The 56,697-nt window shown below is 64.6% G+C and carries 53 protein-coding genes (2 of these 53 cut by a window edge); 38 read left to right on the forward strand and 15 right to left on the reverse strand.

The window, feature by feature from the left end; genetic code table 11:
* From pgmG to GGR44_RS11780, 14 genes are all read left to right on the forward strand, one after another.
* Positions 1 to 723, forward strand: the 3' portion of a protein-coding gene (pgmG, locus tag GGR44_RS11715) for a phosphoglucomutase/phosphomannomutase PgmG (RefSeq protein ID WP_183955766.1). It extends 660 nt beyond the left edge of the window; the window shows 723 of its 1,383 coding nt (coding positions 661–1,383); its start codon lies beyond the left edge, outside the window; it ends in the stop codon at positions 721 to 723.
* Between the two features lie 316 nt (positions 724 to 1,039).
* Positions 1,040 to 2,221 carry an NHL repeat-containing protein gene (locus tag GGR44_RS11720; protein ID WP_183955767.1) on the forward strand — a complete coding sequence of 394 codons (1,182 nt, stop codon included), beginning with the start codon at positions 1,040 to 1,042 and terminating at the stop codon, positions 2,219 to 2,221.
* A 23-nt stretch (positions 2,222 to 2,244) separates the two neighbouring features.
* Complete coding sequence (locus tag GGR44_RS11725) at positions 2,245 to 2,751, forward strand: DUF1993 domain-containing protein (RefSeq protein WP_183955768.1); 507 nt, start codon at positions 2,245 to 2,247, stop codon at positions 2,749 to 2,751.
* A gap of 361 nt (positions 2,752 to 3,112) precedes the next feature.
* Positions 3,113 to 3,376: a hypothetical protein gene (locus GGR44_RS11730; protein ID WP_183955769.1), complete on the forward strand. Its 264-nt coding sequence runs from the start codon at positions 3,113 to 3,115 to the stop codon at positions 3,374 to 3,376.
* Positions 3,377 to 3,431: 55 nt separating this feature from the next.
* Positions 3,432 to 4,352 carry a TIGR03619 family F420-dependent LLM class oxidoreductase gene (locus GGR44_RS11735; RefSeq protein WP_183955770.1) on the forward strand — a complete coding sequence of 307 codons (921 nt, stop codon included), beginning with the start codon at positions 3,432 to 3,434 and terminating at the stop codon, positions 4,350 to 4,352.
* An 87-nt stretch (positions 4,353 to 4,439) separates the two neighbouring features.
* Entirely contained in the window at positions 4,440 to 5,243 is an 804-nt protein-coding gene (locus GGR44_RS11740) for an SDR family NAD(P)-dependent oxidoreductase (RefSeq protein ID WP_183955771.1), read from the forward strand.
* Positions 5,240 to 6,343 carry a phosphotransferase family protein gene (locus GGR44_RS11745; RefSeq protein ID WP_183955772.1) on the forward strand — a complete coding sequence of 368 codons (1,104 nt, stop codon included), beginning with the start codon at positions 5,240 to 5,242 and terminating at the stop codon, positions 6,341 to 6,343. Before GGR44_RS11740 ends, GGR44_RS11745 begins: the two co-directional genes overlap by 4 nt.
* Before the next feature lie 15 nt (positions 6,344 to 6,358).
* A complete protein-coding gene (locus tag GGR44_RS11750; RefSeq protein WP_183955773.1) occupies positions 6,359 to 7,384 on the forward strand; it encodes an LLM class flavin-dependent oxidoreductase in 1,026 nt (341 codons plus the stop codon).
* A 10-nt stretch (positions 7,385 to 7,394) separates the two neighbouring features.
* Positions 7,395 to 7,790 (forward strand): nuclear transport factor 2 family protein, encoded by a 396-nt coding sequence (locus GGR44_RS11755; protein ID WP_183955774.1) that lies wholly within the window; start codon positions 7,395 to 7,397, stop codon positions 7,788 to 7,790.
* On the forward strand, positions 7,790 to 9,169 hold the full coding sequence (locus tag GGR44_RS11760) for a phosphotransferase (protein WP_183955775.1): 1,380 nt from the start codon (positions 7,790 to 7,792) through the stop codon (positions 9,167 to 9,169). Before GGR44_RS11755 ends, GGR44_RS11760 begins: the two co-directional genes overlap by 1 nt.
* Position 9,170: 1 nt before the next feature.
* Entirely contained in the window at positions 9,171 to 10,463 is a 1,293-nt protein-coding gene (locus tag GGR44_RS11765) for a cytochrome P450 (protein ID WP_221214358.1), read from the forward strand.
* A 4-nt stretch (positions 10,464 to 10,467) separates the two neighbouring features.
* Entirely contained in the window at positions 10,468 to 11,244 is a 777-nt protein-coding gene (locus tag GGR44_RS11770; protein WP_183955776.1) for an SDR family NAD(P)-dependent oxidoreductase, read from the forward strand.
* 14 nt (positions 11,245 to 11,258) lie between these two features.
* Entirely contained in the window at positions 11,259 to 12,332 is a 1,074-nt protein-coding gene (locus GGR44_RS11775) for an NAD(P)H-dependent amine dehydrogenase family protein (protein WP_183955777.1), read from the forward strand.
* On the forward strand, positions 12,298 to 12,834 hold the full coding sequence (locus tag GGR44_RS11780; protein ID WP_183955778.1) for a nuclear transport factor 2 family protein: 537 nt from the start codon (positions 12,298 to 12,300) through the stop codon (positions 12,832 to 12,834). Before GGR44_RS11775 ends, GGR44_RS11780 begins: the two co-directional genes overlap by 35 nt.
* On the opposite strand, the gene GGR44_RS11785 is transcribed toward GGR44_RS11780, so the two are convergent.
* Genes GGR44_RS11785 through GGR44_RS11800 form a run of 4 tightly spaced genes read right to left on the reverse strand, consistent with a single transcriptional unit; the run spans position 12,822 to position 17,206 of the window.
* On the reverse strand, positions 12,822 to 13,448 hold the full coding sequence (locus tag GGR44_RS11785) for a glutathione S-transferase family protein (protein ID WP_183955779.1): 627 nt from the start codon (positions 13,446 to 13,448) through the stop codon (positions 12,822 to 12,824). The two genes, GGR44_RS11780 and GGR44_RS11785, sit on opposite strands and share 13 nt — an antisense overlap.
* A gap of 24 nt (positions 13,449 to 13,472) precedes the next feature.
* Positions 13,473 to 14,855: a phosphotransferase gene (locus tag GGR44_RS11790; protein WP_183955780.1), complete on the reverse strand. Its 1,383-nt coding sequence runs from the start codon at positions 14,853 to 14,855 to the stop codon at positions 13,473 to 13,475.
* A complete protein-coding gene (locus tag GGR44_RS11795) occupies positions 14,852 to 15,502 on the reverse strand; it encodes a glutathione S-transferase family protein (RefSeq protein ID WP_183955781.1) in 651 nt (216 codons plus the stop codon). Before GGR44_RS11795 ends, GGR44_RS11790 begins: the two co-directional genes overlap by 4 nt.
* A 3-nt stretch (positions 15,503 to 15,505) precedes the next feature.
* Positions 15,506 to 17,206: an FAD-dependent oxidoreductase gene (locus tag GGR44_RS11800; RefSeq protein ID WP_281374230.1), complete on the reverse strand. Its 1,701-nt coding sequence runs from the start codon at positions 17,204 to 17,206 to the stop codon at positions 15,506 to 15,508.
* 226 nt (positions 17,207 to 17,432) lie between these two features.
* Between GGR44_RS11800 and GGR44_RS11805 the strand changes: the two genes are divergently transcribed.
* From GGR44_RS11805 to GGR44_RS11820, 4 genes are all read left to right on the forward strand, one after another.
* Positions 17,433 to 18,644, forward strand: coding sequence for a cytochrome P450 (locus tag GGR44_RS11805; RefSeq protein ID WP_343052332.1), 1,212 nt, complete (start codon positions 17,433 to 17,435; stop codon positions 18,642 to 18,644).
* 100 nt (positions 18,645 to 18,744) lie between these two features.
* Positions 18,745 to 19,359: a TetR/AcrR family transcriptional regulator gene (locus GGR44_RS11810; RefSeq protein ID WP_183955784.1), complete on the forward strand. Its 615-nt coding sequence runs from the start codon at positions 18,745 to 18,747 to the stop codon at positions 19,357 to 19,359.
* A 96-nt stretch (positions 19,360 to 19,455) separates the two neighbouring features.
* Positions 19,456 to 21,066 carry a GMC family oxidoreductase gene (locus tag GGR44_RS11815; protein ID WP_183955785.1) on the forward strand — a complete coding sequence of 537 codons (1,611 nt, stop codon included), beginning with the start codon at positions 19,456 to 19,458 and terminating at the stop codon, positions 21,064 to 21,066.
* Between the two features lie 8 nt (positions 21,067 to 21,074).
* Complete coding sequence (locus GGR44_RS11820) at positions 21,075 to 22,562, forward strand: aldehyde dehydrogenase family protein (protein WP_183955786.1); 1,488 nt, start codon at positions 21,075 to 21,077, stop codon at positions 22,560 to 22,562.
* A 6-nt stretch (positions 22,563 to 22,568) separates the two neighbouring features.
* Here GGR44_RS11820 and GGR44_RS11825 read toward each other — a convergent pair whose 3' ends face one another.
* From GGR44_RS11825 to GGR44_RS11850, 6 genes are read right to left on the reverse strand one after another with little or no spacing between them, the layout of a single operon-like run.
* Positions 22,569 to 23,363 carry a tyrosine-protein phosphatase gene (locus tag GGR44_RS11825; protein WP_183955787.1) on the reverse strand — a complete coding sequence of 265 codons (795 nt, stop codon included), beginning with the start codon at positions 23,361 to 23,363 and terminating at the stop codon, positions 22,569 to 22,571.
* A gap of 17 nt (positions 23,364 to 23,380) precedes the next feature.
* Positions 23,381 to 24,295 carry an NADP-dependent oxidoreductase gene (locus GGR44_RS11830; protein WP_183955788.1) on the reverse strand — a complete coding sequence of 305 codons (915 nt, stop codon included), beginning with the start codon at positions 24,293 to 24,295 and terminating at the stop codon, positions 23,381 to 23,383.
* 28 nt (positions 24,296 to 24,323) lie between these two features.
* Positions 24,324 to 25,214 carry a TIGR03619 family F420-dependent LLM class oxidoreductase gene (locus GGR44_RS11835; RefSeq protein WP_183955789.1) on the reverse strand — a complete coding sequence of 297 codons (891 nt, stop codon included), beginning with the start codon at positions 25,212 to 25,214 and terminating at the stop codon, positions 24,324 to 24,326.
* Positions 25,215 to 25,266: 52 nt separating this feature from the next.
* Positions 25,267 to 26,076 (reverse strand): SDR family NAD(P)-dependent oxidoreductase, encoded by an 810-nt coding sequence (locus GGR44_RS11840; RefSeq protein ID WP_183955790.1) that lies wholly within the window; start codon positions 26,074 to 26,076, stop codon positions 25,267 to 25,269.
* Positions 26,076 to 26,519, reverse strand: a complete 444-nt coding sequence (locus tag GGR44_RS11845) for a nuclear transport factor 2 family protein (protein WP_183955791.1) — start codon at positions 26,517 to 26,519, stop codon at positions 26,076 to 26,078. Before GGR44_RS11845 ends, GGR44_RS11840 begins: the two co-directional genes overlap by 1 nt.
* A gap of 49 nt (positions 26,520 to 26,568) precedes the next feature.
* Complete coding sequence (locus GGR44_RS11850; RefSeq protein WP_183955792.1) at positions 26,569 to 27,378, reverse strand: SDR family NAD(P)-dependent oxidoreductase; 810 nt, start codon at positions 27,376 to 27,378, stop codon at positions 26,569 to 26,571.
* A 308-nt stretch (positions 27,379 to 27,686) separates the two neighbouring features.
* On the opposite strand from GGR44_RS11850, the gene GGR44_RS11855 reads away from it, so the two are divergent.
* Positions 27,687 to 30,101 (forward strand): TonB-dependent receptor, encoded by a 2,415-nt coding sequence (locus GGR44_RS11855; protein ID WP_246344583.1) that lies wholly within the window; start codon positions 27,687 to 27,689, stop codon positions 30,099 to 30,101.
* 71 nt (positions 30,102 to 30,172) lie between these two features.
* Positions 30,173 to 31,510 (forward strand): phosphotransferase, encoded by a 1,338-nt coding sequence (locus GGR44_RS11860; protein ID WP_183955793.1) that lies wholly within the window; start codon positions 30,173 to 30,175, stop codon positions 31,508 to 31,510.
* 46 nt (positions 31,511 to 31,556) lie between these two features.
* Here the strand turns inward: GGR44_RS11860 and GGR44_RS11865 are convergent, their stop codons facing one another.
* On the reverse strand, positions 31,557 to 32,231 hold the full coding sequence (locus GGR44_RS11865; protein WP_183955794.1) for a TetR/AcrR family transcriptional regulator: 675 nt from the start codon (positions 32,229 to 32,231) through the stop codon (positions 31,557 to 31,559).
* A 243-nt stretch (positions 32,232 to 32,474) separates the two neighbouring features.
* Here GGR44_RS11865 and GGR44_RS11870 point away from each other — a divergent pair, with 243 nt between their 5' ends.
* The 14 genes from GGR44_RS11870 (at position 32,475) to GGR44_RS11935 (ending at position 50,341) form a co-directional block, all read left to right on the forward strand.
* Positions 32,475 to 33,287 (forward strand): SDR family NAD(P)-dependent oxidoreductase, encoded by an 813-nt coding sequence (locus GGR44_RS11870; protein WP_183955795.1) that lies wholly within the window; start codon positions 32,475 to 32,477, stop codon positions 33,285 to 33,287.
* Between the two features lie 16 nt (positions 33,288 to 33,303).
* Positions 33,304 to 33,594, forward strand: a complete 291-nt coding sequence (locus GGR44_RS11875) for a DUF1330 domain-containing protein (RefSeq protein ID WP_183955796.1) — start codon at positions 33,304 to 33,306, stop codon at positions 33,592 to 33,594.
* Positions 33,595 to 33,649: 55 nt separating this feature from the next.
* A complete protein-coding gene (locus GGR44_RS11880; RefSeq protein WP_183955797.1) occupies positions 33,650 to 35,620 on the forward strand; it encodes an oxidoreductase in 1,971 nt (656 codons plus the stop codon).
* Positions 35,621 to 35,692: 72 nt separating this feature from the next.
* Positions 35,693 to 36,019, forward strand: a complete 327-nt coding sequence (locus GGR44_RS11885; RefSeq protein WP_183955798.1) for an EthD domain-containing protein — start codon at positions 35,693 to 35,695, stop codon at positions 36,017 to 36,019.
* Positions 36,020 to 36,150: 131 nt separating this feature from the next.
* Positions 36,151 to 37,353, forward strand: coding sequence for an acetyl-CoA C-acetyltransferase (locus GGR44_RS11890; protein ID WP_183955799.1), 1,203 nt, complete (start codon positions 36,151 to 36,153; stop codon positions 37,351 to 37,353).
* A gap of 33 nt (positions 37,354 to 37,386) precedes the next feature.
* A complete protein-coding gene (locus GGR44_RS11895; RefSeq protein WP_183955800.1) occupies positions 37,387 to 39,570 on the forward strand; it encodes a 3-hydroxyacyl-CoA dehydrogenase NAD-binding domain-containing protein in 2,184 nt (727 codons plus the stop codon).
* A 2-nt stretch (positions 39,571 to 39,572) separates the two neighbouring features.
* A complete protein-coding gene (locus GGR44_RS11900; RefSeq protein ID WP_183955801.1) occupies positions 39,573 to 40,730 on the forward strand; it encodes an acyl-CoA dehydrogenase family protein in 1,158 nt (385 codons plus the stop codon).
* Positions 40,731 to 40,734: 4 nt separating this feature from the next.
* Positions 40,735 to 41,697 (forward strand): alpha/beta hydrolase, encoded by a 963-nt coding sequence (locus GGR44_RS11905; protein ID WP_183955802.1) that lies wholly within the window; start codon positions 40,735 to 40,737, stop codon positions 41,695 to 41,697.
* 56 nt (positions 41,698 to 41,753) lie between these two features.
* A complete protein-coding gene (locus tag GGR44_RS11910; protein WP_183955803.1) occupies positions 41,754 to 42,698 on the forward strand; it encodes an alpha/beta hydrolase in 945 nt (314 codons plus the stop codon).
* A 45-nt stretch (positions 42,699 to 42,743) separates the two neighbouring features.
* Entirely contained in the window at positions 42,744 to 42,899 is a 156-nt protein-coding gene (locus tag GGR44_RS11915) for a hotdog family protein (RefSeq protein ID WP_183955804.1), read from the forward strand.
* Between the two features lie 148 nt (positions 42,900 to 43,047).
* On the forward strand, positions 43,048 to 45,276 hold the full coding sequence (locus GGR44_RS11920; RefSeq protein WP_183955805.1) for a molybdopterin-containing oxidoreductase family protein: 2,229 nt from the start codon (positions 43,048 to 43,050) through the stop codon (positions 45,274 to 45,276).
* Between the two features lie 262 nt (positions 45,277 to 45,538).
* Positions 45,539 to 48,223 carry a winged helix-turn-helix domain-containing protein gene (locus GGR44_RS11925; RefSeq protein WP_183955806.1) on the forward strand — a complete coding sequence of 895 codons (2,685 nt, stop codon included), beginning with the start codon at positions 45,539 to 45,541 and terminating at the stop codon, positions 48,221 to 48,223.
* A gap of 85 nt (positions 48,224 to 48,308) precedes the next feature.
* Positions 48,309 to 49,238, forward strand: coding sequence for a 3,5-dioxohexanoate:acetyl-CoA acetone transferase (gene kce / locus GGR44_RS11930; RefSeq protein WP_183955807.1), 930 nt, complete (start codon positions 48,309 to 48,311; stop codon positions 49,236 to 49,238).
* Positions 49,238 to 50,341 (forward strand): CaiB/BaiF CoA transferase family protein, encoded by a 1,104-nt coding sequence (locus tag GGR44_RS11935; RefSeq protein ID WP_183955808.1) that lies wholly within the window; start codon positions 49,238 to 49,240, stop codon positions 50,339 to 50,341. The genes kce and GGR44_RS11935 overlap by 1 nt, the downstream gene beginning before the upstream one ends.
* Before the next feature lie 58 nt (positions 50,342 to 50,399).
* On the opposite strand, the gene GGR44_RS11940 is transcribed toward GGR44_RS11935, so the two are convergent.
* Positions 50,400 to 51,164, reverse strand: coding sequence for a tyrosine-protein phosphatase (locus GGR44_RS11940; RefSeq protein WP_183955809.1), 765 nt, complete (start codon positions 51,162 to 51,164; stop codon positions 50,400 to 50,402).
* 155 nt (positions 51,165 to 51,319) lie between these two features.
* On the opposite strand from GGR44_RS11940, the gene GGR44_RS11945 reads away from it, so the two are divergent.
* Entirely contained in the window at positions 51,320 to 52,249 is a 930-nt protein-coding gene (locus GGR44_RS11945) for an SMP-30/gluconolactonase/LRE family protein (RefSeq protein ID WP_183955810.1), read from the forward strand.
* A 54-nt stretch (positions 52,250 to 52,303) separates the two neighbouring features.
* Here the strand turns inward: GGR44_RS11945 and GGR44_RS11950 are convergent, their stop codons facing one another.
* Positions 52,304 to 52,645, reverse strand: a complete 342-nt coding sequence (locus GGR44_RS11950) for a PQQ-binding-like beta-propeller repeat protein (RefSeq protein WP_183955811.1) — start codon at positions 52,643 to 52,645, stop codon at positions 52,304 to 52,306.
* A gap of 386 nt (positions 52,646 to 53,031) precedes the next feature.
* Positions 53,032 to 53,490 (reverse strand): nuclear transport factor 2 family protein, encoded by a 459-nt coding sequence (locus GGR44_RS11955; RefSeq protein ID WP_183955812.1) that lies wholly within the window; start codon positions 53,488 to 53,490, stop codon positions 53,032 to 53,034.
* Positions 53,491 to 53,674: 184 nt separating this feature from the next.
* Between GGR44_RS11955 and GGR44_RS11960 the strand changes: the two genes are divergently transcribed.
* A complete protein-coding gene (locus GGR44_RS11960) occupies positions 53,675 to 54,199 on the forward strand; it encodes an ester cyclase (RefSeq protein ID WP_183955813.1) in 525 nt (174 codons plus the stop codon).
* A 183-nt stretch (positions 54,200 to 54,382) separates the two neighbouring features.
* Here GGR44_RS11960 and GGR44_RS11965 read toward each other — a convergent pair whose 3' ends face one another.
* On the reverse strand, positions 54,383 to 55,534 hold the full coding sequence (locus tag GGR44_RS11965) for a protein kinase family protein (protein WP_183955814.1): 1,152 nt from the start codon (positions 55,532 to 55,534) through the stop codon (positions 54,383 to 54,385).
* A gap of 306 nt (positions 55,535 to 55,840) precedes the next feature.
* Between GGR44_RS11965 and GGR44_RS11970 the strand changes: the two genes are divergently transcribed.
* Positions 55,841 to 56,281 carry a limonene-1,2-epoxide hydrolase family protein gene (locus tag GGR44_RS11970; protein ID WP_183955815.1) on the forward strand — a complete coding sequence of 147 codons (441 nt, stop codon included), beginning with the start codon at positions 55,841 to 55,843 and terminating at the stop codon, positions 56,279 to 56,281.
* Between the two features lie 29 nt (positions 56,282 to 56,310).
* Positions 56,311 to 56,697: the 5' portion of a carboxymuconolactone decarboxylase family protein gene (locus tag GGR44_RS11975; RefSeq protein ID WP_183955816.1), read on the forward strand. It continues 21 nt past the right edge of the window; only the first 387 of its 408 coding nucleotides appear in the window; it begins with the start codon at positions 56,311 to 56,313; its stop codon lies off the right edge, out of view.

Below are 56,697 nucleotides of genomic sequence, written 5' to 3' on the forward strand. Positions count from 1 at the left end.
CTGCGCGCCCTTGTCGCGGACAAGAAGCTCGACTTCGGCGTGGCTTTCGATGGCGATGGCGACCGCATCGGCGCGATCGATGGCGAAGGGCGCATCATCTGGGGCGACCAGTTGCTTGCCATCTATGCCGAACCGGTGTTGCGCGATGAACCGGGCGCCACGATTATCGCCGATGTGAAGGCGAGCCAGGCGCTGTATGACAGGGTCGCCGAACTGGGCGGCAAGCCGCTGATGTGGAAAACCGGGCACAGCCTTATCAAGTCCAAAATGAAGGAAACGGGCAGCCCCCTGGCCGGGGAAATGAGCGGCCATGTGTTCTTCAAACACCAATATTATGGCTTTGATGACGCACTCTATGCCGCCGTCCGCTTGATTCGCGCGGCGACTGCGCTGGGCAAGAGCGTGACGCAGCTTCGCGGCGAAATGCCGCCCATGGTCAATACGCCGGAAATGCGGTTCCAGGTCGATGAAAGCCGCAAATTCGCGGTCATCGGCGAAGTGCTGGATCGGCTGAAGGCGGCCGGGGCGCAGGTCAACGATACTGACGGCGCGCGGGTCAACACGGCGGATGGCTGGTGGTTGCTGCGGGCGTCCAACACCCAGGACGTTCTGGTCGCCCGTGCCGAGGCCCGCGACGAAGCGGGGCTCGAACGATTGATGGCGCAGATCGATTCGCAGTTGGCGGCTTCGGGACTGGAACGTGGCGAACAGGCCGGCCATTAAAAAAATATGAGCGACTGTCGCGGCGGTTTCCGTTACGGAAACATAGCAAAAGGCTACTGATTGCATTTTTTGCAACCGCAGACGTGATTTTCGCATTTGCAGCGAAGCGTGCTGCGGCGCAAAAGGAACGGGCCTTTCAGGCATCCTCTCCTAAAACTTTCAAGGCCGCCCTTCCCGGGCGGCTTTTTTTTTGGTCTGAACCCGTCGCCCCGCAATTGTCGGTCGCATGGATCTCGCGCCGCTTTTGGCTTGCCCGCGCGTCACGCCTCCCCCATCCTGCCGACAATCCCTTTCCCCTGATGCGGATACCGGACCCATGCGCTTTCTGCCTTTCGTCCTGCTCGCCCTTGCGCCGCAATCGCTTCCGGCTTCGCCCGCGCTGGTCGATGTGGCGACGCAACGCATCGCGCCAGAGGGAACGGCGGTGCCGCAATTCAAGGTTGACGCCGCCTGGCCGCAAATGCCCGACGATCTGCTGCTGGGTCAGGTGAGCGGCGTCGCGGTCGGGCCGGATGACAGCGTGTGGGTGGTGCACCGTCCCCATTCGCTGACCGCCACCGACACCGGGCTGGCGCAGAACCCGCCCATCGCCGTCTGTTGCAAACCGGCGCCGCCGGTCGTGCGCTTCGGCAAGGACGGCCGCTATCTGGGCGGCTGGGGCGGCGCGGCCAGCGCACCCTCGGTCGATGGCGTCGGCCAGTGGCCCAGCAGCCTGCACGGCATTTTCGTCGACGCGCAAGGCACGGTCTGGTTCGGCGGCAATGGCAAGGACGATCATGTCGTGCTCAATTATAGCCCCGACGGCAATTTCCTGCGGGCGATCGGGCGGCGCGGGGAGACGGCGGGCAACGAGTCCACCGACCGGCTGGGCAACCCATCCGACGTCAACCACAGCGACGGCATGGTGCTGGTGTCGGATGGCTATGTGAATCGCCGCGTCATCGGCTTTTCGGACAAGGATGGCGGATTTAGGGGGCGCTGGGGCGCTTATGGCAAGACGCCGGTCGCACCAACGCGGCAGGGCGCGTTCGATCAGAGCCACGCCGTCGACCCGAGCAAGGTGGCCGATCCCCAGGCCGAAATTTTCGGCGACATCGTCCATTGCGTCGTTCCCGCGCGCGACGGCCATGTCTATGTCTGCGACCGCAACAATAATCGCGCCCAGATTTTCAAGCGGGGCAAGGATGGGGCGCTCACTTTCGTGCGCGACCTGGCGATTGCGGCGGAAACCGGCGGCACCCACACGGTCACCGACATCGCCTTTTCACCCGACCCCGAACAAAGCTGGCTCTATGTCGCCGACATGATGAACGGGCGCATCTGGATATTGCGCCGGGCGACCCATGAAGTGGTCGGCTCGATCGGCCGGATCGGGCGGCAGGCGGGGCAATTCACCTGGCTGCACAGCATTGATACCGACAGCGAAGGCAATATCTATGCGACCGAGGTCAATACCGGCCGCCGGGTGCAGAAATTCGTCTTCACCGGGCTGAAATGATCCACCAACCCGGAGGAATCCCCTTGGCGACAGAGCTTTATGATCTCACCATACCGGTCTTTGTCCGTGGCCTGCGGGCGCTTTCGACCTTGCTGGAAAAGGGCGCTGCCCATGCCGCTGAAAAGGGTGTCGACCCGCTGACGCTGACAGGCGCGCGGCTGATCGAGGATATGCATCCCCTGACCGCGCAAGTGCAGTCCGCCTGCGATAGCGCCAAGGGCGCGGTTATCCGCATCGGTCAGCTCGATCCCTTTCCCATGACCGATACCGAACAGACGTTCGACGAATTGCAGGAGCGGATCGCCCGGACCATCGCCTTCCTTCAATCCGTGCCGCGCGACCGGATCGACGGGCGTGAGGATGTTGAAGTCGTGCTGAAGACTCCGAGCGGGGACTTTCCCTTCACGGGGCGCAGCCATGTGCTGACTTTTTCGCTGCCCAATTTCTATTTTCATGTGACCACCGCCTATGCGTTGCTGCGTCAGGCGGGCGTTCCGGTCGGCAAGCTTGATTATCTGGGGGGCATTTGACGCCTGCGCCTAGTGCGGTGGATTTGAAATACGCCTGTTTGCTGCGGCTTGGGGCGGAGCATATTTCAAATCCCTAAACCGCACCATCACATGCTGGGACTAAACACTGCTGCCCGCCGCCGTGCGCCTGCGGGGCGTGCCATCCGTTTCGACGGCGCGGCGCAGAGCCGCCCCGCGCCGGGAGTCCTCGCGGCCATTGCCGTGGCCGACGCAGTGATCGTCGCGCCGTCAACCCGTTCCTGTCGATCGACCCGCTGCTCGCCGTGTCGGGGCTGGCGCAGGCGCAGCGCCAAACCGCCGCGCTGGTGTCGACGTATCGCCGGCCACCGGCGGCAAGGCGGAGAAAGGCCCGACCGCCAAGATGATGAACAAACCGGGCATTGCGCTGGTCAAGGCATCCATCGCCACACACTATGGCGCGTTCCTCGACGGTCTGTTGATCGACAATGCTGAGGATGCCCCGGCGGGGCTGGCAGTCGCCCGTGCCGCCACGTCGATGCGCGACGATGCTGACAAGGCGCGCGCGGCGCAAGTGGCGCTGGATATCGACACCGCCGATGATATCGCCGCCGCGGGCGCTGCCCTTCCTTTGGGAAGGTGGTGCAGCGCGCCACTCTGCGCATGATCGGCGCGTGAACGGTGCTGCCCGCTGATGGCGGCGCCCCGGCGGAGGATTGCAGATGAAGCTGAATATGGGTGTTCCCAATTCCATGCACGTCAAGGCGATGGTGCAGCCTTGGGAGTTCGCGCTTTCCGGTGCGGAGGTGGGCGATCTGGTCGCGCAGGGGGATGCACTGGGGTTCAACAAGTGCATGCTGGGCGAACACTTCGTGATCCCGTCGCAGCACTATGACCTCTCAGGCTACCACTATTTCCACGTCGTCGTCGCGCTGGGTTATCTTGGCGGGCGCACGAAGAACATGCGCCTTTCCTCGTCCGTGTCGATCCTGCCGCTGCAAAGCCCGATCGTGCAGGCCAAGGCGTGGTCCACGCTTGACTGGATGACCGGCGGCCGCGCCGAGGCGCTGTTCGGCGTCGGCTGGCTCAAGGAAGAGTTCGACATGCTGGGCGTCGATTTCCACAAGCGCGGGCGCATGGCGGACGAATATCTCGCCGCGATGATCGAACTTTGGACATCGGACGATCCGTGCTTCGAAGGCGAGTTCGTCAATTTCAAGCACGCCGGGTTCGAACCCAAGCCGATCCAGAAGCCGCGCATCCCGATCTGGCTGGGCGGCGATGCCGAACCAGTGCTCAAGCGCGTGGCGAAGTTCGGGGATGGCTGGTCGCCGTTCCGCACTCCGCCCGAAACTTTCCCCCAATGCATCGACCTGATCAAGTCGCAGCCGGAATATGATGGCCGCCCGATCGAGGTGTTCTTCGCGCTCGAAATGCTCAACGTCGGATCGCACCATGAAGTGCTCGACGATCCGCGCGCGCCCGGTACGCGCGATGCGCAGAAGATCATCGACCAGATCGGCTGGCTTAAGGAACTGGGCATCACCGAAACCATCGTGCCGCTGCCGCCGGGTATCAAGGACAAGTCCGAATACCTTGATCGGCTCCGCTGGGTCGCCGAAGAGATCATGCCGCGCGTCTGATCGCGCACCCTTACGCAGGACCGGTATTTCAAGATGGCTACGGCGGCGCCAGATCGTCGGCCATTTCCCATGAGAGGATTATCAAGCATGAACAGGTTTGCAGGCAAGGTCGCGTTCGTGACCGGTGGCGCGGGCGGGATCGGCCGGGCCGTGGTCGAACGGCTGGTGGCCGAAGGCGCACGGGTGGCGGTAACCGACATCGTCGGCGAAGCCGCGCGCGAGGTGGCTGCGGCCCATGGCAACCAGGCCGTGGGCTTTGCGCTCGACATTGCCGATGAAGCCGCGGTGAAGGCCGCCGTGGACGGCACGATCGAGGCCTTCGGGCAGCTGGATGTGCTGGTCAACAATGCCGCGCTGACCGACATGGCAACGATGATGGCCGATACCGATGCGGTGACCATCCCCAACGACGTGTGGGACCGTACCATGCACGTCAACGCCACCGGCTATCTCTTTTGCTGCCGCCACGCCATCCCGCACATCGCGCAGGCAGGCGGCGGCGCCATTGTCAACCTCGCGTCGGGATCGGGGATGCTGGGCGACAGTGCGCGGATCGCCTATGGCGCATCGAAGGCGGCGGTCATTTCCATGACCCGCTATATGGCGACGCAGCACGGCGCGCAGAAGATTCGTTGCAACGCCATTGCCCCCGGACCGATCGTCACGCCACATTCGCGCAAGGTGGCCGGGCGCGAGTTCGACATCATTGCCCGGCACATGCCGATGGGCGAACTGGGCGAACCGGCCGATATCGCCGCGCTGGTAGCGTTCCTGGGATCGGCTGAATCGCGGTATATCAACGGGCAGGTCATCGTCATCGACGGCGGCATGTCGGCGCATCATGCCCATGTCATGGACATGATGGACTACGCCGCAGGGCAGAAGGGGTGAGCGGCGTGGGCGCCGCCACCACCGCACGCGGTTATCCGGCGCGGCAGGACCGTTTGCCGGTCGATCTTGCCGCCGTGAATGCGGCCTGGCTGCAAGGCGTGCTGCGTCACCGCTATCCGGGGATCGAGATCGCCACGATGGATGTGGTGGAAATCATTCCCGGCCACACCACCAAGGTGCGTGTGCTGGTCAGCGGGCCGGATCCGGCGGTGTTGCCGGCGGCGCTGTGCCTCAAGTCCAACTGGTCGGGCAGCCCTTTGAGCGGGGAAGCCAACGTCAACGAAGCGCGGTTCTACAAGGACTTGTGCGAAGGGCTGCACTTGCCTGCACCGCACTGTTTCTATGCCGACTGGGATGATGATGCGCAGGGCAAGCAGGGCCTGCTGGTGCTGGCCGACATGGCGCACTGGGGCGGCCGTTTCGGCACATCGGCTGAACCGATAACCATCGACCAGGCCATGCAGGGCGTTGCCGCCTTGGCCACGCTGCACGCCAGCACGTGGAACGATCCGCGGCTGGACGCGGCAGGCTGGCTGAAACGCGCGATGGCGCCCGATCACGCGGGCGACGATTACTGGGCGATGATGGCCGATCACTATGAAAAGGTGAACCGCCTGCCCGACCGCGTGGCGATGTTCCCGGCGTGGTTTGCCGACAACCCGCAGAAGCTGCGCGATGCCTGGCTGCAACTGTGCGCCCATGACATGGCCGATCCCACACCGCTGTGCCTGGTCCACGGCGATGCGCATTTGGGCAACAGCTATGGGCTGGCCGATGGCGGGCGGTTGTTCCTTGACTGGCAGATCGTGCGCAAGGGCCACGGCTGGCGCGATTACAGCTACTTCGCGGCAGGGTCGATCGCCGTGGCGGACCGTCGCGCGGGCGAACGCGATTTGCTGCGCCACTATCTCTCGGTCATGGCGCAACATGGCATCGCCATCGATTTCGATACGGCTTGGCGGGAATACCGCCGCTGGATCATCTGGGGACTGGTGTCTTGGCAATCGAATATCAACCCCAAGGAAGCCACGCTGCCATCGCTCGAACGCTTTTGCGTGGCCGCCACCGATCTTGAAATCCACAAACTCTACGATGTCTAGGAGCAGTACAGGCATATGACCGCGATCAATCACATATGGGCGCAACTGCCGCCGATGCCGCGTGAACAGCTTGTCGCGGCGGTGGCGGGTTATGAATCCGCCGGGCTGGAGGGGATCTGGGCATCGCAGACTTTCGGCGCGCCGTTCCTGCCGCTGTCCGCTGCTGCTGCGGTGAGCGAGAAGGTCAAGCTGGGCACCGGCATCGCGCTGGCCTTTGTGCGCAGCCCGCTGGAAACCGCTTGCAACATCATGGACCTTGACCTGATCAGCGGCGGCCGTGCGGTTCTGGGGCTGGGGTCGAGCGCGCAGAGCCTCACCGAAGGCGCGTTTGGATCGTCCTATGGCAAGCCGCTGACACACATGCGTGAAGTGATCGGCATGGTGCGCCAGATCGTGGCCAAGGGACATACCGGCGAGCTCGGCGTGCTCGAAGGCGAGTACCACAGGCTTGATCTGGCCAATTTCCGCACGCTGGCCCCCCCAGTTCGGACGGAGATTCCGATCTACCTGCCCGCCGTATTCCAGAACGCGTGCGAGATGGCCGGCGAAACCACAGATGGTCTGCTGGGCCACCCGTTGTGGAACGCGCAATGGATCCGCGATGTTGCCGCCCCGGCGCTCAAGCGCGGGCTGGACAAGGCCGGTCGGCCGCGCAGCGCGGTGACGGTGAACCTGCAGATGTTCGTCGCGGTGAACCCCGACAAGCGCGAGGCGATCAACGATGCGCGCGCCAACGTGGCGTTCTACAGCCAGTCGCCGCAGTACCTGCGCTATTTCGACGGGATCGGCATGGGTGATCCGGCGCGGGCCTTGCAGGAACGCTTTGCCGCGGGCGATCTGGCCGGAATGGTCGCGGCCTGCACCGACGAGATGGTGGAAAGCATCGCGCTGGTCGGCCCGAAGGACGAAGTGCTGCGCCGTTTCCACGAAAGGGTGGAACACGCCGACGCCTGCACCCCAGTGATCCCGCACTACGGCCTGGAGCCGGACAAGATGGCGTTTTATTCGGCCGGCATTGCCGACCTGTTCTATGGCAATTGAAAGGCTGATCGTGGCTGACATCGAAGCAAACAAGGCTGTGGCCCGCCGTTACATGCAGGCAGTGGTCGATGGCGATATCGCCACGATCGAGGCGTTGCAGCATCCCGATTGCACCTGGTGGATTCTGGGCTTTGGCGACATGACGCGCGCCGATTTCATCGCCAGCGTGCGCGACGGGCTGCTCACCGCCAACCGCCGCGTCGCCGATATCGTCGGCATCACCGCCGAGGGTGACCGGGTTGCCGTGGAAGTGCGGGGGGAAATGACCTTTCCCCACACCGTCTATCGCAACGAATACCACAACCTGCTGATCGTGCGTGATGGCCTGATCGTTTCGGGCAAGGAATATATGGACACGCGCGCCGCCGCCGCCGCCTTTGGTCCCGCCGCCGAAGGGGCCGCGTAATGGCCGAAATTACCGGGGTTCCCGAATACGACGAAGCCGCCATCCAGCGCATTCGCGATTTCGTCGAGGCGACGATGGGCGGGCGGATCGTGCGGATGGAACAGCAGGTGCGCTGGCGTCCGGCGTGGTTTGCCGATGTCGAGGTGGACGGAAAGATCACCGAACTGCACTTGCGCGGCGACCGTACCGGAGACGTGGCGATCTTTCCCGATCTGAAGCGCGAAGCCGATATCATCAGCGTGCTGTACGATCAGGGCATCCCGGTGCCGCAAGTCCACGGCTATCTGGCCGATCCACCGTGCATCGTGATGGAATCGATTCAGGGCACGCGCGACCTGTCCGGTCTTTCCGCCGAGGCGCACAGCGCGATCGGGCGCGAATACATGGCCGCCGTGGCCGCCATGCACAAGGTGCCGGTCGAAGCCTTCGCCGATGTCGACATCCACGTGCCGCAGGGGGCCGAGGAGATCGCGCTGATCGGGCTGAATACCTACATGCCGCAATATCTGCGCACCAAGAAGCGGCCCGAACCGCTGCTGGAGTTCGTGATCCAGTGGATCCGGCGCAACGTGCCGCGCCACCGTACGCGCGCGGCGTTCATCCAGTTCGATTCCGGGCAGTTCCTGGTTCACGAGCAGCGCATGACCAAGCTCTACGATTTCGAGTTCAGCATGATTGGCGATCCGATGGTGGATCTGGCCACCATGGGCATGCGCAACACGATCGAACCGATGGGCGCGCCGCTGCCCGAACTGTTCGGCTACTATGAACAGGCCAGCGGCGAACCGCTGGACCATGATGCCATCCTGTTCCACGTCCTGCAGTTCTCGTTGCTCGGCACGATGCAGTTCACCGGCACGGTTGCCGATCCGCGCCCGGCCGATCCGCATTCGGTCTATCTCCAGTTCGATCTGGCGCTGCGCCGGTCGATCCTGCTGGCGCTTTCGCAACTCGCCGGGGTGCCCTTGCCAGAACTGCCGCCGCTGGCGGAACGGACCGGCGACAACGCCACCCTGATCCGCAAACTGGCCGATACGCTGTCCGGGGTCGCGCCGCGCGATCCGGTGGCCGAAGGGCACAAGGCGCAGGTGGTGGAACTGATCGAATGGGTGGCGCGGGCCGATGCCCATGGCGCCGCGATGGTCGCGCGCAACATCGCCGAAGTCAGCGCCTTCCTGAAGCGGGATTTTGCCGATTGGCCTTCCGCCGAAGCGGCGCTTGAAGCCTTCGTGCTGGCGGCTGGACCGGATCAGGACGCCGCGCTGATAACCCTGCTGGGCGCGATCGAAGGCCGCCGCCTGCAGGTGTTCGGCCCGACCTCCATCGGTGAGGCGGCACTGCATGTGCGCCTGCCGCAAAGCCGCCTGGACGGAGCCTGATATGATGACCGCCACGCCAGAAACCGCGCCTGCCGCCGCGACCAGCGAAATCTCGCGCGATTTCGCCGCCGTCAGCAGCGTCTACGGCACCGATATCGCCGATCCGCACGCCGTCTACCGCGAATACCGCAAGACGCGGCCGGTGATGGTGGGCGATATTCTGGCCGAATGGAACGTGCCGTCGCAGGCGGACTATGCCAATCTGGGGCGGCAGGTCTTCACGCTGTTCCGTTATGACGATGTGCTGGCCGTGCTGCGCGACCCGGCGACGTTCACCAGCACCTTGTTGCAGGAAGGGCTGGGGCAGTTCCTTGGCGGGTTCCTGCTAACCGGGATGGACGATGCCACGCACAAGGTGGCGCGCAAGCTGCTGGCCCCGGCCTTTTCGCCGCGTGTCATTGCCGGGTGGAAGACGCTGCTGACGCCGGTGGTGCGCGATGCGGTGGCCCGGCTGGAACCGCGTGGCAGGGCCGAACTGATGGAAGACCTGCTGCTTCCGCTGCCGGTCCGGCTGATCTACGAAATCATCGGCTTCCCCAAGGACGAAGCGCGCACGCAGGAGTTTGCCGCGCGTGGCATGCGCATCCTCGTCGGGCCGCAGCGCGATCCCGAAAAGGCAAAGGCCAGCATGGCCGCCGCCTTTGCCGCCGCACAGGAGCTTTACGATGATACGCTCGAAGTGGTGCGCCAGCGCCGGGCCGAAGGGTCGGTTGGTGAAGACCTGATCGGCTACCTGCTGCGCGCCGAGGCAGACGGCGAACGGCTCGACGATGCGCACATCACCGAGCTGATCCGCCAGATGCTGCCCGCCGCCGCGGAAACGACGACGCGATCGTTCGGCAGCATGATGGTGGCGCTGCTGGAACAGCCCGCGCTGCTGGAGCGCATCCGCAACGACCGCACGCTGGTGCCCAAGGCGATCAACGAAGGGATGCGTTGGGAAACCGCATCGCAGTTCCTGGCCCGGCAGGCGACCGTGGATGTGGAGTTCCACGGCGTGAAGATCCCGGCAGGCGCGGCGCTTTCGCTGTGCTCGGGGTCAGCCAACCGCGACGAGGCCGTGTTCGACAACCCCGACGTTTTCGACATCGACAGGCCGCAGAAAGTCAACGTCGGCTTTGGCGCTGGCACGCACATGTGCCTGGGGATGCCGGTGGCCAAGACCGAAATGGAAGCGATGCTCAACGCCCTGCTCGATCTGCCCAATCTGCGGCTTGATCCCGATCAGCCGCCGCCGGTGATCGTCGGCGCGCAGTTGCGCGGGCCGCGCGCGCTGCACGTGGTGTGGGGGTGATGGCATGACCGGGATGGGGAGGGGCAAGGTGGCGCTGGTCACCGCAGCGGGCGCGGGCATCGGCCTCGCCACCGCCGAAGGCTTTGCCCGGCGCGGCGCGCGGGTCATGCTTTCGGACATCAACGCCGTAACCGGTGCCGCTGCGGCCGAGCGGCTGCGCAACGAAGGCCACGACGTGCGCTTCATGCGCGCCGACGCCACGGCGGAGGCCGATGTGGCCGCGCTGGTCACCGAAACGGTGGGGGCGTTCGGCGGGCTGCACATTGCCGCGAATATCGTCGGCGATGCGCACCGCGATGCGTCGGGCGCGGATTTCCACGAACAGTCGCTGGAATCGTGGGAGCATACCCAGGCGGTCAGCCTGCGCAGCGTGTTCCTGTCGATGAAGCACGAAATCGCGCACATGATCCAGCATGGCGGCGGTGCGATCTGCAACGTCACCTCGCTGGCCGGGCTGCTGCATGTCGGCGCGGCCGGGGCCGCCTATGCCGCGGCCAAGGCCGGGGTCGTGCGGCTGACCAAGTTTGCCGCCATATCCTATGCCGATCGCGGCGTGCGGGTGAACTGCATCGCGCCGGGGGTGACCCCGACCGAAGCCTATAACAAGGCGGGCGCGGAAATGGGGCAGATGGTGATCGACCACCTGCTTCCCAACCAGCCAATCCGGCGGGTCATCGCCACGTCCGAACAGGCCGATGCGATTGCATGGCTGTGCAGCGATCAGGCGGCGATGGTCACTGGCCATGTCCTGCCGGTCGATGGAGGTTGGACGGCACAATAGAACAGGAGAGCGCCATGGCTTTGCGGATTATTCACTGGGCAACCGGACACACCGGCAAGATGGTCATCCGCGCCACGGCGGAACGGCCGGATTACTCCATCGTCGGTGGGTTCACCTACAATCCCGCAAAGGCCGGGCAGGATATCGGGACCGTGGCCGGCACCGCCCCGCTGGGTGTGGCGCTGACCAATGACCGCGCGGCGATCCTGGCGCTTGAGGCGGACTGCGTGCTGTTCCTTGCGGGCGCGGAAAACGATGTGCCAGGCAGCATTGCCGATATCTGCGCGTTACTGGAATCGGGCAAGAACGTGGTCACCACGGCGGCCAACTTCATCTACCCCAAATCGCTCGGCCCGGACGTGGAGGCGGCGCTGGCGGCGGCCTGCGCCAGGGGCGGCTCGACCTTCCACGGCCTTGGCATCATGCCCGGCTTCCTTGCCGAATCCGTGCCGCTTTACCTCGCGCGGCTTTCGCGCCGGGTGGACCGGATGGTGGCGTCCGAAACGCTGATGTACGACAAGTATCCCAGCACCTACCAGATGTTCGACCTGATGGGCTTCGGCTTTGCACCCGACGATCCGACCCCTGCCTTCGCCAATGTCGATCTGGTGGGCGAGACATGGCGCCATTCCGGCATGCTCGTGGCTGATGTGCTGGGGTTGCCGATCGACCGGATCGAGAATTTCCGCAACGTGGCCGTGACGCCGCGCGACCTGCAGGTGGCGGCAGGCACGATCCCGGCGGGAACGGTGGGCGCGATGAACTTTGGCGTGCGGGTGATTTCCGGCGGGCGTGAACGCATCGTGTTGCAGCACTTTACCCGCATGGCCGAGGATCTTGCCCCCGAATGGCCGCAAGGTCATGGCTGGCTGATCGATCTTGAAGGCGAACCGACGATCAACGCGCGGATCGACATCGGATCGGAAAGCGTGATGCCGACCGACGATGCCTGTATGGCCACCGCGATGCACGCAATTCACGCTGTGCCCTATGTCGTGGCGGCCGCGCCGGGCATCATGTTGTTGACCGATGCCCCGCCGCTGGCCGGGACCGATGCGTTTCACCAGCCGGCGCCAGCCGGTGCCTGACCGCGCGCCGCAACCGCAAGCGCCCGAACCGCAAGCAGTCGCCAACGCGTGGATCGACGCCGCCATGGCGGGCGATGTCGCGGCGCTGCGGGGCCTGTTCGCACCCGATTGCCGGATTCTGGTGGCCGGGGACATGCCGTTCTGCGGATGGATGGATGTCGATGCCTTCTTCGCGCAAACCGCCATCCTGCCGCTGGCCGGGCCGATGGTGTTCGAAATCGGGGAAATGGTGGCGCAGGGCGAGCGGGTGTGGTTCGAAGCCCAAAGCGCGGCAAAGCTGGCCGACGGCGCGGATTATCGCAACATCTACATCTTCCAGTTGCAGGTCCGCGAAGGGCGCATCGTCGAATACAAGGAGTTTGCCGATACGCTGCACATCTGGCGGGTGATCGACGATCCGCGCGTGCGCGGCGCGCCCATCGCGCGCCAGCCGCTGCTGGTCAATGTCCGGCGGCGGCTGGTCGGCAACGCGGTGGCGGGCGAAACCGCTCACGAAGCGTAGGCATACTCCCCGCCCTTGGCGATGGTCGCGCGGAAGGACGGGCGCGCGTGGACGCGCCCCAGCCACGCCTGCATGTTCGGGTAGGCATCGATCCCGATCAGCGCCCGCGCAAGTTCGGCAACGAAGCTCACCTGAATATCGGCCACGCTGAAACGGTCGCCCAGCAGGTAGTCGCGCCCTTCCAGCGACTGTTCGATATAGTTCAGTACGCTGGTAAACTCGGCATCGGCGCGCTCGTCGAACGCCGTGCCGGCCAGCCCGGCCGCCAGTCCATAAACCTTGAGCATGATCGGCATGGTGCCGATCGACACCGCAATGTGCATCCATTCCAGGTAACGCATCAAGTCGGGGCTGTCGTCCGCCGGAACCAGCCCGCCATCACCGTGGCGGCGCAGGATGTAGTCGATGATCGCCCCGGATTCGACCATTACCCCATCTTCGGTTTCCAGCGCCGGTGCCTTGCCGATGGGGTGCGCGGCCTTGAGCGCGGGCGGTCCCATGCGCGTTTCGGGGTGCCGTTCGTGGCGCACCACTTCGAACGGCAGGCCCAGTTCTTCCAGCAGCCAGTATACCCGGAACGATCGGCTGTGGTTGAGATGGTGCAGCTTGAGCATTGCGTGGACTCCTGAAATCAAGCTTCAATCCGCCGTGGCGCGCGGATAGGCATCGGGAAAGAGGTGATCGAGCGGGGCCAGCCCGCGGGTCACGATCGGGCCGGGATAATCGCGCAGCAATTGCAGGCGACGCATCTGGCGGCGGTGGAAGTAGCGCACCAGATCGCGGTCGCGGTCGGGCGCAGCCTGTTCGACAAAGGCGTCGAGTTGCGCTTCCAGCAAGGAGGCCTGCGCATCGGCCATGCCCAGAATGGTGCGTGCATCATCGAGTTCCGCCTGCGCGATGGCGTCACCGCTTTCGGCCAGGCGTTGCAGGTAAAGCGCGAGCGACTGCGCCGGCGGGGCGCGGAAGAAGCCCTCTGTCGGCAGCGCCCCGCACTGCGCCACCAGATCGCGCCAGGCATAGGCATCGCGCGGGGGCGTGGCGGGCACCGGTTGTACCGGATCAAGCGCGTATCCTTCGCCTTCGGCAATCGCTTCGAGCGCGGCACGGGTCGCGCCCATGGCCCATGAAAGATATTCGACATAGGCGGGATGCGGGGTGACCTTGCGGAATGTGGCCTTGGTCATCATGGGTACGGCGATGAACAGCAGCACGGTGTAATAGGTCAGCACCGGCCAGTCGATCGTGCAGCCGCTGTCGCGCACATAGCGGGCAAAGACCGCCGCCACATCGCTGATCGGTTCGTTGATGTCGCGCACGCGGATCGAAGCGAGATCGGCGAGCGGATCGCCCAGCTTGGCCAGTTCAAGATCGTAGAGCGCGGTCACGCGCTGCCCGTTGTGGAAGAATTGCGGCGCATCCCCGATCAGCAGCACGCTGGTGTCGCGGTGGAGCGGCAGGTGGCGGCGCAACCAGCCGGTGACAAAGCGCAGCAGCGCATCGGGCTGGTCTTCGGCTTCGTAATGGCTTTCTGAAAGCAGCAGGTAATCGAGCGCCACCGCTTCGGCATTTTTGCCCGGCTTCAGCCCCGCCGCGACGAAGGGCGCGATGTCCAGCGCGTGGATGCGGGCTAGGTGCCCGGCATAGTCTTCGACCATGCCCTGCACCGCCGGATCGCCATCGACATCGCCCAGGAAGGGCGTGTCGTTCATGTGCGCCATGACGATGGCTTCGGGTTGCGGGCACCAGCCATGGATATGCGGCACTGGGATGCCATTGGCCTGCAACAGTCTGAGCACGTCGTATTCGCGGCGCAGCGGGCAGATGCCCAGCCCGCTGGGGCGGTCGCCGCGCACATGCAGCGCCAGCGTTTCGCCGCCGCGCTCGACCGTGACCTGCCACGACGGGCGCCAGCGCGGCAGCCGTTCGAAGGCAGTGACCGTGCCACCGATGTGTTCAGCCAGCCACGCGCGAATCTGCGCCTCTTCGTCGGCCACGGCAGCGTCGGACGCTGCCGCGCTCATGCCGGGGTGTCCGCCGCGGCAGCAGGGTAATCGACGATGGCGCGGCACCGCTGGTAGGCCGGGCGCGCTTCGATCCGTTCGACATAGGCGGCAATGGCGGGGTGGCCTTCGACATCGACCGGCACGTACTGGCGAGTCATCGTGAAGGGGAAGGTCATCATCACGTCGGCGGCGGTAAAGCTGTCTCCGGCGAAGAACGGAACCTCCTCCAGCCGTGCGTTGACGAATTGAAGCAATTGCGCGATCCGCTGGCGCGCATAGAGGCGCGTCGGGTGATCCTCCTCTACCCCGCCGAAACCCGCCATGATCTCGCTGACCAGCGCGGGCATCATGGTCGATTCGGCAAAGTGGAACCAGTAGAGGTAATCGGCATAATTGGGCGCATCGGCGGACACGGCCAGCGCGCCATTGCCCTGAGTCGTCGCCAGATATTCGATCACCGCGCCGCTTTCGGCAATGTTGCGCCCGTCGATGCCCAGCACTGGCGAAGAGCCAAGCGGGTGGAGCGCCTTGTACGCGGGTTCGGCCTGCATCGTCACCGGCAAGCGGCGGAAAAACTCGATAGCATAAGGCGCGCCAAGTTCTTCCATCAACCAGACCGCGCGTTCCGAGCGTGAGCGTTCAAGCTGGTAGATCGTGATACCCATGGTTCAGGCCTCCGCCGGTTGGGGTGGGGGGGCGGCATGCTGGCCGGTCATGTGCAGCGCGGCCAGATAGCCGTAGAGCATGCCCCTGGTGTTTGCGATGCCGCTGTTGTAGCCGCCGCCGATATCGAGCCACGCGGCCGAATTGCCAGCCGCATAAAGCCCGCCGATCGGCTGGTCGTCGGCGTTGAGCACACGCCCGTCTGTGTCGATGGGCAGACCGGCGGTGGGCACGCCCATCGTCACGCGTTCGATCTTAACGGCGTGGAACGGCGGTTTTTCAATCGGCGCCATGTTGGGGTTCAGCAGGCGCGGATCGCCGGTCATGATCCGGCCCCACGGCACGCTGCCGCGCGAAAAGTCCTCGTCCATCCCGGTCACGCAGAAGCTGTTGAAACGGCGCACCGTATCTTCCAGTCCGCGCGCGTTCATGCCCACGCGTTCGGCCAGTTCGGTGATCGTGTCGGCGCTGGTCGCCATGCCTTCGGGCAGGGGCTGGCCGGGCCAGCTCGGCATCAGGCCGTACTTGTCCAGCATGTTCTGGTCGAACACGATCCATGCAGGCCAGTTCGGCTGGCCTTGTTCCTGCCCGTCGAACCGGCCGACCTTGGTGGCGACATCGGGGTAGAAGCCATCGTTGGCAAAGCGGCGGCCATAACGGTTCACCGCGATGCTGTGCGGCGCGCCAGGCAACCACATGCGGTAGGATGGCTGGCCATAGATGGTTTCGGTCGGCACCTTATAGCCGACGAAAATGGGGGTCTGGGCCGGTGCGCGCGCCGGAACGGCAATGGCCCCTGCTTTTGCCGCCATGACAATGTGATCGCCCGCGACGCTTGGAGGGGCCATGCTGCCCGCGACCGGCAAGGCATCGAAGGCGCTCACGAACGACGGTTTCCAGTCATACCCGCCGGTGGCCAGCACCACGCCCAGCCGGGCGCGCACGCGCCGCGTGGCGCCGCCTTCGTCGCGCAGGACCACCCCGGTCACCTCGTCCGCTTCGACAACAAGGTCGATCACTGCGTTGGATGTGCGCATCTCCACGCCCATGTCCCGTGCGGCCAGCACCTGCGCGGCGGCAAGGCCGGCCCCGGCGCAGCGCTCGTCCGCCGCAAGGTGGCGTTCGAGGCACGCGCCAACATGTTCGCCGCCGTCCTGCATCTCTACCCATTCGTTCGACGTGGTGTAGCTGTAGCCATCGCCATAGGGGGAGGTCAGTACCTTCGCCGCAAGATCGCCCAGCCGTTCGGCCCTGAACGGCGCGACCTCGACATAACGGCCTTCGCGTTTCGACCCGGTGACGGCGGGAAAGTAGTAGTCGGGCAGGCCCCGGACCACGGTCATCGGGATGCCGATGGTGTCGGTCATGTAGCGCAGCGCCTCGCGCCCGCGTTCGATGAAGACCTTGCGCCGGTCCGGCGTGGCGAAGCCTTGCGAGAGGTGGGTAAGATAGGCATCGGCATCAGCGTCGCTGTCGGCCATGCCCTCGCCATCCTGAAGATGGTGCGGCCCCAGCCAGAGCTGGCCCGAAGACAGCGCCGACACGCCGCCAAGCAGATGGAATTTTTCCGCAACCAGCACGCTTGCTCCGCGGTGCGCGGCGGTCAGCGCGGCCGACATGCCGCCAAGCCCGGACCCTACGCAGACTACGTCGAAAACCTCATCCCAATGCACTGCACTTCTCCCGGCAATTCTCGCGATCGCCATCCTGCTTGGTGCGCTGCCTGGCGCACGCGGGAACCTATCCTTGTCTAGGGGCGGGGAATTACCCGGCGCATACTGTGCGCGCGTCACGCCGACGCCCCGATGCGTTTGCAATTGGCTGGTTCACGACAGATTTTGTGCTGGCATATGCGCAGGCTTGGGCGTTGGTAGGCAAAACAAGGCGCCGAATCGTGGTTTGCGGCGCAATAGTTCGATGAGGAGACCTGCCGTGGCCACTGCCGCTACTCACCCTGCCCATGTGCCCGAAGATCTTGTGGTCACCCTGCCGCTCTACGCCCGCAAGCGGGTGGACGAATGCCCGCAGGAAACGATGATCCCGCAGCTTCAGGCGACCCTGCCGCCGATCAGCTATGTCACTAACATCTTCCCCGGCGATCAGCCCGGCTGGCTGCTGACCAGCTATGAAGACACGATGAAGATGCTCCGCGATCCCGACAATTTCACCAAGAACGGGATGGGCAAGTGGGCGCAGAACATCGGCGAAGACTGGCTGGTCATCCCGACCGAGGCCGATCCGCCGATCCACACCGCCTATCGGGCCGCGCTGAACCCCAAGTTCGCGCCGCAGAACATGGCCGCCATGCGCGATCAGGTGCGCGAACGCGCCAAGGTGCTGATCGCCAGGTTCAAGGATCGCGGGCATTGCGATTTCGTTGACGAGTTTTCCGAAAAATACCCGATCAACATCGTGCTTGACCTGCTCGACCTGCCGCAGGACCGCATGGCCGAGTTCCTGACCTGGGAAAAGGAAATGCTGCACACCAACGACTGGGAAGTGCGCGGCAATGCGGTGCGAAAGGTCAAGGCCTACCTGATGGGCGTGATCGAGGAGCGCCAGAAGAACCCCGGCGACGATTATATCAGCAAGATCTTCGATAACGAAGTGGATGGCCGCAAGTGGAACGTCACCGAAGTCTTCGGCCACTGCTTCAACCTCTACATTGGCGGGCTGGATACGGTCACTTCGCTGTTGGGCAATATCTTCTGCTATCTGGGGCGTTACCCGGAAAGGCAGCGCGAACTGCGCGATAAGCCGGGCCTTATCGTGACCGCGGTGGAAGAGTTCCTGCGGGCCTACGCCCCGGTCACCGCCTTCCGCATCGCCGCCAAGGAAATCGAAATCCGCGGCCAGAAGATCATGCCGGGCGAATATGTCTCGGTGGCAACGCCGGTCACCGGCTATGACCCGACCTACTACGATTCGCCCGAACAGGTGCGCTTCGACCGCAAGGCTCCGCACATTTCACTGGGCGGCGGCATCCACAAGTGCCTGGGCATGCACCTGGCGCGGATGGAGCTACAGATCGCCATGGAGGAGTTCCTTGGCACTCTGCCGGAGTTCCGCATCAAGGATGGCTTCAAGGTGCAGTACTTCGTGGGCAACATCATGCATGTGCCCGCGCTTGAACTGCAATGGTAACCGCAAGGCGGGGGCGCTGAGCGCGTCCCCGATTGCCATCCCGGCGGCGCGCCGATACGGCGGGTCCGGCAACAAGGACGGGGCCGGGGGTTCTAATGTCATGCGAAAGGATGCGGCGCGCAATCGGGACCGACTGATCGCCGCAGCGCGCGAAGCCTTCCGCGCCGGGGCCGCCGATATCTCGCTGGAAGACATCGCCGCGCGGGCGGGGGTGGGTCGCAGCACGCTGTTCCGCAACTTTGCCGACCGGGTCGACCTGATCCGGGCGGTTCAGGCGGTGGAGCAGGAGGCCATTGCCGCAGAATGCGCCGCGCTGGGCGAACGGCCCGATGCCGTTTTCGCGTTGATGCGCACTGTGGCGCGCCTGACCTTCATCTACCGCGCGATGGACGATACGCTGCTGGCGAGCCCGGCCGGAAAGGCCATGATGGTCGAAGCCGCGCGCGAAACGGCGGCTCTCTTTGTCGCGCCGGTAGCGCGCGCCAAGGCCGCCGGGCTGGTGCGCGGCGACGTGTCGGTCGACGATATCCTAGTTGCCTGCAACATGATCGGCAGCGCCCAGGGCAGCGATTTTTCGACCGGGGAGAGCGTTTTCGAGCAGGGATTTGCGCTGATGCTCAAGGGTATCGGCGGCCCGACAGCACGAGACTGGACTTGCGGGTGCGACAGGATACCGGCGGTGTCAAAAGATGGGACTTGCAGTTCCACTTATTGATTGCCAAGGGTTCTTCAGGCCGGCGGCGAATCGGCTCTGGCGAAGGCGAACCGGGCAGGCGAGGCCTGTGGTCGCGCCGTGAAGGGAGGGTTCCTAATGACCAACGCAGCAGCGCAAGGGTATGACTACATCATCGTCGGGGCCGGGTCTTCGGGCTGTGTGCTCGCCAACCGGTTGTCGGCAAACCCTGCAACGCGCGTGCTGCTGGTGGAAAGCGGGCCGGATGACACCAGCCCGCTCATCGCCATGCCGCGCGGCATCGGCAAGCTGCTCGATCCGCGCAACCCGCATGTCTGGGCCTATGACGTATCGCCCGGCGGCAACAAGCCCTCGGAAATGTGGCTGAAAGGCCGCGCCGTCGGCGGGTCGAGCGCGGTCAACGGCATGGTCTATATCCGCGGTGCGCCGATGGATTACGATGGCTGGGCCGACGCTGGCTGCACCGGCTGGGGCTGGGACGAGATCGGCCGCTGCTTTGTCGCGCTGGAAGACCACGAACTGGGCGAAGGCCCGTGGCGCGGCGTGGGCGGCCCGATCCATGTCAGCGTCCACCCCACCCGCAACGGCCTGTGCGAAGCAGTGCTTGACGCTGCGCAGCAGATCGGCGTGGCACGGGTGGCGGATGTCAACGATGTCGATGTCGTGCGCGATGGCGGCATGGGCTATCAGACCCGCAACATCGCCAACGGCAAGCGCGTCAGTTCGGCCAGGGGCTTCCTCAAAGAAGCGCGCAAGCGCCCCAATCTCGATGTGCTGCCCGAAACCGATGTGCTCAAGGTCGAGATCGAAGACCGCACGGTGACCGGGGTAACCGTGCGCAACAAGCAGGGCGCCCGGTTTGTCGCCGCGCGCGAAGTGATCCTTTCCGCTGGCGCCGTCCATTCGCCCAAGCTGATGCAGTTGTCGGGCATCGGCCCCGGCGCGGTGCTTCGCGCCGCCGGGGTGCCGGTGATCGTCGATTCCCCCGATGTCGGGCGCAACTTGCGCGAACACCGCTATCTACAGACCGTCTATCGCGTGACCGGCGGCAGCATGAACCTGAACTATCAGGGCCTGGGGCTGGCCAAATCGGTGCTGCAATACGGCCTGCTGGCCAAGGGCGCGCTGACCCATGGCGCGCATGAAGTCGGCGGGTTCGTCAAGACGCGGCCCGATCTCGACCATGCCGACGCACAGATCGGGGTCAGCCTCTATTCGCTCAACCTGACCGACAAGGGCGTTGTCCCCGACAAGCACCACGGGTTGACCATCCTGGGCTACTTCACCCGGCCCGAAAGCCAGGGCGAAGTGCGCATCCAGTCGGCCGATCCCGATGCGCAGCCGTTCATCGACGCCAACCATTTTTCCGCCGAGATCGACCGGATCACTGCGGTGTCGCTGTTCCGCTGGCTGCGCGCGCTGGGCGAACAGAGCGCGCTCAAGCCGTGGATCGTGGAAGAACAGTTCCCCGGCGGCATGATAAAGACCGACGACGATATCCTGCAGAACGCCGTCGCCCTTGGCGGCACGGCCTATCACATCGCTGGCACCTGCCGGATGGGTGCGGACGAAGCTTCGGTCTGCGATCCGCAATTGCGTGTTCGCGGCGTCAGCGGTCTGCGCGTGTGCGATACCTCGATCTTCCCGACGCTGGTTTCGGGCAACACCAATGCTCCGGCGATGGCGGTCGGTCTGCGCGCCGCCGAAATCATCCTCCAGACCCAGTGAGGCGATCCATGACTATCCCCTTTACCGATATCGACCGCCTGTACATTGATGGTGAATGGCACGCCGCCGCAGAGCGCGAAGCGGTGCTCAACCCTTCGACCGAAGACGTCATCGGCGAAGCGCCGGTGGGCGATGCTGCGGCGGCCGAGGCGGCCATCGCATCGTCGTTCGATGCCTTTGAAAACGGTCCCTGGCCGCGCATGACGCAGGCCGAACGCACTGCCGTGATGCAGAAATTCCATGATGCGCTCTATGCGCGGCGCGGCGAGCTGGTCAACCTGATCCTCAAGGAAGTGGGCTGCGCGCAGGCCGTGACGCGCAATGTCCAGGTGGATGCCCCGCTTGAACATCTGCAATCGGCCATCGACTATTCCCGGCGGGAAGAGCCGACGCAGTTGCCCGTCTCCAGCAACGTCAACATGATCAACCCGGAGGGGCCGCGCATTCTTGGCGGCGGTACTGTGGTGCGCGAACCGGTGGGCGTGGTCAGCGGCATCACGGGGTACAATTTCCCCTTCCTGCTCAACCTCGCAAAGGTCACGCCGGCACTGCTGGCCGGGAACAGCCTGATCCTCAAGCCTTCGCCTTTCACGCCCTATTCGGCGCTGATGCTCGGCCAGATCGCCGACGAAATCGGCCTGCCGCGCGGCGTGCTAAACATCATCACCGGCGGGCCGGATGTCGGCACCCGGCTGACCACCGACCCGCGCGTGGACATGATCACCTTCACCGGATCGGAAGCGGTGGGCGCGGCGATCATGGGGCAGGCAGCGCCGACGCTCAAGCGCGTGCATCTGGAACTTGGCGGCAAGTCCGCGATGATCGTGCGCGAAGATGCCGATGTCGAAGCCGCCGCCGCCATGGCGATCATGGTGCTGACCGTGAACGCCGGGCAGGGCTGCGCGATCACGACCCGCTTCCTCGTGCACAATTCGGTACGGGCGCGCTTTGTCGCCACGGCAAAGGCGGTGGCGGCGCACTGGAAGGTGGGCGATCCGTCCGATCCGACCGTGCTGATGGGGCCGCTGATCCGCGAGTCCCAGCGCAGCAAGGTGGAAAAGCTGATCCAGTCGGGGCGTGACGAAGGCTCCACGCTGGTTTGTGGCGGTACGCGTCCGGCTGGACTGGACAAGGGCTTTTTCGTGGACATTACGCTGTTCGACGATGTCGACAACATGTCCACTCTGGCGCAGGAAGAGGTCTTCGGCCCGGTCGGCTGCGTGATCGGTTACGATACCGATGAAGAAGCCGTGCGCATCGCGAACCAGTCGCGTTATGGCCTTAACGGCGCGATCATGACCGCCGATGCCGCCAAGGCCTATGAAATGTCGCTGCAGATCCGCACCGGCAACGTGGCGATCAACGGGGGCATCGGCAAGATGCCCTACGCCCCGTTCGGAGGATACAAGCGGTCGGGCATCGGGCGCGAATACGGGCCGGACTGGCTCCGTGAGTTCCAGCAGGAAAAGACCATCACCTATCCGGTCGGCCGCTGAGCCGGATCAGTCCTCCAGCAACCGCTGGCGCAGCGCGGCGATCCGGATCTGGTCCAGACCCAGCGCCGCCTGCACATAGCCTTCGATCGAGCCATGGCGCGCGGTTATGGAATCAAGCGCCGCCTTGAGATAGGCCGGATCCGCGCGCATCAGCGCATCGCGCACGTCGGGCGCCATCTTTTCGAAGGGGTGCTGGCCATCGGTCAGCCCCAGCCCGGCGTTGCGGTGCTGGCGGGTAAAGGCAAACAGGTCCACCGCCGTGTTGGTCAGCGCGAAATCGGCCAGGATCGTTTCCTCGTCCACCCCGGCGAGGCCAAGCAGGATCGCCGCGCAGAAGCCGGTCCGATCCTTGCCTGCGGCGCAGTGGAACACCAGAGGCGTCTGGTCGTCGATCACCGCATCGAGCAATCCGCGCACGGCGCGGGTCATCCAGTCCGCCATCGACGGATAGGATTCGATCAGCCAGGCGCGCAGGGCTTCGCCCGATGTGGCATGTTCCCACGGTGCGCCGCGCTGCGACGAGGCGATGGATTCGTCGAGCTGCCACGAAAGCTGGCGCACCGGCCCGGCCCATGTTGTCGGTTCGGCTGCGATCTCGTCGTCGCGCCGCAGATCGACGATGGTGCGGATGCCCAGCGGCGCAAGCGCGGCGTGATCCTCCGGGGTCAGGTAGGTCAGCACCCCGGATCGGAACAGCATGCCGGTCCGCACCCTGCGCCCGTCGCGCGTGGCATAGCCGCCAAGGTCGCGGAAATTGCAACCTCCGGCAAGATCGAAGCAGCGTGCAGGCGCAGAGGACATGGTCGGTTTCCTTGCGGTCAGTAGGTGAGAACGATCTTGCCACGCACGGTGCCGCTTTCGACTTCGGCCATTGCGGCAACGGCTTCTTCCACGGGGTAGGTCCGCTGGATCGTCGGCTTGAGCTTGCCCGCATCGGCCAGGGCCGCCGCGTTGCGCAGCGCGGCGCCATGGGGTGCGCCAAAGGTCATCGTCGCACGCACGCCATGGCGGGCGGCTTCGTCCTGATCGGGCGGCGCGACCAGCGAGATCAGGATGCCACCGGGCTTGAGCAACCCCCATGAGCGCGCCTGCGCAGGCGGGCCGAAGGCGTCGAGCACGATATCGAAATCGCCGACCGCCTGTTCATAGGCGGTGGTGCGATCGATCACGTGATCGGCGCCCAGCCCGCGCACGAAGTTCATCGTGGCGGGCGATGTCAGCGCGGTGACTTCGGCGCCCAGCGCCTTGGCAAGCTGGACGACGATGCTGCCGACCCCGCCAGCAGCGGCATGGACCAGCAGGCGCGTGCCGGGCGTGATCGGTTCGGCATCGAAGGCGGCCTGCGCGGTGACCACTGCCACGGGCAGCGCCGCAGCTTCGACCATCGACAGGCTGGTAGGCGCCTTGGCCACGGCATCGGCCCGTACTGCCAGCACATCGGCAAAAACGCCGATCGGGCCGACCGATCCATAGACCGCATCGCCCACCGCAAACCCGCTGACGCCTTCGCCCAGCGCGGTGACGGTGCCGGCGAACTCGTTGCCCAGCGTGAAGGGGAACGGCACTTGCAGGAAATCCTTCATGTGCCCGTCGCGGATTTTCCAGTCCACCGGGTTCACCCCGGTCGCGGCCACGGCAACGCGCAATTGGCCAGGCCCGGCTTCGGGTTCGGGCACCTGGTTGACGACCATGACTTCGGGGCCGCCATAGGCCGTGATCTGGACTGCTCTCATGCTCATTCTCCGGCGCGCGCGAGGGGGGTCAAAGGACGTTCGCGGCGATCTTTTCAAGGGCGATGCGCGCGTCTTCGACGCTTTCGATATGGGGCAGGCTGAAGGCCAGCCGGTCGGCGCCTGCGTCTTCATAGATGGTGCGCAGTTCGCGGCTGTCGTCGCCGGGGGCGAGGATAACGCCGATTTCGAAATGGGCGATGTCGCGCCCAGCTTCCTGCGCGTGGGCCATGATCCTGGCGCGGCCGCGCTTGAGATGTTCCGGCCCCGTCATGTCGGTTTCGCTGAGCGTCAGCAGGCGCGTTCCGGCGTAGGCGGGCAACCAGCCCTGGCAATGGCGGCCCACCCGTTCCAGCACGGTATCGCTGTATCCGCCCAGCAGGATCGGGGTATGCGGCCTGCGCGCCGGGCGGGGGTACATCTGGACTTCGGGAAACTGGAAGAATTCGCCGTCGAACGCGAAGGCATCCTGCGTCCACAGGCCCTTCATCACCGCGATGCTCTCCATCGTGTAAGCCCAGCGCCGCTCGAAGCTGCCGCCACTGGCCTCGATCTCGATCCGGCTTGCGCCGCCGGTGCCCAACCCGAGCATGAAGCGTCCGTTGCTGTAAGCGTCGATACAGGCCACCTGCTTGGCCACATCGACCGGGTGCTTCATCGGCATGATCAGCACGCCGGTCGAAATCTCGATCCGCTTGGTCATCGCCGTGGCGCGCGCCGCGCCGATCAGCGGGTCTTGGTAGAACGGCACCCCGTGGGTGTGCGGCCCCTTGATCTCTTCCTTCAGCGGGCGGACGGTGTGGTGGCCCGAAGTCAGCCAGTCAAAGCCGATCTGTTCGGCCATGCGTGCGATTTCGCCCATGTCGATATCGTTGATCGGCACGCCCGGATCGGCAAAGGGCCTGCTTATGCCAATTTTCATCGTGGCTCTCTCCCCTTAGCGCGCAAGGCCGGCATGGCTGGCCCTGCGCGGATTAACCGTAGAAGAACTTCATCTGTTCGGTTTTGGCGTTGACCCGTTCGCGCCGTGCGGCATTGGACGTTACGGGATCGTCTGGCGATACCGCATCAGGGTTGTATACCGGCCCGTCACCCAGTGCCTCGATCGTACCGCGGGCCAGTGCTATCGGATCGGATGCGCCGGTCGCTTCCACCGGGATGCCGCGCCGCGCCAGCGTTTCGCGCAGCATCGGCGTATCGGCGATCTTGAACAACAGGGTAATCACGTCGACCCCACGGGGCGCAAGTTCGGCCCACAGCGACTCGCACAGGTTCAGGGCAAAGCCCTTGGTTGCGGTGTAGATGCCCGAAAGCCCCACCCCGCCAAACGCGGCTTCGGACCCGACGACGATGATCCCGCCGGGCGTTCCTGCTGCTGCGCTGTCCGCCAGGCGCTTGCCGAAATGGTTCAGCGCCTCTGTCAGAAACAGCACGTTGCGCCGGATCGTCGTGGCCCAGTGGTCGTAGGGCCGGTCGACGAAGGCCGCGCCCGATGCTTCGGCCCCGGCGTTGAACACCGCCAGCGTCAGTGGCAGGTCCGCCGTGGCGGCGGCGATCTGCGCCACCGCATCGGGTGCTTCAAGATCGAGCGAGAGCGTGCGCGCCTCCACTCCCAGCGCGCGGACGGCTGCGGCGGCGCGGGCCAGCTTGTCTTCCTGCCGGGCGATCAGCAGGCAATGCATGCCGCGCTGCGCCAGATCGGTGGCGAACGCCAGGCCAAGGCCATCGGACCCGCCGGTGATGAACGCCCATTTTCCGGGCGCGATGGCCGCCGATCGCGTCATCAGCCGACAGCTTCCGGGTTGCCCGCCGGGTTCTTTTCGCCGGTCACGCCCATCTTGCGGTTGAGATCGTCCATGTCGAGATATTCGCGCCATTTGACGATCAGGCCATCGTCGTTGAACTCGTAGATGGCGACCATCTGGTGCGGGCAGGGGCGGCCCATGATGATTGCCGTGTCGGACCGTTCCTGCATCACCATGCGGTCGTTCGACAGGATGTTCACCTCGTTGCACTTGTTGTTGGTGGCAAAGGTCATCTGGTTGAGGATTTCGGCGCGCAGCGCTTCCTTGCCGCGGATCACCGGGCCGCCCGGCACCCACAACTGCCATTCGGCGTCTTCAGCAAAGTACGACAATATCTTCTCGACATCGGGGCGCACTTCGTCGCTGCCGTCGCCCCATGCGTCGTGCATGGCGCGGACCTTGTTTTCCAGTTCGATACCCATCGTGTTTTTCCTTTGCGATAACCGGGTCGGGGGGCGGAGCGGGCGCGGGTCAGGAACCCGCGGCAAGCGCGCGGGTCACGCTGATGAACGGTACGGTGCAGCTTTGCCCGCCATCGACCGGATAGAGCATGCCGTTGACATAGCGTGATTCGTCTGATGCCAGGAACAGCGCCATCGCGGCGATGTCTTCCGGTTCGCCGATGAACGGCGTGTTGAGCACATCGAGAAACAGGCGGTCCATTTCCGGCGTGGACCACTGGATCTTGGCCGGAGTCTGCGTCGGGCCTGGGAGGATCGCATTGCTGCGGATGCCCTGCTTGCCATATGTCGCGGCGATCGCCTGGACGAACCAGTTGAGTGCGGCCTTCGACGAGCCATAGCTGTAGGCGGTGATATCGCCGCCCATTGAGCTGCCCGATGACGTGGAGATAATCGACCCGCGCCCGCGTTTCAGCATGTGCGGAATCGCCAGCTTGCTGGCGATGACCGCGCCCAGCACGTTGACGCGCAGGTTCGCCAGGAAGATTTCCGGGTCGAACTTGAGGAAGTCCATGTCGCGCATGGCGTGTTCGGTGTTGGTGTAGAGCGCGTTGTTGAACAACACGTCGATCCGGCCGAAATCGGCGACCGTGGTGTCGATCATCCGGGCCAGATCGCCCTCGCTGCCCACATCCACGGCGATGGCGCGGGCCTTTCCGCCAGCGGCGATCAGTTCCTGGGCAACGGTTTCTGCCGGCTCAGCGCGGATATCGGCGACAATCACCGTGGCGCCTTCGCGCGCAAACATTGCGGCGCTGGCGCGGCCGATCCCGCTGCCTGCGCCGGTGATGATGCAGACCTTGTCCGCAAGTCTTGCCATGTCCAGTGCTCCTCTGCGCCATGCGACGCGTGTTTTCAGCACAGGTTGCGGCTTTCCCGCCGCCTGTTACCTGTCGAATGGCTGGTGTTGGTGCGAATGACCGCCACGGATGCCATTGCGGTGCGCGTGTTTCCGCTGCGTCGTTGCGGTTGTCCGCGGCCATCGCATCGCATGCTGCACGCAGGCCACACCTGTCCGACGAAACGGGATGGCAGGTTCCATATCCTTCCCAAAGACAGGTTATTGATGCTCCCGACAGCGACAGCGAGTGCGTCAGAAAAAAACATTTACATTCTTTGGGAGGGCTTATGATGATTCACTGCCGTACTAAGGGCCTTGTCGCGCTCTTGCTGGCGACAACCGCAACCCCCGCTTTCGCGCAGGACGCCACGGCCACGCCGCAGCAGGCGGACGAAGGCGTCGCCGCCACCGACCAGACTTACGGCGATATCATCGTCACCGCGCGCCGTACTGCGGAAAACATCCAGTCCACGCCGGTTTCGATCACCGCCTTCGGCACCGAATCGCTGCGCCAGGCGCAGGTCCGCGATACGCAGGATCTGCTGTTCAAGACGCCGGGCGTGTTCCTGGCCGGTTCGGGCGGGCGCGAAAACTCGAACTTTTCGGTCCGCGGCCAGTCCAAGGCGCTGGCGGGCAACAGCGCGCCCGGCGTGATCAGCTATTTCGCCGACGTGCCCGCGCCGACGCTCGGCTCCAGCATCCCGACATATGATCTGGCCTCGGTACAGGTGCTCAAAGGGCCGCAGGGCACCCTGTTCGGCCGCAACACCACTGGCGGCGCGATTCTCTATTACCCGACCATGCCGACCTACGATCTCGAAGGATATGTGCAGGCGACTTACGGCAGCTACAATGCGGTGATCGGCGAAGCGGCCATCAACCTGCCGATCGTTGACCAGAAGGTGGCGCTGCGCATTTCGGGCCAGTACCAGAAGCGCGATGGTTGGACGAAGAACATCGGCGTGGGCAAGGATGCCGACGATCTCAATTCGCGCGCGATCCGTGGCACGCTGCTGCTCGAACCCTTCGAAGGGCTGAAGAACACCACGATCGTCGATTACTATCGCAACCGGTCGACCGGCGGCGGCTCGGTTCTGGTCGATGTCTTCTCCGGCCCCAATGCGCTGACCGCCACGGGCACGCTGGCTGCGGCGCAGGCCCAGCTTGCCGCCCAGCGCGCGCGCGGCATCCGGGTTATCGACTCCGATGTCGATGCGTTTGAACGTGCCGAACGGTTCGGCGTCACCAACCGCACCGAAGTCACGCTTTCCGATGCGTTCCAGTTGGTCAACCTCTTCGGGTATCGTCGCACGAAGGTCGATTATTTCTCCAGCGTTGATGGCCTGCCTACGCTGATTTCCGATGGCACGGGCGCGATCCCCAGGGGGCTTCCGGTCATGGTCGTCGGCGGCCGCCAGACCTCCGACGTGGAACAGATCACCAACGAATTGCAGTTCAAGGGCACCGTGGCCGACGGCAAGCTGGACTGGCTGGTTGGCGGGTTCTACCTCAAGAGCAAGCCCAAGGGGCCGACCGGCACCTACATCCCGATCTTCATCCTGCCCGGCTTCACCAATGCGCCGTTCAACTACGGGTTCTTCACCGAAACCAGCAAGGCGGTGTTCGGCAACATTACCTACAAGCTGGATGGCATTGCCGATGGCCTGCGCTTCAACGCCGGGTTCCGTCATACCTGGGATGAAATCAGCGCCTGCGTCGGCGGCGGCACTTCGCCCAACCCGGTACTTAGCCCGGCGGATTGCAACAATGCCGTTCCCGCCATCGTCAACAGCAGCGTGAACCGCACCAAGTCCAAAGCCCCGACCTGGACCATCGGCCTTGACTGGCAGGCTTCGGATGAACTGTTCGTCTATGCCGTGACCCGTCGCGGCTATCGCGCCGGTGGCATCAACAGCCCGACGCTGGCCGGCCGCCTGCTGCCGTTCCAGTCGTTCAGCCCGGAAAAAGTCACCGATCTTGAGTTCGGCGTGCGTTCGGACTTCAAGGTAGGAAATGCTGAAGTAAGGCTCAACGCTTCGCCTTTCGTGGGCTGGTACAGCAACGTGCAGGTCCCGGTTTCCGGCCTGAACACGCAAGCCACCTGTAGCACCACGGCCCCCGGCGGCACCGACGCGCCGCGTTCGCCCGACGGCGATTGCAACGCGGCCAACGATCCGAGCGGCGGCACCTTGCTCGTCAATGCCGGTTCGACCAGGGTCAGCGGGATCGATCTTTCCGCGCGCATCGCACCGACCGCCACCCTGGCGTTCGAGTTCGGCGCGACGCTGCTTGATCTCAAGACCCGTTCGCTGACGGTGCCGACCGATTTGCAGCCCTATCTGCGCGTGCTGGAAGTGCCGTTCAACCTGGTCGCGCGCCAGACGCTGACCGCCGGTCTCCGCTGGACGCTGCCGGTTCCCGAAAGCATCGGCAAGACGGTGTTCAGCACCGATTTCTACCACTCCAGCAGCGTGCAGTCGTCGGACGCGGTCCTGCCCCCCTACGTGCTGGTCAACGCGCGCCTCGATATCGGCAACATTGCCGGAACCGGGGTGGACGCCAGCTTCTTCGTGCGCAACCTGTTCGACCGCGAATATCTCGCGTCGAGCAACGTCGGCTCGAACCTGCTTGGCGTGCAGAGCGGATTCTACGGGGCGCCGCGCACAGTGGGGGGCGAACTGCGCTATCGCTTCGGCAACTGATCGCAACGCGGTCCGGCATCGGAAGGGGAACGGGAATGGCTACGCAGACACTACCGCTTCCCACCGATGCCATGGACCGCAAGGTCTTCGACTGGCTGGGCGCGAACATCGGGCCGGTCACCGCGTTTGAACGGCAGCCGCGCTGGCGGCCGGGCTGGAACGTGGTGGTCGAACGCGATGGCGCGCCCTTGCCGCTGTATGTCCGCGGGCCGCGCGGGGATACCTATGTCTCGCCGGTGGACATGTTCCAGGAGGCGGAAATCCACCGCGTCTTCGAACGCCACGGCATTCCCGCGCCGCGCGTGCACGGGATGATTCCCGATCCGCTGTGCATCGTGATGGACATGCTGCCCGGCCGCATCAACAGCGGCGCGATCGCCGATAAAGCGGTTCGGGCAAAGGTGCGCGATCGCTTCATCGCCATCATGGCCGATGTGCACCGCCTGCCGGTGGAAGCTTTCGCCGCCGCCAACCTGCCGGTGCCGCGCACGCCGCGCGAGATCGCGCTCAACCTATATGCCCCGTCCGAAGCGATCTTCCGCGAAAGGATCGCCGGGCGACCCTGGCCGTTGATGGAGTTCGCCTGGGCCTGGCTCAACCGCAACATCCCGCAGGACCGCACGCGGGCGACCTTCGTCAACTATGACGGCGGGCAGTTCCTTTACGATGACCAGGGCGAGGTGACCGGCCTGATCGACTTCGAAGTATCCTCGCTCGGCGATCCGGCGGCAGAGCTTTCGGGCATGCGGCTGCGCGATTCCTCCGAGCCGCTGGGTAACCTGACCGCGCTGGTGGAGCGGTACGAGGCGCTGAGCGGGGACCGCATTCCGCGCAAGCTGATCGAGTTTCACACCGCCGGTTTTTGCGCGGTGAACGGCTTCCTGATGTGGCCGCTGATGTTCGACAGCGCGCCGGAACAGGACTATCTTGCCTATCTCAACTATTGCGTCGGCACGAGCCGCTGGATGATCCGGGCGATTGCCGATCACATCGGCGTGGCGCTGGTCGATCCGCCGGAGCCGACCGAACAGCAGCTGGGTTTTGCCCAGGGGTTCCGCCATCTTGTGCGCCATATCGAAGCCTTCCCCGGCGGCACCGCTGCCGAAGACTATGCGCGCGACGCCGCTGCGCACCATGCGTTCTACATGGGGCGGCTCAACGCCTATGGCCTGTCGGTGCGCGAAGCCGATCTGGCCGATGTTGAGCGGCTGACCGGTATCCGCCATGCTGACTGGGACAGTGCGCAGGCTGCGCTCTCGGCGTGGGTCGCAACCGCGGGCGCTGAAGCCGATGCTCTGCTGGTGCAGCATTTCCATAACTGGCTGCAGCGCCAGGCCTTTATCCTGCGCGGTTGCGGCCCGGCATCGTTCCTCCCCGCGCTCGACCTCCAGCCGATCCTCGATCGCTGAACGTGCGGCCCTGAACGGATAGGGGAACTGATCAGGGCGGGCTGGCTCAGGCTTGGTTGCCCAGCGCCGCCAGCACGAAGCCAATGCTGTTGGCCTGCCATGCCGCGGCATCCAAGCTGCGGCCTTCCTGCGTGCGCGATACCAGCAGAACCATCGGCGAATGGGCGAACCATGTCGTCACCAGGCTGAAGATGACCCAGAAGAGCCCGTCGGCATCGGCATCGGCGCGGAACGACCCGTCGGCGCGCCCGCGCTCCACTATCCGGCCGAGCACTTCGTCGATCAGTTTGCGTAGTACGGTGGCCAGCGGGCTTTTGCTGCCCACATGCACGAAGTTGTGCTGCGCTTCGTCGATAGTCATCTGCGCGATCTGCGGGCGTTCGACGAATTCGGCAAACATGTTGACCATGAACAGTTCCACAGCGTCGCGCGGCGGCATTGTATCATACTGGGTGCTGCCGATGAACACGATGGTTCGTTCGGCCGCTTCTTTCAGGATCACGCTATAGAGGTCCGATTTGCTGCCGAAATAATAATACAGCAGTTGTTTCGACACGCCGGCCCGGCGGCAGATGGAATCGACCGTGGTGCCATCGAAACCGTGGGTTGCGAACTCTTCCTTCGCAGCGTCGAGGATGTCGGCAATGGTCGTGGCGTTGGCGGCGCGGCGACCGCGCACGGCGGTGGTGGCTGAAGCGGGACAGTCCTGGCTTGTCGGCATCTCTCGACCTCTCCCCGGTCAGGTTGCACGCCCTGACCAAGCGTTGAATTATTGCCTTATGCGATAGCTGCCGGGCACCCTAAACACAATGGCAGCGAAGCGCCGGACTCGTCGCCCAGGCGATGATCCTGCCGGGCTGGCGGCACTTTGCCGGTGCCGGCGGGGTCCGTTGCCGGGCCAATGATCGCAAAAGCGGCCCTGCCTGAATTGCCGAAAACCGAAACACGGGAACGAGAGGAAAGCATGTTGTTTGGAAACCTGAATGATCGCGTGGCGATTGTCACCGGATCGGGCGCCAATATCGGGGAAGCCTGCGCCAGGGCGCTGGCCGGGGCCGGGGCGCATGTCGTGCTGGCCGATATCAACCTGGCCGCCGCGCAGGCCGTAGCCGACGATATCATCAAAAACGGCGGCAGCGCGATGGCGCATGTGCTTGATCTTGCCGAAGAAAGCAGCGTGATCGCGCTGGTCGCTGCGGTGATGGCCAAGTTCGGGCGGATCGACATTCTGCACAACAACGCCGCCGATACCCGCCCCGATTTCATGGCCAAGGACCATTCGATTCCCGACATGACGGTCGAGGTGTGGGACCGCACCTTTGCCATCAACACGCGCGGGCCGATGCTGATGATCAAGCATGTTGCCCCGCACATGATCGCCGGAGGCGGCGGATCGATCATCAACACGGGGTCGGGTTCGGCCATTCTGGGCGATGTGTTCCACCCGGCCTATTCCACATCCAAGGGCGCGCTGCACACGCTGACACGCAATGTCGCGGCGCAGCTTGGCCGTCACAACATCCGCTGCAACGCGGTGTTGCCGGGCCTTGTGCTGAGCAAGGGCGCGCGCGAGATCATGACCGCCGGCGAGATCGACTTCATCCAGCGTCATGTGATGCTGCCACGACAGAGCAAGCCCGAAGACATCGCCGGGCCGGTGCTGTTCCTGGCATCGGATGCGGGCAGCTTCGTCACTGCGCAGGTGTTCAGCGCCGACGGCGGGATCGTCCATCATGCGCCCTATTTTGCCGATGTCATGGCCGCGGCCGGGAACTGATCCACAGGAGACGCAGATGGCTTCCTATGTCCTGAGCATGATGAACAAGCACGATCTCGAAAAGTATGGCGAGTACATGGCGCAAGGCTTCGTTTCGCTGGAAGGTTTGCCGTTCGAGGTGATCCTGGGTGAAAACATGGACACGCTGGAAGGTGCGCCTCCGGGCACCAGCGTGGTGCTGATGAAGTTCCCGGACAATGCCACCGCGATGCAGTGGTACAAGTCCGATGCCTATCAGAAGGCGATCCCGATCCGCCACCAGGCGGCCGAGACGATCTTCGCCGTGCACTTCACCGACGACAACTGATTGCAAGCAACGATGGCGCCGTGGCGGCCGGTTGCGCGCCACGGCGGAGGGGATAATGATGAGCAAATATGCAAACATGTTCAGCCCGATCAAGCTCGGTCGGCTGGAAATCAAGAATCGCGTGTTCATGTCGCCGCACGGCATGGTCGGGCTGGGGATCGGCACCGACAAGCAGGTCGGCTATTTCGAGGCGCGCGCCAAGGGCGGCGCCGGAATGATGGTGATCGCCAGTTGCCAGGTGGTGCCCGCGCCGCTGGTCCCGCCCGGCTGGTTTATCGAAGCCTATAACCCCGAACATATCCCCGCGATCCGCCGCATCGTCGATGCCGCGCACAAGCATGGCGCGAAGATCGCGGTGCAGGGCGTTTGGATGATGGCCGATCCGGCCACCGCGCAGCCTTCGGGGATAGCCCCGCACACTGTGCTCTCCGACAGCCAGCCCCGGTCGATGACCACGGCCGAGGTCGAAGAGCTGATCGAGGCGCACGCGGTTGCCGCGCTGCACGCGCAGGAAGCGGGCGCCGATGGCTTCGAGTTCCCGATCAGCGGCGGCGCCGGGCTTGGCTCGTTTACGTCCGAGTTCTACAACCAGCGCACCGACAAGTATGGCGGCAGCCTGGAAAACCGTATGCGCGCGATTGTCGAGATCGTCGAGGCGATCCGGCGGCGGGTGAGTCCCGATTTCGCCATCGGCATTGCCGTCAACGCCGATGAATCGACGCTGGGCGCGGCGGGCATCGACGATGGCGTGGCGCAGTGCAAGATCCTTGAAGCCACCGGAATGGTCGATTGGCTGCGCATCACAGCGCGCGGGCAGAAGCCGCAGATGACGCAGTACCATTATCCTTCGTCCTACCTCGAACAGGAAGGCACCCACCTTGACGCCGCAGCGGCGGTGAAGAAGGCGGTCAAGCTCCCGGTGGTCAGCGGCGGGCGCATCATGACCCCGGCCTTTGCCGACCAGGCGATTGCCGACGGGCGGTGCGACATGGTGTTCGTCGCCCGTTCGGTGATCGCCGATCCCGAATGGCCCAACAAGTGCCGCGATGACCGGCTGACCGAAATCCGCGCCTGCATCGGCGACCTTGAAGGCTGCTTCCTGCGTTCGTGCTTTGGCCAGGCGGTGGGCTGCACGGTCAACCCAGACATCGGGTACGAATACCTTGGCGATGTGGAACCGGCGGCACAGCCCCGCCACGTTGTCATCGCCGGCGCCGGTCCAGCGGGGCTGCAGGCCGCGCTTGTCGCGGCGCAGCGTGGCCACAAGGTCACCGTGCTGGAAAAGTCCGACCAGATCGGCGGTCATGTTACGCTGCAGGCCATGCTGCCCGGTCTTTCCGACCGCGCCGATATTGTTCGCTGGCTCAAGCTGCAACTCGACAAGCTGGGCGTGGAGGTCCGTCTCAACACCGAAGCGACGGCGCAGAGCGTTGCGGCGCTGGCCCCCGATGCGGTGTTGGTGGCGACAGGTGCGCGCTATTCCAAGACCGGCGCCAGCAAGAACCAGCTCACCGGCGTCAAGGGCGCGCAGTGGGAGCATGTGTTCACGCCCGAAGAAGTGATGCTGGAACACGCCCGGCTGGGCAAGCGCATCGTCGTTTATGACAACACCTCTTATGAAGTGGGTCCGGGAATTGCGGAATACCTTGCCAGTAAGGGCAAGGAGGTCGTGTTCGTGACGATGGACGCCGCGATGGCCATGTCGGTGACCGAGCTGGGCCTTAACAAGGTGATCGCCAAGCGGGTGATCCCCAAGGTCACCTTTCTGCCATCCACCGAAATCCGCGAGATCACTCCGGCCGACGTGCGCGTGCGCAACGTCTTCACCGGCGAGGAAACGGTGCTCGACGCCATCGACAGCACGGTGCTCGTCACCTCGAAACCGCCGCAGGAAGCGCTTTACCACGCGCTGCTGGGCAGTGGCATCGACGTGCGCATCATCGGGGATGCCCGCGAAGCGCGCTGGAGCGTTTTTGCCACCGACGAAGCGATCAAGGATGGACGCCGCGCCGCGCTGGCGCTCTAATTCAACCCGGCCCTGCCCGGATTGGTCCGGGCAGGGGCAAGCGGTCCGACGGGGCTGCGGGGGAGCGTTTCGATGATCAAGCAGATTTTCCTGATGAAGCGCCGCGCCGGCATGACCCCGGCGGAGTTCCGCGATTACTATGAAAACCGGCACGCGCCGTTCATGCTCTCGCTGTCGGGCAGGCCGGCGGTTTACCGGCGCAATTACGTGACAGGCCCGGACGAGCGCGACTATGATGTCGTGACCGAGATCGTCTATGCCACGCAGGCCGATTTCGCGGCGGCGCAGGCGGCGATGGCCGACCCTGAAAACGCCCGCCGCATGGCCGAAGACCAGGCCCGCTTCCTTGAACCGGGCAGCGTTCGGGCCTTTACTGTGGACTGCGTCGAAGACGCCTGAATCCGTGGGCCGCGCGCCCTTGCGGATACCGTATCCGCCCGTCCAAAGATAGGTGCGACCGGGGGGTGCGCCGGACACGGCCCATCCTAATCTCTATCGATACGTGTACCCACATTGGCAGGGCGATTTGCATGGAAGCCTATATCTACGATCATGTCCGTACCCCTCGCGGCAAGGGCCGCCCGGATGGTGCGCTGCATGAAGTCACTTCGGTCCAGATGGCCACGCAGCTTCTCGAAGCGATCCGTGACCGCAACAATCTCGACACGTCGCTGCTTGACGATGTGATCCTTGGCATGGCCCAGCCGGTGGGTGAACAGGGCGGCGTGCTGGCGCGTGCGGCGGTGCTGCAGGCGGGCTATGCCCAGACCGTGGCCGGTCAGCAGATCCACCGCTTCTGCGCGTCGGGTCTCGATGCGGTGAGCCTGATCGCGGCGCAGGTCCATTCGGGGATGATCCAGGCCGGGATCGGCGGCGGCGTCGAATCGATGAGCCGCACGGTGATGGGGTATGATTCCGGCGCGTGGACTTCGGACCCCGCCGTCGCATACCACAACCACTATGCCCCGCAGGGTATCGGTGCCGATATCATCGCCACACTCGACGGGTTCAGCCGCGAAGACGTCGACCGTTTTGCCGTGGAAAGCCAGCGCAAGGCTGCCAATGCCTGGGAAAACGGCTATTTCAAGAAGTCGATCGTCCCGATCAGGGACGTGCTCGGCGAAGTGTTGCTCGACCATGACGAACATATGCGTCCGGGCACCACGGTGGAAAGCCTCGCCAAGCTCAAGCCTGCCTTCGAAGGATTCGGCAAGGGCGGGTTCGAAGCGGTGGCCAAGGCAAAGTATCCGCAGATCGAACAGCTCGATTATGTCCACCACGGCGGCAACAGTTCAGGCATCGTCGACGGCGCGGGCATCGTGCTGGTCGGCTCTAAGGCGTTCGGCGAACGCGCCGGGCTGAAGCCGCGAGGCCGTATGCGCGCCTATGCCAATATCGGCTCCGAACCCACGATCATGCTGACCGCGCCTGCCGCCTGTTCGGACAAGGCGCTGAAGAATGCCGGGATGGAACGCAAGGATATCGACCTGTGGGAGCTGAACGAAGCCTTCGCCAGCGTCGTCATGCGCTTCCAGAACGTGATGGACATCCCTGACGACAAGATCAACGTGAACGGTGGCGCGATCGCGATGGGTCACCCGCTGGGGGCGACCGGGGCGATGATCCTGGGCACCGTGCTGGATGAGCTGGAGCGGCGCGACAAGGAAACCGGGCTGATCACGCTTTGCGCCGCCAACGGTCTTGGCACCGCTGCGATCATCGAACGCGTCTGACGCGCACCAAACGTCTTTTGAAGCGGATGTTCCATGCAGAATCTCAAACTCGAAACCAACGCTGACGGCTTTGCCCTCCTGACCCTGGATGCCGCCGGGCAGTCCATGAACGTCGTGAACGACGCCTTCCTAGCCGACATGGAAGCCGTCACCGCGCAGATCGCCGCGGACGACAGCATCAAGGGCGTGATCCTGACGTCTGGCAAGCCCGCCTTCATGGCTGGCGCCGATCTGACCCAACTGGTGCAGAGCTTCGGCAAGCTGACGCCAAAGGAAGCCTTCGGGTTTTCGCAGCGCGCCACGGCGATGCACCGCGGCATAGAAAAATCCGGCAAGCCTTGGGTCGCGGCGATCAACGGGCTGGCGCTGGGCGGCGGATTCGAACTGGCGCTGGCGTGCCATCACCGCGTGCTGGTCGACAACCCCAAGGCGCTGGTCGGCCTGCCGGAAGTCAATGTCGGGCTGCTGCCGGGTTCGGGCGGCACGGTTCGCCTGGGCATTCTGATCGGGTTCAAGAAGGCGCTGGACCTGCTGCTGACTGGCCGCACGGTTGCCCCGGCAGAAGCGCTCAAGCTGGGTATCGTCGATGAAGTCGTGCCCGCCGAAAAGCTGATCGACGCTTCGCGTGCGTGGCTCGCCGCCGGGCCGGACCCGGTGCGTCCGTGGGACGTGAAGGGCTGGGTGCCGCCGCAGAAGAAGGGCCTGACCGTACCCGAAGATTCGGCGGCCTACATGATGATGACCGGGGCCATCGCGCAGAAGGGCTATAACACGCCCGCTCCGCAGGCGATTCTGTCGTGCGTGTTCGAAGGGCTGCAACTGCCGTTCGACAAGGCGCTGGCCGTGGAGAGCAAGTACTTTGCAAAGCTGCTGACCGATCCTGTCGCGCGCAACATCATCCGCACCACATTCATTTCCAAGCTGGCCGCCGAAAAGGGCGCGCGCCGCCCCGCCGGCGTGCCCAAGTCCGAAGTGAGGAAGCTGGGCGTGCTGGGCGCGGGCATGATGGGGGCAGGGATCGCCTTTGTTTCGGCGACCGCCGGGATCGAGGTCGTGTTGCTCGACCGCGATGTGCCGACCGCGGAAAAGGGCAAGGCCTATACCGCCAAGGTGCAGGGCAAGCTGATCGAAAAGGGCAAGCTGAGCCAGGACAAGGCCGACGCCGTGCTCGCGCGGATCACCCCGACCGACGATTACGCGCTGCTCGAAGGCTGCGACATGATCGTCGAGGCGGTGTTCGAGGATATGGGCATAAAGGCCGAAACCACGCGCAAGGCCGAAGCGGTGATCCCCGCCAGCGCGGTCTATGCGTCGAACACCTCGTCGCTGCCGATTTCGGAGCTGGCCAAGGCTTCGCAGCGCCCCGACCAGTTCATCGGCATCCACTTCTTCTCACCCGTCGATCGCATGGGTCTGGTCGAAGTGATCGTAGGCAAGCAGACCTCGAAGGAAACGCTGGCCAGGGCGCTCGATTTCATCGCGCAACTGCGCAAGACGCCGATCGTGGTCAACGATTCGCGCGGTTTCTACACCAGCCGCGTGTTCCGCATGTTCATCTTCGAAGGCGTGGCGATGCTCGAAGACGGTGTCGAACCGGCGCGGATTGAAAACGCGGCCAAGGCCGCCGGTTTCCCGATCGGACCACTGGCGCTGCTCGATGAAGTAACCATGGAACTGCCGGTCAAGATCATCGACGAAGCGGCGCGCGATGCGGCGATGACGGTCAACAAGTACACGATCGAACGCGGCATGCCGGTGCTGCAGCGGATGATCGCGCTGGGCCGCGGCAGCCGCAAGGCAGGCGGTGGCTTCTACGAATACCCGGCGACGGGCGGAAAGCGCCTGTGGCCGGGTCTGGCGCAGGAGTTCCCGCCAGCGGCCGAACAGCCCGATCTTGAAGAACTGAAGAAGCGGTTCCTCTATTCGCAGGCCAACGAAACAGCGCAGACGCTGGAAGAAGGCGTTCTGGAAACGCCCGAAGACGCCGATCTGGGCGCGATCTATGGCTGGGGCTTCCCGGCCTGGACCGGCGGCACGCTGAGCTACATCGACACGGTCGGCATCGCCACGTTCGTGGCCGAAGCGGATCGTCTGGCCAAGCTCTATGGTTCGCGCTTTGCCCCTTCGGCATGGTTGCGCGCCAAGGCGGAAAAGGGTGAAGGCTTTTATCCGGCGGCCACCGCGGCCGCGGCCCCTGCCGCCAAGGAGCTTGCATAGCCATGAAGCGCGTCATCTTCGAACCAGAGCACGAACAGTTCCGCGACAGCGTTGCCAGGTTCATGCAGGCGGAAGTCGCGCCATACGCCGAAAAGTGGCGCGAGGAAGGCATGGTCCCGCGCGAACTCTACCTGAAGGCGGGCGCGCAGGGCCTGCTGTGCACATGGGCCGATGAAAAGTACGGCGGGGCGGGGATCGACGATTTCCGCTTCGAACAGATCATCATCGAAGAGAATATGCGCCACGGCGACATTGGCTTCTACATCAACCTGCACAACGATCTCGTCGCGCCCTATTTCGACAAGCTGGGTACCGAGGAACAGAAGGATCGCTGGATGCCCGGCATCGTTTCGGGCGAAAAGATCCTGGCCGTGGCGATGACCGAGCCTTCGACCGGGTCGGACCTTGCGGGCATGAAGACCCGCGCCGAGGACAAGGGCGATCACTGGCTGCTGAACGGCGCCAAGACGTATATCTCGAACGGCATCCTTTCGGATCTGGTCGTGGTGGCCGCGCGCACCGATCCGACCAGCCGCCACGGCCTCAGCCTGCTGGTGGTCGAGCGCGGGATGGAAGGTTTCGAACGCGGGCGCAAGCTGGCCAAGATGGGCCTGCATGCGCAGGATACCGCCGAACTGTTCTTCAACGACGTGAAGGTGCCCAAGGAAAACATGCTGGGGGATCCCGGCCAGGGCTTCCGCTATCTGGCGCGTTTCCTCGCTCAGGAACGCCTGGTCGCGGCGATCGGCTTCATGGCCACTGCGCAGACCGCGTTCGACATCACTCTTGATTACGTCAAGGAACGCAAGGCGTTCGGCAAGCCGATCGGCGCGTTCCAGAACACCCGGTTCAAGATGGCTTCGATGCGCACCGAACTAGACGCGGCGCAGACCTATGTCGACCAGCTCGTGCTGCTGCTCAACGCGGGCGAGCTTTCGGCCGAGGACGCATCGGGCGCAAAGCTGCTTGCCTCCGAACTGGAGGGTCGGGTGATGGACGAATGCGTGCAGTTGCATGGCGGCGCCGGATACATGGAAGAATACCGGATCAGCCGGATGTACACCGATGCGCGCATCAGCCGTATCTTTGCCGGTACGTCGGAAATCATGCGCGAAATCATCGGGCGCGGGCTGGGGCTGGACGAGCGCAAGCTTTCCTGAAGCCATGACCACGCGCCACCTGGTCGATCCCGAACTGCTGGCCTTGGTCGATGCCATGCCGCCGATGGTGCTTTCAGACGAAAGCCTGCCGGTGATCCGCGCCGCCTTGCCCGCCATGGTGAAGGCGGCGCCGCTGCCAGATATCCCAGTCGCCATCAGCGATGTGCAGGTTCCGGCAGACGGCGGCGCGCGCACCGTGCGCTGCATGATGTTGCGCCCCGCCGCGCTCGCCGCCAATGCCCCGGCGATCCTGCACATGCACGGCGGCGGCAATGTTGTCGGCATGCCGGAAATGAACACCGGCCAGCTTATGCAGTGGGCCGATGCGCTGGGCTGCCTGATCCTTTCGGTCGATTACCGCCTGGCCCCGGAAACCCGGTTTCCCGGCGCGATAGAGGATTGCTATGCGGCATTGGGCTGGATTCATGCACATGCCGGTGCGCTGGGGGTTGACCGCGCCCGCATCGCGGTGAGCGGGGAAAGCGCGGGCGGCGCACTGGCCGCCGGGCTGGCGCTGCTGGCGCGCGACCGTGGCGAATATGCGATCTGCTTTCAGCATCTCGAACAGCCCCGGCTGGATGACCGCACCAGCACGGAAGCAGCGCCCAACCCGTTTACCGGCGAGTTCGTGTGGACGCGGGAAAGCAGCCGCTATTGCTGGATTGCCCAACTGGGCAAGGAGCCGGGCGGCGCGGACACATCGCCTTATGCCGCGCCTGCACGGGCGAGCGATCTTGCCGGGCTGCCGCGCACGTTCATCAGTGTCGGCGCGCTAGACTTGTTCGTGGACGAATGTCTCGACTATGCGGGCCGCCTGATCCGCGCTGGCGTGCCGACCGAACTGCATGTCTATCCCGGCTGCATGCACGGCTTTGGCATGGCGCGCGATAGCGGGCCGGCGCGGCGCGCACAGGCGGATAATATTGCCGCATTGCGCATGGCCTTTGCCCTGCCCGCCGTGCCATAAAGGCGCGACCGCAAAAAGCGCAAAACCGCGGCATTGCCACTGTGGAGAGGAATTTCATGAACACGCGACACCTTGTCGATCCGGCTCTGTTGCCAGCGCTCGATGCCTTTCCAGCGCTCGCCGCGACGCACGAAACGCTGCCTGCCGTGCGCGCGGCGATGGACGGGATCACCCGCTCGCTTGCCGCCGCGCCCGTGCCGGTGGCTCCGCAGGAAGTCCGCATCCCCGCGCCCGAAGGGCACGAAGTGCGCGCGCTGTTGCTGCGCCCGGCCGATGATGCCGGCCCGCTGCCTGCGGTGCTGCACATCCACGGCGGCGCCTACATCATCGGCACCCCGGAAATGAGCGTGCCGGAACTGTCCGAAACCGCCCGCCAGCTTGGCGTGGCGATCCTCAGCGTGGACTATCGGCTTGCGCCGGAGCACCCTTTTCCCGCCGGGATCGAGGATTGCTACACCGCGCTGGGCTGGCTGCACGCCAATGCGGCGGCGCTGGGGGTGGACCCGGTGCGGATCGCGGTGATGGGCGAAAGCGCGGGCGGCGGGCTGGCCGCGGCGCTGGCGCTGATGGCGCGCGATCGCGGTGAATATCCGCTGGCGTTCCAGTTGCTCGACGCTCCGATGATGGACGACCGCACCTGCATCCGGCCGCGCAACCCGGCGACCGGCGAGTTCATTTTCGGCCCGGACGATAACCGCTTTGGCTGGAGCTGCCTGCTGGGCGGCGAACCGGGGCAGGGCGATGTTTCGCCTTATGCCGCCGCTGCCCGCGCGACGCGGCTTGAAGGTTTGCCGCCTGCGCTGATCGCGGTGGGCGCGCTTGATCTGTTTTTGGATGAAAACGTGGATTATGCGATGCGTCTGATTGCGGCCGGGGTGGCGGTGGAACTGCATGTCTATCCGGGCTGCCCGCATGGTTACGTGATTGCCGCCGACGCCCCGGTTTCGCAGCGGGCGCTGCGTGACAAGCGCGAGGCGCTGCGTCGCGCGCTGGCGCGCTGACGCCGGCGCTCGATACAGAGCGCCTGTTGCGCTAAACGGCGCCTGTTGCGCACGATCCGCGCGTTTATACGCTCGGCCGGGTTCGACCAGCCAATCCTGCACGGCCTGTCCACGTCGGGGCTGGTCACGCGGGCGCTGGTGATCGACAGTGGGCAGGCCAGCGTCGACAGCTTTGCCGGACCGAACGCGGGCCAGGGCTGACGTCTGGCGGCGCGAACCCTGCCCCTTGGCAGGTTATGGAACGCGCGCAAGGCCGTCAGATGCGGCAAAAGACGCCGCAGGTGCGCTCGCGCCGCGTCCCGCCGTGATCGGCCATGCGCACCAAGAGGCAAAGGGGAGTTTGCAAGCGATGGTCGATAGCCCGAACGAGACAGCCGAGACGCGTTACGGCATCTGCAAGGTGTGCTGGGCCGGTTGCCCGGTGGAAGTGACTGTCGAAGACGGCCGCGCGACCAAGGTCGTGGGCGACCGCCAGTCCCCGATCTATGGCGGCTATACCTGCCCCAAGGGCCGCGCCATGCCCGAAGCGCATTACTCCCCGACGCGGGTGTTGCGCCCGCGTAAGCGCATGCCCGATGGCAGCTATATCGAAATCCCGATGGCGCAGGCGATCGAGGAGATTGCACAGCGGCTTGAAGCGATCATGGAAAAGCATGGTCCCGAAACGATCGCGGTCTACCCCGGCAACGGTAACCTGACCAACCCGATCAACCCGGTGATCGGGGCGATGTTCATCATGGCGATGGGCACCTATCCCGACCGGTTCTTTTCGGTCCAGACCATCGACCAGGCGGGCAAGGTGATCGCCCAGGCGCTGCATGGCCGATGGATGGCCGGTCCGCAGCCGTTTTCCACGGCCAAGACGTGGATCATGGTCGGCACCAACCCGGTCATTTCCAAGCAGGGGGTCATGGTTAATCCGGGCCAGACGCTGAAACAGGCGGTCAAGGGCGGGATGAAGCTGATCGTGATCGATCCGCGCGCGACCGAATCCACCGCGCACGCCTTTCTGCATATCGCCCCGCAGCCGGGGCAGGACGCCAGCATCCTGGCCGGGATCCTGCGCGTGATCCTGACCGAAAAACTTTACGATGCGCAGTTCGTTGCGGACAACGCCATCGGCATCGAAACGCTCATGGCCGCAGTGGCGCCGTTCACGCCCGAACACGTTGCGTCCGTTGCGGGGATTGCCGCCGAAGACGTGGTGTTGGCGGCCCGGACCTTTGCCGAAGCGGAAAGCGGGTGCGTGGTGACGGCCACCGGCGCCCATTTCCCGCTGCACGGCACACTGTGCGAATACCTCGCCCTGAGCCTGAATACGGTCTGCGGCCGCTGGGTGCGGGCAGGGCAACCCCATGCTCAACCGCACGTTCTTTTGCCCGACGTGCCGATCCATGCCCAGCCCTATGCGCCTTACCAGCCGTGGGATCATTCGCGGCCCAGCCGGATCAACGCCTTGCCGCAGACCGTAGTCGGCGCGCCCACCGGCACCCTGCCCGACGAAATCCTCACCCCCGGCCCCGGCCAGGTGCGCGCGCTGATCTGTTCGGGCAGCAACCCGGCGGTGTCCCTGCCCGATCAGAACCGCGCCGGGCGCGCGCTGTCCTCGCTCGACCTGCTTGTGGCGATCGACGTGGAAATGTCGAATACGGCCCGCATGGCCGATTACGTGATCCCCGATCGCATGGCGCTGGAAACCCCGGCCTGTTCGCAGTTTTCCGAATCGATGAAGTACTACGGAATCTGGACCGGCGGCTATGAAATGCCCTACGCGCACTATGCTGCGCCGGTAGTGGCCCCGCCCGCCGGGTCGGACACCATCGAAAGTTGGGAATTCTTCTACGAACTGGCCCGGCGGCTGGGCAAGCAGATCGTGTATTACGGCAATGCCGCCGGAACCGGCCAGCACTGGGACAAGCCGCCGGTGCCCTTCACGTTGCCGCTCGACCGTCGCCCGACGACGGAGGAAATGTTCGAGGCGATGTGTGCCGGCTCGCGCGTACCGCTTGAAGAGGTCAAGCAATACATCCACGGCAAGGTCTACGATGAACTGGACATCACCGTGCTGCCGCGTGCGGCCGATTGCGACGCGATGTTGCAACTGGGCGACCCGACGATGATGGCTGAACTGGCCGCGGTGTTCGAACGGCGGGGCGATACCGCCAACCCCAGCGCCGATTTCCCGCTGATGCTGATCCCGCGCCGGGCGAACGACATGATGAACTCGATCGGGCGGACCAATCCCAAACTGGCGGCGCGGCGATCGCACAACCCGGCCTATCTCAACCCCGCCGATCTCGATCGCTTCGGGCTGGCGTCGGGCGATGTCATTTCCATCCGCTCGGAACATGGCGAGATCAAGGGCGTGGTCGAGGCCGAGCCGCGGCTGCGGCCCGGTACGCTGTCGATGTCCCACTGCTTTGGGACCAACCCGGACGAGGCGGACGATCCGCTGGGGCAGGGCGGCTGCACCTCGCGCCTGATGGACGCCAACGCCGCGTTCGATCCGGTGTTTGGCCAGCCGCGCATGGGGGCGATCCCGGTGCGGATCGAAGCTGTCGCCGTCGCGGCTACCTGACCCGGCCAGGCTTTGCCTCACGATAGGCTGACTCACGACAGCCCGACTCACGATAGGTGCTGCGGCGCAGCAAACGTCGGAACGGCGCTCGCCGCCGATTTATGCGGGTGCGGGCGCTGTACCAATCTGCGGAAAACAACCCGCCTTTTTTGCGCATACCTATCGCGCGATAGGAAAAGACCGTTGCGTTACGCTCCGGTTTGGTCAATGACAGCATCCGAAGTCGGCCAGCAGAGTCGGTTTGACAGGAGAGTGCAGCATCATGGGTCTAGTCCCCACGACAATCATCCCGCCGCGCGCAACCCCGCTGATCGTGCCGCGCAAGGCGTTTCTGAACATGATCGAGCCGATTTCGCGCGCGCGCCTGGCGACATTCTGCGCGCCCGCCGGCAGCGGCAAGACCACCGCGGCGCTCCACTGCCACAACTACATGAAGGAACAGGGCCGCCCGGCGCTGTGGCTTTCGGTGCGAGCCGGCATCCGCGATTTTCCATCGTTCTTCGGCGCGCTAAAGGCGGCCGGGCTGGCGGTGGGGATGGAATGGGACCACCTCGACCGCAACGGCGCGGAGGAAGACTGGCTGGCCGCGTTGGCGCAGGTCCATGAAAAGCCGCCGGTTCTGGTCATCGACGATGCTCACCTGCTGCCCATGCCGGTGCTCGATTTCGTCAGCCAGGCTATGTCCAGCGCCCGCGATGCCATGACCGTCATTCTCATTTCGCGCGGAGCTTTGCCGATCCCGGTGGCGCGGGCGCGTTCGCTGGGCTTTCTGGTAGAAGTCGGCGCAGCGGAACTGGCGTTCGACGATGAGGAGGCGCGCGAGCTTATCACCCGCGTGGCCGGCGTCCCGGTCGATGCCGAAATCATGCAGCAGATCATCCGCGATGCCCATGGCTGGGCGTCGGGCCTGGTCATCGGTGGCGAGTTGTACCGCCGCGAATCCGCCCGCGGCATGACCTGGAAGCCGCTGTCTGACAACCTGCGGCGCGAGTTTACCGGTTACTTCTCGGAAGAAGTGCTTGAACTGCAGACGCCGGAAATGCGCGATTTCCTGATCAACATCTGCATTCTGGACGAACTCACCGGGCCTTCGTGCGCCGCGGTGACGGGCGATGACAACGCCCGCGCCACGCTGGACGATGCCTATCGCGCCGGACTGTTCATCGACGCGATCGACGAAGAGCGCAGCCGCTATGCCTTCCACCCGCTGTTCCGCGCCATGGCGCTGGGCCGCCTGCATGAACGCGCCTTTGCCCGCGCCGCCGAACTCCACCGCCGGGCCAGCCGCTTCTTTGCCGAACAGGGCGATCTGATCAAGGCGCTGGAACATGCCTCGGCGAGCGGGGATCAGGAGTTTCTGGCCGACCAGCTCGATCTCATGGCCAACGACCTGACAACCGCCGGGCACCTCAACCGGCTTGATCAGATCGCCTCCCAGCTACCCTGGGCGGTCAGCTCGACCCGTCCCATGCTCGTGCTGGCTATGGCCTGGCGGCGTATCCGGCGCTTGTCCTTTGCCGCCGCAGTGCGCCTGATCGACACGGCCATTGCGTTGCGCGACAAGCTGGTGGCCGAAGGCAGGCTGGACGCCCATGCGGCGGCAACACTCGATTTCCATATCCGGCACCGCAAGATCATGCTGGCCGCCGCGCAGGATGATCTGGGGCAGGTCGAACGCGATGCCGAGCAGCTGATTGCCGAAATCGGCGATGACGAAGCCTATCTGAGCTGTACGCTGCTGGCGCAGGTGATTGCTGCGCGGCGCGAGTTCTACCATTTCCACGATACGCTCAAGCTCGAAGCCGAAGTGCGCCGCGCGCTCGACCGGCCGGGGTCGGAGTTCGCTTCGATCGCGCTCAAATGTTCGATCGTGCCCACGCTGTTCGTGCAGGGCAAATCCGCTATTGCCTGCCGTTTCAGCGAAGAGGCGCTCGAAGCGGCTGGCGCGCGCGATGCGGAAATCCCCGGTCTCGCCGCGTTGCCGGCGCTGCCCTATGCGGAAATGCTCTACGAAATCGGCGAAGTGGACCGTGCGGGCGATCTGGTCGAACGGTATCTGCCCGGCATCCGCCAGTGGGGGCTGGTCGATCAGTTCGCGTCCGGCTTTCTGGTGCGCGCGCGGTTGGCTTTTGCGCGGGGCGACAGCGTTGGCGCACTGGCCGGGCTGGATGAAGCGCATCTGGTCGCCATCGAATGCGGTCTGGACCGGCTGCGCGCCCATGTCGTGGCCGAACAGGTCCGCATTCTGGTCAAGTCGGGCCAGATCGACGAGGCCGAAGCCGCCTTGCGCGCGGTCGGGCAGAATCTGGACGAAGAACCGGTGCCCACGCTAAACCCGTCGCGGCGGCGCGAATGTCTGGCCATCGCGTGGATCCGCATCGAGATGCAGCGCCACCGTCTGGTTCGCGCCGCCAAGGTGGCAACGCGCTGGCTGGAGTTCGTGCGCCGCAGCGGCGCGGCGCGTTCGGCGGTGGAGTTCGAGCTGCTGCTGGCGGAAATCTTCGTGTTGCAGGGCAACCGTTCGAAGGCCCGCCGCGCGGTGCGCTCGGCGGTGGAACAGGCCGAACCGGCGGGCTGGGTGCGCGTGTTCCTCGACGAAGGCGAGATCATCACTGCCCTGCTGAGCGAAGCCTATGCCAACGGCCCCGCGCTCGATACGCGGGCCGACCGTTTTGCCGCCATGCTGGTTTCGCTGGTGGACAATGGCCCGGCCATCGAATCCGAAGATGGCGAGGGCGCGATCGGGTTGACTGGACGACTCGCCAGCCGCGAGGTGGACATCCTCATCATGGTCAGCGGCGGCCTGCGCAACCGCGAGATCGGCGAACGGCTGGGCCTGACCGAAGGCACGGTCAAATGGTACATGCAGCAGATCTACGACAAGCTGGGCGTGCGGCGTCGTCCGCAGGCGGTCCTGCGCGCCCGCCAGTTCGGCATCCTGACGTGAGATAGGCGCACAAGTCTGACGAACAGCGTTTGACGCACCGGTCCGGCGAAGGGCATTGCGCCTTTTGCATTTACACGAGGAAGACATGGCAAAAGGCAAGGTCATCATCAGTTGCGCCATCACCGGCGCGATCCACACCCCTTCGATGTCGGAATACCTGCCCGTCACCGCCGAGGAAATCGCAGAATCGGCTATCGGCGCGGCAGAGGCGGGCGCGGCGATCATCCACCTGCACGCGCGCAACCCGGTTGACGGGCGGCCAGACCAAAACCCCGACCTGTTCGAACCTTTCCTGAAGGTCATCAAACAGCGTTCCGACGCCGTGCTCAACCTGACCACTGGCGGGCACCCGTCGATGGCGGTGGACGAACGCATCCGCCCGGCCACGCGCTTCGCGCCCGAAGTGGCATCGCTCAACATGGGCACGATGGGCTTTGGCCTGTTCCCGATGCTCGACCGGTTCAAGACCTTCAAGCACGATTGGGAAGCCCCTGCGCTCGAAGCCTCGCGCGATCTGGTGTTCAAGAACACCTTTGCCGATATCGAACGCCTGCTCGGCATCCTGACGCCGTTGGGCACCCGGTTCGAGTTCGAATGCTATGACACCAGCCACCTCTACAACCTCAAGCACTTCCTCGACCGCGGGCTGGTCAAGGCGCCGCTGTTCATCCAGACCTGCTTCGGCATCCTGGGCGGCATCGGCAGCCATCCGGACGATGTGATGCACATGAAGCGCACGGCTGACCGGCTGTTCGGCGATCAGTATGAATGGTCGGTACTGGGCGCGGGCGCGCGGCAGATGAGCATTGTCGCCATGGCGGCGTCGATGGGCGGCAACGTGCGCGTCGGGCTGGAAGATTCGCTGTGGGCGGGCAAGGGCCGGCTGGCCCGGACCAACGCCGAACAGGTCACGCTGGCGCGCCAGATCGTTGAAGGCATGGGGCTGGAAATCGCTACTCCCGATGAAGCGCGCGAGATCCTCGATCTCAAGGGCGCGGACCGGACCAACATCTGATGGCGGCTGCTACCGGGCCGCTTGCCGGCATCCGCATTGTCGAGATCGACGCCATCGGCCCGGTGCCGCTTGCAGCCATGCTGCTGGCGGACATGGGCGCGGAAATCGTCCGCGTCGCCCGCCCGCCCAGTGCGGGCGCGGGGGCGTGGGACGACGTGGGCGGCGATATCCTGCACCGCAGCCGCGCCGTCACCTATCTGAACCTGAAGGACGATACCGACCGCGAACGGTTGCTGGCCCTGATCGAAAGGGCTGACGCGCTGATCGAAGGCTATCGCCCCGGCGTGATGGAACGGCTTGGGCTGGGACCGGATGCCTGCCTGGCGCGCAACCCTGCGCTGGTCTTCGGCCGGATGACCGGGTGGGGCCAAACCGGGCCTCTGGCGCTGACCGCCGGGCATGACATCAACTACCTTTCGATCACCGGCGCCCTGCACGCCATGGGCGATGGCGCCACGCCGCCGCCGGTGCCGCTCAACCTCGTGGGCGATTACGGTGGCGGGGCGATGTTCCTGATCGCCGGGCTGCTCGCCGCAATCCTTTCGGCGCGGGCCACCGGCAAGGGGCAGGTGGTCGATGCCTGCATTTCCGACGGCGTGCCTTCGCTGATGAGCCTGTTCTACGCGTGGGAGCCGAAGGGCCTTTGGGCCGACGCACCCGCTTCGAACCTCCTGGATGGCGGCGCGCCGTTCTACCGCTGCTATCGTTGCGCCGATGGCCGCGATGTGGCGGTTGGGTGCCTAGAGCCGCAGTTCTTTGCCAGGATGCTCAAGGGGCTGGGGCTGGAAGACCGTGGCTATCGCCAGAACGACCGGGCCGACTGGCCGCGCATGCAAGCCGATTTCAGCGCCACGTTCGCCACCCGTTCGCGCGATGAATGGGCGGATGTGTTCGCGGGCACCGATGCCTGCGTCACGCCTGTCCTGTCGATGGCCGAAGCGCCTGCGCACCCGCACAACGCCGCACGCGGCACGTTCGTGGCGCGTGGCGGCATCAACCAGCCGGCGCCTGCGCCGCGCCTTTCCGGCACACCCGCCGCAATCGCCGATGCCGAAACGGTGGACATCGAAGCGGCAATCGAACGCTGGGGCCTGCGCGCCTGACCGGAAATGGGCGCAACGGCAGGCCACCGCATCGCGCGGCCAGCCGTTGCGCGCCCGGTCAGCCCTGAGTCACCATGGTTTCGCGGAAGCAGGCCAGCAGCGTGGCATCGACATCGGCAGCGGCGAAATACCCTTCGAGCGACCCGTGTTCCGAGGTCAGCGCATCGAACGCTGTGTTGAGGAAATCGACATCGACGCCGATCATTGCGTCGATCAGTTCCTGGCTCGGCACGAACCCGAAGGTTTCGTAGAATTGTTCTTCGATCCCGCCACGCAGGCGCAGGTTGCGAGCGAAGATATCGGACCGTTCGTAATCGGCGATTACAATATCTTCGGGAACGCCGACCGCACGGAGCAGCAGCGCGATCATCACGCCGGTGCGGTCCTTGCCAGCCGTGCAGTGCACCAGCGCGGGTACTTCCCCGCCGATGATCGATTCGACGAAATGGCGCAAGTGTGGGCGCAGCGCGGCGGGGATCGACGCATAATTGCCGACCAGTGCTGCGCGCACCGTGGCCGCAGACTGGTCATGCCGCAGGGCTTCCCAGCCGTTGTTGGTCTTGACCCGCAGATCGGCGGTCACATCGAGATTGAGCAGCCGGGCGGCCTCGGCCCAGTCGTTGGGATCCTTGTCGCGTTCGCCTTGGGAACGCAGATCGCATACCAGCCGGATGTTCAGCGCGGCCAGTTCCTCGCGGTGCACGGGGGCGAAGCTGGCGGGGCCTTCGGAGCGATATATGAGGCCGGGGCGCACGATGCGCCCGTCGTGGGTCGGCAAGCCGCCAATATCGCGGAAGTTGAGCTTGGACAGGGCTTCGGTCATCGGGGCATCCAGCAGTGGAACGGGAAAGGTTGCGCGCCCGACCAAGCCCGGTCGCGGCGGTGCGCTCACCTGTCCTAGGGTGGGTAACGCCCAACCGTGGCAGGGATACGACAACAACGGCGGTCCTGCAGGGCCAGCACGCGGAGGGGAACAATATGACTAGGCAGATCGGTGCAACCCTGACAGACGGCCTGATTTTGCCCGAAGGGCCGGTCGCGCTGCCCGACGGCAGCCTGCTGGTGGTCGAAGTGCTGGGCGGGAGGCTTACGCGCATTGCTCCTGATGGCGCCAGAACCATTGTTGCCGAGCTGGGCGGCGGGCCGAATGGTGCGGCCATCGGCCCGGATGGCCGTTGCTATGTGTGCAACAACGGTGGGTTCGGGCATATGGTCCTCCCCGATGGCGGGCTGTTGCCGCTTGAAGCGCCGCTCGATACGCCGCCCGGTTCGATTCAGGTGGTTGATCTGGAAACGGGGGCCTTCGAAACGCTGTACAGCCACAGCGATGCCACCCCGTTCTGGGGACCGAACGATATCGTCTTCGACGATGCGGGCGGGTTCTGGTTCACCGATTTCGGGCGGGATCGCGGCCGCGCCCGGATGCGCGGCGCTCTTTATTACGCCAGGGCAGATGGCTCGGCGATCCGCGAGGTTGTCTCCCCGCTCGATGGGCCAAACGGGGTGGGCCTCTCGCCCGACGGCAAGACGCTTTATGTTGCGCTGACCTTCGAAGGGCACCTCATCAGCTTCCAACTTTCGGCGCCGGGGGTAATCGACACGGCGGCATCGCACATGCCCAACGGCAGCACCATCGTCGGACGGGCCGGGCCGGGCATGTATCTCGACAGTCTTGCCGTGGACAGCGCGGGCCGCATCTGCTGCGCATCGCCGGGGCAGGGCGCGGTTCTGGTCTTCCTCCCCCAGGGCGGTGCGCCTGAAGCGGTCCTGACCGGCGATTTCCTGACCACGAATGTGGCCTTTGGCGGCCCTGACCGCCGCACGGCCTATGTCACGCTGGGCAGCAGCGGACGGGTGGTGACGATCGACTGGGATGTGCCGGGGCTGGAATTGGCCTTCGGCGGCTGAGCCGCGCTTAAGCGACTGTCAGGCGCGCGTGCTTCCCTGGGAAAGCGCGCCGGGCTATTGCCCGGCGGCGGCACGCCTGGGCAGAGCATAGGCGATGATTTCATCGCTTTCGCTGGAGAGCATCGCGCCGTGGCCGCCTGCTGCGATCACCACGAACTGGCGCCCACTCTTGTCCGACCAGCAGGTGGATGGCGATGTATTGTCCCCGGCGGGCAGGGGTGCGCGCCACAGTTCGCGCCCGGTCGCCACGTCATAGGCGCGGAAGGCGTGCTCTTGCGTGGCGCCGATGAACACAAGCCCGCGCCAGAGCACTTTGCCGCCGGGCAGCGGCGCCGCAATCCCGACATGGCTGCGCCAGGCGCGCGAGAGCATCCACAGGCCGAGGCATAACGGCATCGCCAGACGCGGGGCAAGCGCCCACCCGTCAAGCCCGACCTCCCCCCCGCGCCCAGATCAGGTTCGCTGCCAGAAACGCCCAGAACACCCGGATCGAAACCGGCTTGCGGGCAAAGCCCAGCGCGGCAGTCACGATCATCACGATTCCGCTTATCAGTTACCAGCGTGACCCGCCGCGCGTGGCAAGCTGCGTGCCCCGTGCCGCCAGCGCCTGCGCGCTGGCCAGCATGATGACAGGAAACATGATGTTCAGGAAACGCTGCATTGGATGTCTGGCCCGCTGATGGTCCGAAAGGCGCCGTTACGCCTGAATGCGGTCCGTGGAACGCGATATGCCGCTGCGCTGTTAAGCAGGATGGTTTTGCATATCATGCTGCACCGGCGCTTCAGCCCATCTGGCTTTTCAGCCATTCGGGCACGCCGATGAGATAGCTCTTTTCCTCATAAAGCCGGGCTATGCGCCAGCCGTCGGGGGTGCGCACCAGATCGTGGATATACCACAGGCCGCAGATCATCGTGTCGGTTTCGGTGCCGTTGGTCACGGTCATCGGGTTGTAGCATACCGTCTTGGTCTTCGCGCTCTGGCCATCGTCGGCGAATTCGTAACGCGTGGTTGATACGACATGCTGCGCGGCAAGAACCTGCTTGAAGCTGTTCGTCAGGAATGCCTTGGTTTCGGCAAGGGTGCCCTTGAACAGCGCCATCTCGGAATAATCGATGAAGGCATCGGTGGTGAAGTAATCGTCCAACTTGTCGAAATCGCGCGAATCCACCGCATAGCAATAGCCAACCAGCAGATCCTGAATCTCGAAGCGGTCCGACATTTCCTGTACGCTGATCGCCATGGCGCTCTCCCTTTCGCCCGTCTTGTAATTTTTGCATCTTCGCATGGTCGCAGACGTGCAACTGCCTCTCCAATGGTAGGTTGAAGCGCGCGGCGCGCTCGTCAAAGAAATGGCCGCACGCCGGGATGCTGTTCCGGCCAAGCCCGAACACCTCCGCCGCGTGCGGATTATCTAGGAGACTGACATGGGCCTTGCCCCCTTTACCGAAGCCGATTTCGTCCTGTCGCAGGAAAAGCGCGACGAAATCACGGAAGGCCTCACCCCTCGCCAGAAGTTCATGGTCGAGCATTGGATGAACCTGCATGAAGTGATCAATCGTGGCGATTGGGACGGCATGGACGTGTTCTTCAACACCGACACCATGACCTATGACAACCCGAACCGCCCGGACCTCGGCACGTACTTCAACTGGAAGACCTCGCCGCAGGGCCTGTACAAGACCTTCCCGCCTAGCATCTATCGCACGCTCAAGGCGTGGGGCCGTGGCGAAAACGAAATCTGCGTGCTGTGCCACCACCACGGCAAGCACACCGGCGGTCCCTACATGGGCGTCCAGCCGACCGGCAACGAACTGAACGTTGTGTGGTTCTCCTGGCTGCGCTTCCGTGGCGACAAGATCGACCACATCTACTCGATCTCCGACGTGCTCACGATGCTCAAGGATCTTGAAGTCATCGAAGTGCCGCAGCCGGTCGACCCCTACAAGTAAGCGCGAGCCGGCCCGCCGGGCCGCAGCGCAGCAAAAAGGGCGCGTTCCGCAAGGAGCGCGCCCTTTTTGCTGCCCGTTTTCGCGCAGCATGACCGGTTCCGCATCACCGGCTCTGTCAGCGCGCATCCGGCACCTGCATGCGCGCACCACCGGCAATGGCGGCGCGCGCACCGGCCGGGGCGCTTATTCGCCCAGCAGCAGCTTCCAGCTGCCCAGGTCTTCGCCGGCGGCAAAGAAGCGTTCGTTCATCGGCAGGCCGTTCTGGCCCCAATAGTCCATGTTCGCCACCCACGCCTGGATGCCATACATCACCCAGCGCGGGATCTGTTCGTTCCAGATCGTGTCGAGGTCGATCACGTTGGTCGCGCCTTCCTTGATCAGGCAATCGCGGTAGTGCGCGATCAGATCCCTGTGGTGGTGGCGGCGTTCCTCGACCGTCAGCGAACCGACGGTGAAATAGGTCAGGTCGCGCCACGGACGGCCGCGACGGCCAAGCTGCCAGTCCAGCCACAGGCGTTCGCCCGATGGCAGGATATAGGTGTTGCCCTGGTGGCAATCGCCCAGGATCACGCAGTACGGCGCTTCGAACGCACGTTCGTACTCGGTCAGCTTGTCGAACGCCCGCTCCACGCGGCGCGGATCGTCCAGATAATGTTTCGGCGCGATCGCGCAGAAGTTCGGATCCTTAAGGTTTTCGTTGATCCAGTGCCACATGATGCGCACCTGATCGTGGTCGACCGGGACGTTCATCGAGGTTGGCAGCCATGGCGCCGCTTCGGGGGTGATAAGCGGGCTGTCCCATAGACCGCCGTGCAGCTTGGCCAGGTCGGCCAGCGCGCTGGCAACGCCGTCGATACCGCAGTGCTGCGTGCTGTGGCCGAACTTGCCGCCGCGGTCGATCAGGTCTTCGAGCACGACCACGCCCCGGCCCGAACCGTCATCGTCCCAGTCGGAGTAGTAGCATTTTGCGGTCTGCGCGGTGAGGTTGTCGGTGAGAAAGTGATAAAAGCGGGCTTCGAGCGCATGAATGTCGACATCGTCGAACATGCCCGACCAGTTCGCCTTCACACACAGGTTGCGCGGCAGGCCGGCGGCCTTCCCAGCCTCGTTCCAGTCCACCGCGACTCGCAGCTTGGTGGTGTGGCTGTCGAACAGTTGCACCACCTCCAGCTTTTCCGCGACCACGCCGGGATACTTGTTGGCCATCAGCGAACCCAGCCATTGCGCGTCGGGCGTGAACCGACCGGCAGGCAGCAATTCCGTGCGGCCAGGGTAGGGGCGGGGCACCATGTTCGGGTCCACCATGCGCGTTTTCGTGGCTGCTTCCTGTGTCATCCGATCAATTCCTCTCTGTGCCGGGCCGCAAACGGTCCGTTATGTTTCATTGCCTGCAACCGCAACGGCTGCTGCGGCGCGACAGGTGGAGCGACGCGCGCCGTGGGCGTCCATCCGGCGCCGGGTTTTGCGGCGGCCTTGCCTGTTGCCGTCTGTTTCTGGCCGCAATGGCGCGATTGGACCCTGCCAACAGGAAGGTGTGATGCAATCGCCACTCTGTCCAAATCTTACCGCCAGTCAAAAAAGTCTGGCGGAAAATGCCGGGGCGAAAGCCACAACGGCGCCTGAGAGAGGACGGACCGAGCAATGTCGAACAGCAAGGAAGCAGCAGTGAGGAAGTTCCTGGCGCTTTTTCACACAGCAAAGCTCGATCTTGAAAAGATTCGCGCCGCGCTTGCACCCGATGCGCGCTGGCAGGCGGTCGTGCCGCTGGCCGATGTGGTCTACGGCGCCGATGCCATCTGTGCGGAAGCGGAACGCCAGTACCGCATCTACAAGGATTGCGATTGCGAACTGCTCAACATCGCCAGTTCCGGCGACACCGTCTTTACCGAACGGGTTGACCGTGTTCGCCTGCTTGATGGCGGTAAGGAAATCATCACTAACGTCGCCGGTATTTTCACCGTCGACGATCAGGACCGCATCGTGTTCTGGCGCGAATATTGGGACATGCTCGATATTGCGGGCCAGATCGGCATTTCGGGCGAAGCGATGCGCGAACTCATGGACACCAAGGTTGACGTCTGAAAGCAACCGGATTGCAGGAGAATAATCGCGTGACCAATAACGAAGATGCCTGGCAGCAGGGTCTTGAAACCGTCGATGCCGTGTATGGCGAAGGCTATTCGGCGATGATGGAGCCGTTCAAGGACCACCGCTTCAACCGGGAAATCGTCACCAACCAGTTCCGCAACCTGTGGGCCGACCCGGCCTTCACCATCCGCGAAAAGCGTCTAATGGTGCTGGGGCTGACGACGTTGCTGGGCCGCGCCGACCTGATCGAAACGCAGATGACCGGCGGGCTGCTCAACGACGAGTTCACCGAGGAGCAACTGGAGTTCATGCCCCATTTCCTGCTGTTCTATGCAGGCGCCGGGAACACCACAGCGCTGTTCCGCGGGATCGAGGCGGCCAAGGCTAACGTCAAGGCCAAGAAGGCTGCG

Source organism: Sphingobium fontiphilum, assembly GCF_014196635.1.
Lineage (GTDB): Bacteria > Pseudomonadota > Alphaproteobacteria > Sphingomonadales > Sphingomonadaceae > Sphingobium > Sphingobium fontiphilum.

What these genes read in the sequence shown, in the direction of transcription:
- GGR44_RS11945 (WP_183955810.1), top strand. Translation starts at nt 51,320, where the DNA reads ATGACTAGGCAGATCGGTGCAACCCTGACAGACGGCCTGATTTTGCCC.
- GGR44_RS11855 (WP_246344583.1), top strand. Translation starts at nt 27,687, where the DNA reads ATGATGATTCACTGCCGTACTAAGGGCCTTGTCGCGCTCTTGCTGGCG.
- GGR44_RS11885 (WP_183955798.1), top strand. Translation starts at nt 35,693, where the DNA reads ATGATCAAGCAGATTTTCCTGATGAAGCGCCGCGCCGGCATGACCCCG.
- GGR44_RS11955 (WP_183955812.1), bottom strand. Translation starts at nt 53,490, where the DNA reads ATGGCGATCAGCGTACAGGAAATGTCGGACCGCTTCGAGATTCAGGAT.
- GGR44_RS11730 (WP_183955769.1), top strand. Translation starts at nt 3,113, where the DNA reads ATGATGAACAAACCGGGCATTGCGCTGGTCAAGGCATCCATCGCCACA.
- GGR44_RS11760 (WP_183955775.1), top strand. Translation starts at nt 7,790, where the DNA reads ATGGCCGAAATTACCGGGGTTCCCGAATACGACGAAGCCGCCATCCAG.
- GGR44_RS11815 (WP_183955785.1), top strand. Translation starts at nt 19,456, where the DNA reads ATGACCAACGCAGCAGCGCAAGGGTATGACTACATCATCGTCGGGGCC.
- GGR44_RS11960 (WP_183955813.1), top strand. Translation starts at nt 53,675, where the DNA reads ATGGGCCTTGCCCCCTTTACCGAAGCCGATTTCGTCCTGTCGCAGGAA.
- GGR44_RS11795 (WP_183955781.1), bottom strand. Translation starts at nt 15,502, where the DNA reads ATGGGTATCACGATCTACCAGCTTGAACGCTCACGCTCGGAACGCGCG.
- GGR44_RS11820 (WP_183955786.1), top strand. Translation starts at nt 21,075, where the DNA reads ATGACTATCCCCTTTACCGATATCGACCGCCTGTACATTGATGGTGAA.
- GGR44_RS11860 (WP_183955793.1), top strand. Translation starts at nt 30,173, where the DNA reads ATGGACCGCAAGGTCTTCGACTGGCTGGGCGCGAACATCGGGCCGGTC.
- GGR44_RS11950 (WP_183955811.1), bottom strand. Translation starts at nt 52,645, where the DNA reads ATGCCGTTATGCCTCGGCCTGTGGATGCTCTCGCGCGCCTGGCGCAGC.
- GGR44_RS11870 (WP_183955795.1), top strand. Translation starts at nt 32,475, where the DNA reads ATGTTGTTTGGAAACCTGAATGATCGCGTGGCGATTGTCACCGGATCG.
- GGR44_RS11925 (WP_183955806.1), top strand. Translation starts at nt 45,539, where the DNA reads ATGGGTCTAGTCCCCACGACAATCATCCCGCCGCGCGCAACCCCGCTG.
- GGR44_RS11770 (WP_183955776.1), top strand. Translation starts at nt 10,468, where the DNA reads ATGACCGGGATGGGGAGGGGCAAGGTGGCGCTGGTCACCGCAGCGGGC.
- GGR44_RS11830 (WP_183955788.1), bottom strand. Translation starts at nt 24,295, where the DNA reads ATGAGAGCAGTCCAGATCACGGCCTATGGCGGCCCCGAAGTCATGGTC.
- GGR44_RS11890 (WP_183955799.1), top strand. Translation starts at nt 36,151, where the DNA reads ATGGAAGCCTATATCTACGATCATGTCCGTACCCCTCGCGGCAAGGGC.
- GGR44_RS11735 (WP_183955770.1), top strand. Translation starts at nt 3,432, where the DNA reads ATGAAGCTGAATATGGGTGTTCCCAATTCCATGCACGTCAAGGCGATG.
- GGR44_RS11970 (WP_183955815.1), top strand. Translation starts at nt 55,841, where the DNA reads ATGTCGAACAGCAAGGAAGCAGCAGTGAGGAAGTTCCTGGCGCTTTTT.
- GGR44_RS11865 (WP_183955794.1), bottom strand. Translation starts at nt 32,231, where the DNA reads ATGCCGACAAGCCAGGACTGTCCCGCTTCAGCCACCACCGCCGTGCGC.
- GGR44_RS11965 (WP_183955814.1), bottom strand. Translation starts at nt 55,534, where the DNA reads ATGACACAGGAAGCAGCCACGAAAACGCGCATGGTGGACCCGAACATG.
- GGR44_RS11825 (WP_183955787.1), bottom strand. Translation starts at nt 23,363, where the DNA reads ATGTCCTCTGCGCCTGCACGCTGCTTCGATCTTGCCGGAGGTTGCAAT.
- GGR44_RS11750 (WP_183955773.1), top strand. Translation starts at nt 6,359, where the DNA reads ATGACCGCGATCAATCACATATGGGCGCAACTGCCGCCGATGCCGCGT.
- GGR44_RS11910 (WP_183955803.1), top strand. Translation starts at nt 41,754, where the DNA reads ATGAACACGCGACACCTTGTCGATCCGGCTCTGTTGCCAGCGCTCGAT.
- GGR44_RS11835 (WP_183955789.1), bottom strand. Translation starts at nt 25,214, where the DNA reads ATGAAAATTGGCATAAGCAGGCCCTTTGCCGATCCGGGCGTGCCGATC.
- GGR44_RS11895 (WP_183955800.1), top strand. Translation starts at nt 37,387, where the DNA reads ATGCAGAATCTCAAACTCGAAACCAACGCTGACGGCTTTGCCCTCCTG.
- GGR44_RS11920 (WP_183955805.1), top strand. Translation starts at nt 43,048, where the DNA reads ATGGTCGATAGCCCGAACGAGACAGCCGAGACGCGTTACGGCATCTGC.
- GGR44_RS11840 (WP_183955790.1), bottom strand. Translation starts at nt 26,076, where the DNA reads ATGACGCGATCGGCGGCCATCGCGCCCGGAAAATGGGCGTTCATCACC.
- GGR44_RS11740 (WP_183955771.1), top strand. Translation starts at nt 4,440, where the DNA reads ATGAACAGGTTTGCAGGCAAGGTCGCGTTCGTGACCGGTGGCGCGGGC.
- GGR44_RS11880 (WP_183955797.1), top strand. Translation starts at nt 33,650, where the DNA reads ATGATGAGCAAATATGCAAACATGTTCAGCCCGATCAAGCTCGGTCGG.
- GGR44_RS11780 (WP_183955778.1), top strand. Translation starts at nt 12,298, where the DNA reads ATGCGTTTCACCAGCCGGCGCCAGCCGGTGCCTGACCGCGCGCCGCAA.
- GGR44_RS11845 (WP_183955791.1), bottom strand. Translation starts at nt 26,519, where the DNA reads ATGGGTATCGAACTGGAAAACAAGGTCCGCGCCATGCACGACGCATGG.
- GGR44_RS11900 (WP_183955801.1), top strand. Translation starts at nt 39,573, where the DNA reads ATGAAGCGCGTCATCTTCGAACCAGAGCACGAACAGTTCCGCGACAGC.
- GGR44_RS11785 (WP_183955779.1), bottom strand. Translation starts at nt 13,448, where the DNA reads ATGCTCAAGCTGCACCATCTCAACCACAGCCGATCGTTCCGGGTATAC.
- GGR44_RS11800 (WP_281374230.1), bottom strand. Translation starts at nt 17,206, where the DNA reads ATGGCGATCGCGAGAATTGCCGGGAGAAGTGCAGTGCATTGGGATGAG.
- GGR44_RS11940 (WP_183955809.1), bottom strand. Translation starts at nt 51,164, where the DNA reads ATGACCGAAGCCCTGTCCAAGCTCAACTTCCGCGATATTGGCGGCTTG.
- GGR44_RS11790 (WP_183955780.1), bottom strand. Translation starts at nt 14,855, where the DNA reads ATGAGCGCGGCAGCGTCCGACGCTGCCGTGGCCGACGAAGAGGCGCAG.
- GGR44_RS11875 (WP_183955796.1), top strand. Translation starts at nt 33,304, where the DNA reads ATGGCTTCCTATGTCCTGAGCATGATGAACAAGCACGATCTCGAAAAG.
- GGR44_RS11765 (WP_221214358.1), top strand. Translation starts at nt 9,171, where the DNA reads ATGATGACCGCCACGCCAGAAACCGCGCCTGCCGCCGCGACCAGCGAA.
- GGR44_RS11850 (WP_183955792.1), bottom strand. Translation starts at nt 27,378, where the DNA reads ATGGCAAGACTTGCGGACAAGGTCTGCATCATCACCGGCGCAGGCAGC.
- kce (WP_183955807.1), top strand. Translation starts at nt 48,309, where the DNA reads ATGGCAAAAGGCAAGGTCATCATCAGTTGCGCCATCACCGGCGCGATC.
- GGR44_RS11810 (WP_183955784.1), top strand. Translation starts at nt 18,745, where the DNA reads ATGCGAAAGGATGCGGCGCGCAATCGGGACCGACTGATCGCCGCAGCG.
- GGR44_RS11935 (WP_183955808.1), top strand. Translation starts at nt 49,238, where the DNA reads ATGGCGGCTGCTACCGGGCCGCTTGCCGGCATCCGCATTGTCGAGATC.
- GGR44_RS11905 (WP_183955802.1), top strand. Translation starts at nt 40,735, where the DNA reads ATGACCACGCGCCACCTGGTCGATCCCGAACTGCTGGCCTTGGTCGAT.
- GGR44_RS11720 (WP_183955767.1), top strand. Translation starts at nt 1,040, where the DNA reads ATGCGCTTTCTGCCTTTCGTCCTGCTCGCCCTTGCGCCGCAATCGCTT.
- GGR44_RS11775 (WP_183955777.1), top strand. Translation starts at nt 11,259, where the DNA reads ATGGCTTTGCGGATTATTCACTGGGCAACCGGACACACCGGCAAGATG.